This is a genomic window from Brucella sp. LJL56 (assembly GCF_054871705.1).
Genome location: NZ_JBTXLQ010000001.1, coordinates 1 through 55530 on the forward strand (window position 1 = coordinate 1; position 55530 = coordinate 55530).

Here is a 55530-nt window from a genome sequence, read left to right on the forward strand (position 1 = left end):
GGCACGATTGGTCACGTTGACCATGGCAAGACGTCTCTGACGGCAGCGATCACGAAGTTTTTCGGTGATTTCAAGGCCTATGATCAGATCGACGCAGCGCCTGAAGAAAAGGCTCGCGGTATCACGATTTCGACGTCGCACGTCGAGTACGAAACCGCCAACCGTCACTACGCACACGTCGACTGCCCTGGTCACGCTGACTATGTGAAGAACATGATCACCGGTGCTGCCCAGATGGACGGTGCGATCCTGGTTGTTTCGGCCGCTGACGGCCCGATGCCGCAGACCCGTGAGCACATCCTGCTCGCCCGTCAGGTTGGCGTTCCGGCAATCGTGGTGTTCCTGAACAAGTGCGACCAGGTTGACGACGCAGAACTGCTCGAACTGGTTGAACTGGAAGTTCGTGAACTTCTGTCGAAGTACGACTTCCCGGGCGATGAAACCCCGATCGTCAAGGGCTCGGCTCTTGCTGCTCTGGAAGATTCCTCGAAGGAACTGGGTGAAGACGCTGTTCGCGCTCTGATGGCCGCTGTTGACGACTACATTCCGACCCCGGAACGTCCGATCGACCAGCCGTTCCTGATGCCGATCGAAGACGTTTTCTCGATCTCGGGCCGTGGTACGGTTGTGACGGGTCGCGTTGAGCGCGGTATCGTCAAGGTTGGTGAAGAAGTTGAAATCGTCGGCATCAAGGCGACGACGAAGACGACGGTTACCGGCGTTGAAATGTTCCGCAAGCTGCTCGATCAGGGCCAGGCTGGCGACAACATCGGCGCGCTGATCCGCGGCGTTGGCCGTGAAGACGTTGAGCGCGGCCAGGTTCTCTGCAAGCCGGGTTCGGTTAAGCCGCACACCAAGTTCAAGGCAGAAGCCTATATTCTGACCAAGGACGAAGGTGGCCGTCATACGCCGTTCTTCACGAACTATCGTCCGCAGTTCTACTTCCGCACGACGGACGTGACCGGTGTTGTCACGCTGCCGGAAGGTACGGAAATGGTTATGCCTGGCGACAACGTTACCGTTGACGTCACCCTGATCGTCCCGATCGCCATGGAAGAGAAGCTCCGCTTCGCTATCCGTGAAGGTGGCCGCACCGTCGGTGCAGGCATCGTCGCTTCGATCATCGAGTAATGATTTCGACCGGCAGTTATACTGCCGGTCATTTCTCCGGCTTTAATTAAGACTTGAAGCCGATCCCGCAGGGGATTAGAGAGTCTTTCCAGACGCTCCGGCGTCGATAGGGGTATAGCTCAGTTGGTAGAGCGACGGTCTCCAAAACCGTAGGTCGCGGGTTCGAACCCTGCTGCCCCTGCCATTTTATAACGGGCGCTCATGGCTTGACTATGGGTGCCCGTTTTCTATATGATTAGTTAGGCGGCAATTTAAGTCGCATAGGAGCGCTACGTGTCCTTTCGGGTGCACAAGGCGCTCTAATCTATTGAATCTATGCGTCGTGCTTCCTGAAAATCATTTCTGATTTCTGGGCCGATGTAGTGGTTTTTCGATGGTGGCGCTGGCTTTGGTGTGGCGACGCAGTCGAAGATGATAATTCCCTGCGGGATTTGTTGGCCGGGCAGGGGAGGATCGCCGCCGCACGATTGGATGGTGCGCCGAGTGATATTCGCAAGGATCGGGGTTCCGATAAGCCTGTATGGTATTCTTTTAACCTTTGGGCTTGTTTTTTTCGGGAATCGATTCTATGTAGCGTCAACAGACACGCGGCGCGTGGGGCTGAATTTTCAGCTTTGCGTGCCGTATACGCGTGACTTCAGGCTTCTGATTCGTTTCGACGAGGTGGGGTTTGGGGGTAGCGCCGGATCAATGACAGAGCGGCAGATGGCATCCAAAACGAATCCGATCACCTTTTTTCAGCAGGTTCGCGCCGAAACGGCGAAGGTGACCTGGCCGACACGGCGTGAAACGGTCATCTCCACCATTATGGTGGTGATCATGGCGTTTCTGGCTGCTGCGTTCTTTTTTCTTGCCGACCAGCTTATGGCCTATGGCGTAGAATTTATTCTCGGCCTTGGTCGATAAGTTAGGATTGGGGAGTTTTTAGATGACGGCGCGCTGGTACATCGTTCACGCCTATTCCAATTTCGAAAAGAAGGTCGCCGAGGATATCGAGATCAAGGCGAAGCAGAAGGGTCTGTCCGAGCTGATCGAGCAGATCGTTGTGCCGACCGAGAAGATCGTTGAAGTGCGCCGCGGCCGCAAGGTTGATGCAGAGCGCAAGTTCTTCCCTGGTTACGTGCTGGTTCGTGCAACCCTCACGGATGCCGTCTTTTCGCTTATTAAGAACACCCCGAAAGTCACTGGTTTCCTTGGTGATTCCAAGCCGGTTCCGGTTTCTCAGAAGGAAGTCGACCAGATTCTGAGCCAGGTTCAGGATGGTGTCGAGCGTCCGAAGACTTCGGTATCCTTTGAGATCGGTGAAAACGTTCGTGTTTCCGACGGTCCGTTTGCTTCGTTCAACGGCATCGTTCAGGAAGTTGACGAAGAGCGTGCGCGACTCAAGGTTGAGGTTTCCATCTTCGGGCGCGCAACGCCTGTGGATCTGGAATACGGTCAGGTCGACAAGCTCTGATCGTTTTGCCCGCGAGGGCATTCACCACGGCCGGATTCCGGGTGGGGTGAAGATGGTGGAAGGGAAGCGGCTTAGCCGGTCGTCAATCTCGAACCACCGAACTGCCCGCCAGTCGAACTGGCGTCAGTCGAGAGCCGGATCTTCCGGCATTAATCGAGAAAGCCGGATTTCCGGCAAAGTAAAAAAGGCAGAAAGCAATGGCTAAGAAAATTGCAGGCCAGCTCAAGCTCCAGGTAGCGGCAGGTGCGGCCAATCCGTCGCCCCCTATCGGTCCGGCCCTGGGTCAGCGCGGCATCAACATCATGGAATTCTGCAAGGCGTTCAACGCTGCCTCGCAGGAAATGGAAAAGGGTTCGCCGATTCCAGTTGTGATCACCTATTACCAGGACAAGTCTTTCACTTTTGTGATGAAGACCCCTCCGGTAACCTACTTCCTCAAGAAGGCTGCTAACCTCAAGTCCGGTTCGAAGACCCCGGGCAAGGCAAGCGCCGGCACGATCACCCGCGACAAGGTTCGCACGATCGCTGAAGCGAAGATGAAGGATCTGAACGCCGCTGACGTTGAAGCAGCGATGCGCATGATCGAAGGTTCTGCCCGTTCGATGGGCCTGGAAGTGGTGGGCTGAGACGATGGCGAAGATTTCCAAGCGCATTAACAAGATCCGTGAAGGCGTCGATCGTAACAAGCTGTACGATCTGTCGGCCGCTATCGGCCTCGTCAAGGAACGTGCTGTCGCCAAGTTCGATGAAACCATCGAAATCGCGATGAACCTCGGCGTCGACCCACGCCACGCTGACCAGATGGTCCGCGGCGTTGTCAATCTGCCGAACGGTACCGGTCGTACGGTTCGCGTTGCTGTTTTCGCTCGCGGCGACAAGGCTGAAGAAGCCAAGAAGGCTGGCGCTGACATCGTTGGTGCGGAAGAACTGTTCGAAATCGTCAATGGCGGCAAGATCGACTTCGATCGCTGCATTGCAACCCCGGACATGATGCCGCTCGTTGGTCGTCTCGGTAAGGTTCTTGGTCCGCGTGGCATGATGCCGAACCCGAAGGTTGGTACCGTCACCACCGACGTTGCAGCCGCTGTTGCTGCTTCCAAGGGCGGTGCAGTCGAATTCCGCGTTGAGAAGGCTGGTATCATCCATGCCGGTATCGGCAAGGTTTCCTTCGACAATGCCAAGCTCGAAGAAAACATCAAGGCTTTCGCTGACGCCGTCATCAAGGCAAAGCCGTCGGCTGCCAAGGGCGAATACGTCAAGCGCGTGTCGATTTCCTCGACCATGGGCGTTGGCGTCAAGGTCGATCCGGCAACCGTCAAGGTTGTCGCCTAAGTTATCCGGGCTCCGGTTTTCCGGAGCCTGGCCTTTCCTTTAAGGGAAGGCGCATCGGCGGCACGCCGGGAATGCGAGAGCAGACCGAAGTGCAAAAATTCCGGATCGCAAGATCCGGATAGCCGGATGAAAGTCCGGTTATCCTGTCCGAGATTGCAGGCGGAGCATCATCTTCGGGTGATTTTCCTTAAACATAAAGCCTGCATGAGACGTGGAATAACCCTGTTTCGCACGAATGTGCATGCAAGGTTTGAACCGTAGTTGCCTTTGGGCGAAGCCTGCGAGCAGGTGGAGCTGAAGGGGACAGGATCCTCGAACGTCGGGCTGACTGTGAAGTTCGTCCGGCAAAGGCAACCCGGCAGGGCCATGTGGTCCTGTCAACTGGAGAGAGACAGTGGATAGAGCGGAAAAGCGCGAATTTGTCGCGTGGCTGAACGGCGCTTTCAAAGAGTCCGGTTCGGTCGTCGTGGCCCACTATACCGGTCTCACCGTTGCGCAAATGAGCGATCTTCGCTTGAAGATGCGTGATGCAGGTGGGTCCGTTAAAGTCGCGAAAAACCGCCTTGCCAAAATCGCTCTTCAGGGCACGGAATCGGAAGGTATTGCTGACCTGTTTACGGGTCAGACGGTCGTTGCTTACGCAAACGATCCAATTACCGCTCCGAAAGTAGCCGTCGAATTCGCCAAGACTAACGACAAGCTCGTTATCCTCGGCGGTGCAATGGGTGCAACGACGCTTAACGCCGATGGCGTCAAGTCGCTTGCTTCGCTCCCGTCGCTCGACGAACTGCGCGCAAAGCTGGTTGGAATGATCCAGACCCCGGCCCAGCGTCTTGCAGTACTTACCAGCGCTCCGGCGGGCCAGATCGCCCGCGTTATCGGCGCGCACGCCCGGAAGAACGAGGCGGCTTAAGGCCGTTTCTCGCTGTCAACAGTTCAAACCTTTATAATAGGAAGTACAAAAATGGCTGATCTCGCAAAGATCGTTGAAGACCTTTCGGCCCTGACCGTTCTGGAAGCTGCTGAGCTGTCCAAGCTTCTCGAAGAGAAGTGGGGCGTTTCGGCTGCCGCTCCTGTAGCCGTTGCTGCTGCAGGCGCTGCTCCGGCTGCTGCTGCTGAAGAAAAGACCGAATTCGACGTCGTCCTCGCTGACGGCGGCGCAAACAAGATCAACGTGATCAAGGAAGTTCGCGCGATCACCGGTCTTGGCCTCAAGGAAGCTAAGGACCTTGTTGAAGCTGCTCCTAAGGCAGTTAAGGAAGGCGCTTCGAAGGACGAAGCTGAGAAGATCAAGGCACAGCTCGAAGCTGCTGGCGCCAAGGTCGAACTCAAGTAAGTTCGGACTGTTCTGGCGGATGGTTTCCATCCGCCAGTTTCCGCCGCTTTTTTCGGCGGATCGGATAACTGGAACCCTTTTTCTGAACGCCGGATTGGCTTTCAGAAAACGGGTTTTAGCCCGTTAGAAGGACCGCCGAAAGGCGGCGCATGATAAAGGCCGCAAGGCGTGAGCAAGCCGTAAGGCTATAGAACGAGGAGCGACGATGGCTCAGACCCATTCATTCAATGGTCGCAAGCGCGTACGCAAATTTTTCGGCAAGATCCCAGAGGTCGCCGAGATGCCGAACCTTATCGAGGTTCAAAAGGCATCTTACGACCAGTTCCTTATGGTTGAAGAACCATCCGGTGGGCGTTCTGACGAGGGTTTGCAGGCGGTTTTCAAGTCTGTTTTCCCAATTCAGGATTTCTCCGGCTCTTCAATGCTCGAATTCGTTCGTTACGAATTCGACGCACCAAAATTCGACGTTGACGAATGCCGTCAGCGCGACTTGACGTATTCGGCGCCACTCAAGGTGACGCTGCGTCTTATCGTGTTCGATATTGACGAAGATACTGGCGCGAAGTCGATCAAGGACATCAAGGAGCAAGATGTCTACATGGGCGATATGCCGCTCATGACAGACAACGGTACCTTCATCGTCAACGGCACCGAGCGCGTGATCGTTTCGCAGATGCACCGTTCGCCGGGCGTCTTCTTCGATCATGACAAGGGCAAGACCCATTCTTCGGGCAAGCTCCTGTTCGCGGCTCGCGTCATTCCTTATCGCGGTTCCTGGCTCGACATCGAGTTCGATTCCAAGGACATCGTCTTTGCGCGTATCGACCGCCGCCGCAAGCTGCCGGCGACGACGCTGCTTATGGCGCTTGGCATGGACGGCGAAGACATTCTGTCGACGTTCTACAACACCGTCACCTATACGCGCGACGGCGACAACTGGCGCATTCCGTATTCGGCTGACCGCTTCAAGGGCATGAAGATCATCTCCGATCTCATTGATGCGGATACCGGTGAAGTCGTTCTCGAAGCTGGCAAGAAGCTGACCGCCCGTTCGGCCAAGCAGCTTGCTGAAAAGGGCCTCAAGGCCATCAAGGCGACGGAAGACGATCTGTTCGGTTCTTATCTTGCGGAAGATGTCGTCAATTACGCAACCGGCGAGATCTACCTCGAAGCCGGTGACGAAATCGACGAGAAGGTCCTCAAGACGCTTATCGATACAGGCGAGACGGAAATCAACGTTCTCGATATCGACCATGTCAATATTGGTGCGTATATCCGTAACACGCTGGCTGCCGACAAGAACGAAAGCCGTCAGGAAGCCCTGTTCGACATCTATCGCGTCATGCGTCCGGGCGAGCCGCCTACGATGGATTCTGCTGAAGCGATGTTCAATTCGCTGTTCTTCGACGCTGAGCGCTACGACCTTTCGGCGGTCGGTCGCGTCAAGATGAACATGCGTCTGGATCTCGATGCGGAAGACACCGTGCGCGTTCTGCGCAAGGAAGACATCTTGGCTGTGGTCAAGATGCTGGTCGAACTGCGCGATGGCCGTGGCGAAATCGACGATATCGATAACCTCGGTAACCGTCGTGTCCGTTCGGTCGGCGAGCTGATGGAAAATCAGTACCGCGTCGGTCTGCTTCGCATGGAGCGCGCGATCAAGGAACGTATGTCCTCGATCGAAATCGACACGGTCATGCCGCAGGATCTGATCAATGCGAAGCCGGCTGCTGCAGCCGTGCGCGAGTTCTTCGGTTCTTCGCAGCTCTCGCAGTTCATGGATCAGACCAACCCGCTTTCGGAAATCACCCACAAGCGCCGTCTTTCGGCTCTTGGACCCGGTGGTCTGACCCGTGAGCGCGCTGGCTTCGAAGTCCGCGACGTGCATCCGACCCATTATGGCCGTATCTGCCCGATTGAAACGCCGGAAGGCCCGAATATCGGTCTGATCAACTCGCTTGCTACCTTTGCCCGCGTCAACAAGTACGGCTTCATCGAAAGCCCGTACCGCAAAGTTGTCGACGGCAAGGTGACGAACGACGTTGTCTATCTGTCGGCCATGGAAGAAGCAAAGCACTCGGTTGCGCAGGCAAACGTAGAGCTGGACGAGCAGGGCGGTTTCGTTGACGAATTCGTCATCTGCCGTCATGCAGGCGAAGTGATGATGGCGCCGCGTGAAAACGTGGATCTGATGGACGTGTCGCCGAAGCAGCTTGTTTCGGTTGCTGCGGCTCTTATTCCGTTCCTCGAAAACGACGACGCCAACCGCGCTCTCATGGGCTCGAACATGCAGCGTCAGGCTGTGCCGCTCGTTCGCGCTGAAGCGCCGTTCGTCGGTACGGGTATGGAAGCAGTCGTTGCGCGTGACTCCGGTGCCGCTATTGCTGCCCGCCGTGGCGGCGTGGTCGATCAGGTTGACGCGACGCGTATCGTTATCCGTGCGACCGAAGATCTCGATCCGTCCAAGTCGGGCGTTGACATTTATCGCCTGATGAAGTTCCAGCGTTCGAACCAGAACACCTGTATCAATCAGCGTCCGCTCGTGCGCGTTGGCGATCCCATCCAGAAGGGTGACATCATCGCTGACGGTCCGTCGACGGATCTGGGCGATCTGGCTCTCGGCCGTAACGTGCTCGTCGCGTTCATGCCGTGGAACGGCTACAACTACGAAGATTCGATCCTTCTTTCCGAGAAGATCGTTTCGGACGACGTGTTCACCTCGATCCACATCGAGGAATTCGAAGTTGCCGCTCGTGACACCAAGCTTGGACCTGAGGAAATCACCCGCGACATTCCGAACGTTTCGGAAGAAGCGCTGAAGAACCTCGACGAAGCCGGTATCGTGTACATCGGTGCTGAAGTGCATCCTGGCGACATTCTCGTCGGCAAGATCACGCCGAAGGGCGAAAGCCCGATGACGCCGGAAGAGAAGCTTCTGCGCGCCATCTTCGGTGAAAAGGCATCGGACGTCCGTGACACCTCCATGCGCATGCCGCCCGGAACTTACGGTACGGTTGTGGAAGTTCGCGTTTTCAATCGCCACGGCGTTGAAAAGGACGAGCGCGCCATGGCTATCGAGCGTGAAGAAATCGAGCGTCTGGCCAAGGACCGTGACGACGAGCAGGCTATCCTGGACCGCAACGTCTACGGCCGTCTCGCCGACATGATCGATGGCAAGGTTGCCGCTGCCGGCCCTAAGGGCTTCAAGAAGGGCACGACGATCAGCCGCGAACTCATGACCGAGTATCCGCGTTCGCAATGGTGGCAGTTTGCCAGTGAAGACGAAAAGCTTCAGGGCGAGCTGGAAGCTCTGCGTGGCCAGTACGACGAATCCAAGAAGCTGCTCGAAGCACGCTTCATGGACAAGGTCGAAAAGGTACAGCGCGGCGACGAGATGCCTCCAGGCGTCATGAAGATGGTCAAGGTCTTTGTCGCTGTGAAGCGCAAGATCCAGCCAGGCGACAAGATGGCTGGCCGTCACGGCAACAAGGGTGTGGTTTCCCGCATTCTGCCGGTCGAGGACATGCCGTTCCTCGAAGACGGTACGCATGCTGACATCGTGCTGAACCCGCTTGGCGTTCCGAGCCGTATGAATGTGGGCCAGATTCTGGAAACCCACCTCGGCTGGGCATGCGCAGGCATGGGCAAGAAGATCGGTGAGCTCATCGACGTTTACCGCAAGACGGCCAATATCGAGCCGCTGCGCGAAACGCTGGAGCACATCTATCCGGACAACGACCGCAATGAACCGGTACGGTCTTATGATGACGATTCCGTCCTCATGCTGGCCAACCAGGTGAAGCGCGGCGTGTCGATCGCAACGCCGGTCTTCGACGGTGCCGTCGAAGCCGACATCAATGCGATGCTGACGGATGCCGGTCTTGCGACCTCGGGTCAGTCGACGCTGTATGATGGACGTACGGGTGAGCCGTTCGACCGTCAGGTGACCATGGGCTACATCTATATGTTGAAGCTCCACCACCTGGTCGACGACAAGATTCACGCCCGTTCGATCGGACCTTACTCGCTCGTTACGCAGCAGCCTCTGGGCGGCAAGGCCCAGTTCGGTGGCCAGCGCTTCGGCGAAATGGAGGTCTGGGCTCTGGAAGCATATGGTGCGGCTTACACGCTGCAGGAAATGCTGACAGTCAAGTCGGACGACGTGGCAGGCCGTACCAAGGTCTACGAAGCGATCGTGCGCGGCGACGACACGTTCGAAGCGGGCATTCCGGAGAGCTTCAACGTTCTCGTCAAGGAAATGCGTTCGCTCGGCCTCAATGTCGAGCTGGACGATACACGCGACGAACAGCAACAGGCTTTGCCTGACGCAGCGGAATAAAGCTCAAGGGCGCGCCACGGTATTGCCGCGGCGCGCCTCTATAATCGTTTTCAGGACACTGCGGGACACGGTTCCGTACCGGAAACGAGAATACGGCAAGCCAGTTCAAAACTGCGTAGTACCGCGATTTCTTTTCAGGATGGCAAGGATTTTCAGCTTGTCATCGACGACACAGGGCGACGGATCGCCCTCAAGGAGAACGGCATGAACCAAGAGGTCATGAATCTTTTCAATCCTCAGGCTCCGGCACAGACGTTCGATTCCATCAGAATCTCGATTGCCAGCCCTGAGAAGATTCTGTCCTGGTCATACGGCGAGATCAAGAAGCCGGAGACGATCAATTACCGCACGTTCAAGCCAGAACGCGATGGTCTCTTCTGCGCGCGCATCTTCGGCCCGATCAAGGACTATGAATGCTTGTGCGGCAAGTACAAGCGCATGAAATACAAAGGCATCATCTGCGAAAAGTGCGGTGTGGAAGTCACGCTCTCGCGCGTTCGTCGCGAGCGCATGGGCCATATCGAACTCGCAGCTCCGGTTGCTCACATCTGGTTCCTGAAGTCGCTGCCGAGCCGTATCGGCACGCTCCTGGACATGACGCTCAAGGATATCGAGCGCGTCCTGTACTTCGAAAACTACATCGTGACCGAACCGGGCCTGACCTCCCTGAAGGAGCATCAGCTTCTTTCGGAAGAGGAATATATGATCGCCGTCGATGAATTCGGCGAAGATCAGTTCACGGCTCTTATCGGTGCAGAAGCTATCTACGAGCTGCTGGCTTCGATGGAACTCGCAAAGATTGCCGCTGATCTGCGCGTCGATCTTGCCGAGACCACTTCGGACCTGAAGCAGAAGAAGCTGATGAAGCGTCTGAAGATCGTCGAAAACTTTCTGGAGTCGGGAAACCGCCCGGAATGGATGATCATGAAGATCGTTCCGGTCATTCCGCCGGATTTGCGTCCGCTCGTGCCGCTGGACGGCGGTCGTTTCGCGACGTCGGATCTGAACGATCTGTACCGCCGCGTCATCAACCGTAACAACCGTCTGAAGCGCCTGATCGAACTGCGTGCTCCTGGCATCATCATCCGTAACGAAAAGCGCATGCTGCAGGAAGCTGTGGACGCGCTGTTCGATAACGGTCGTCGCGGCCGCGTCATCACCGGCGCCAACAAGCGTCCGCTGAAGTCGCTGTCCGACATGCTCAAGGGCAAGCAGGGCCGCTTCCGTCAGAACCTGCTCGGCAAGCGCGTCGACTATTCCGGACGTTCGGTTATCGTGACCGGTCCGGAACTCAAGCTGCACCAGTGCGGTCTGCCGAAGAAGATGGCGCTCGAACTGTTCAAGCCATTCATCTACGCCCGTCTTGACGCCAAGGGTTATTCCTCGACCGTCAAGCAGGCGAAGAAGCTTGTTGAAAAGGAGCGTCCGGAAGTCTGGGATATCCTCGATGAAGTGATCCGTGAGCATCCGGTTCTTTTGAACCGCGCTCCGACGCTACACCGTCTTGGCATCCAGGCCTTCGAACCCACCCTGATCGAAGGCAAGGCAATCCAGTTGCATCCGCTCGTTTGTACGGCGTTCAACGCCGACTTCGACGGTGACCAGATGGCTGTTCACGTTCCGCTGTCGCTTGAAGCCCAGCTTGAAGCACGCGTGCTGATGATGTCGACCAACAACATCCTGCACCCGGCAAACGGCGCACCGATCATCGTTCCTTCGCAGGACATGGTTCTCGGCCTCTATTATCTGTCCATCGTGGCAGACAAGGAGCCGGGCGAGGGCATGATGTTTGCCGATATGGGCGAGCTTCAGCATGCGCTGGAAACCAAGGTCGTTACGCTGCACACCAAGATCAAGGGCCGTTTCAAGACGGTTGATGCCGAAGGCAATCCTGTGTCGAAGATTTACGACACGACGCCTGGCCGCATGATCACGGGTGAACTGCTGCCGAAAAATGCCATGGTGCCGTTCGACATCTGCAATCAGGAGATGACCAAGAAGAACATCTCCAAGATGATCGACCACGTCTACCGCCATTGCGGCCAGAAAGAGACGGTTATCTTCTGCGATCGCATCATGCAGCTCGGCTTTGCCCATGCCTGCCGTGCGGGTATCTCGTTCGGCAAGGATGACATGGTCATTCCGGACACCAAGGCGAAGATCGTTGCGGATACTGAAGCGCTCACGACCGAATACGAACAGCAGTACAATGACGGCCTGATCACTCAGGGCGAAAAGTACAACAAGGTCGTCGACGCCTGGGGCAAGGCAACCGACAAGATCACCGAAGAGATGATGGCGCGCCTGAAGGCCGTCGAATTCGATCCGGTGACCGGTCGCCAGAAGCAGATGAACTCGGTCTACATGATGTCGCATTCGGGTGCCCGTGGTTCGGTCAACCAGATGCGTCAGCTTGGCGGTATGCGCGGCCTGATGGCCAAGCCGTCGGGTGAAATCATCGAAACCCCGATCATCTCGAACTTCAAGGAAGGCCTGACCGTTAACGAGTACTTCAACTCGACCCACGGTGCCCGTAAGGGTCTGGCAGACACCGCCTTGAAGACGGCCAACTCGGGCTACCTGACCCGTCGTCTCGTCGACGTTGCACAGGATGCGATCATTTCGGAAGTCGATTGTGGCGCCGAAATCGGTCTCACCATGCAGCCGATCGTCGATGCCGGCCAGATCGTGGCTTCGATCGGTCAGCGCGTTCTGGGCCGTACGGCTCTCGATCCGATCCTGCATCCGGCAACCGGCGAAGTCATCGTCGAAGCTGGCCGCATGATTGAGGAGAAGGACGTCGAGATCATCGAGAAGGCTGGTATCCAGTCGATCCGCATCCGCTCGGCACTGACTTGCGAAACCCGCAACGGCGTTTGCGCCAAGTGCTACGGTCGCGACCTCGCACGCGGTACTCCGGTCAACCAGGGCGAAGCTGTCGGCGTTATCGCTGCTCAGTCGATCGGCGAGCCGGGCACTCAGCTCACCATGCGTACCTTCCACTTGGGCGGTACTGCACAGGTTGTTGACAGCTCGTACCTCGAAGCCTCGTACGAAGGTACCGTCAAGCTGCGTAACCGCAATGTGGTTCGCAACTCCGATGGCAACCTCGTGGTCATGGGTCGTAACATGGCCGTCCTGATCCTCGACAATACGGGCAAGGAACGTGCGGTCCATCGCGTGACCTACGGTTCGCGTCTGTTTGTGGACGAGGCCGACACGGTCAAACGCGGTCAACGTATTGCCGAGTGGGATCCGTACACCCGTCCGATCATGACGGAAGTCGAAGGTTACGTGGCGTTCGAAGATCTCGTCGACGGTCTTTCGGTTTCGGAATCGGCCGACGAGTCGACCGGTATCACCAAGCGTGTCGTTATCGACTGGCGTTCCACCCCGCGCGGTTCGGATCTCAAGCCTGCCATGGTCATCAAGGACAAGGCCGGCAAGATCCTCAAGCTGTCCAAGGGTGGTGACGCTCGCTTCATGCTCTCGGTGGAAACGATCCTCTCGGTCGAACCGGGCGCACACGTGAAGGCTGGTGATGTTATCGCCCGTCTGCCGATGGAAAGCGCCAAGACCAAGGACATCACCGGTGGTCTGCCGCGCGTTGCGGAACTGTTCGAAGCACGTCGTCCGAAGGACCATGCCGTCATCGCAGAGATCGATGGCACCGTTCGTTTCGGTCGCGACTACAAGAACAAGCGTCGCATCATCATCGAGCCGAACGACGACACGATCGAGCCGGTCGAGTACCTCATTCCGAAGGGCAAGCCGTTCCATCTTCAGGACGGTGACGTCATCGAAAAGGGTGAGTACATCCTCGACGGCAACCCGGCACCGCACGACATTCTGGCGATCAAGGGCGTCGAGGCTCTGGCTTCGTACCTCGTGAACGAAATCCAGGAAGTCTATCGTTTGCAGGGCGTTTTGATCAACGACAAGCACATCGAAGTGATTGTCCGTCAGATGCTTCAGAAGGTCGAGATCACCGAATCCGGCGATACCGGTTACATCACCGGCGATCACGTGGATCGTATCGAGCTCGACGAGATCAACGAACGTCTGGTCGAAGAAGGCAAGAAGCCGGGTTCCGGCAATCCTGTCCTGCTCGGTATCACCAAGGCTTCGTTGCAGACTCCGTCCTTCATCTCGGCTGCGTCGTTCCAGGAAACGACCCGCGTGCTTACGGAAGCTGCGGTTGCCGGCAAGATGGACACGTTGCAGGGTCTCAAGGAAAACGTCATCGTCGGCCGTCTTATCCCGGCCGGTACTGGCGGCATGACCAACCAGATCCGTCGTATTGCAACAGCTCGCGACGAACTGATCATCGATGAGCGCCGCAAGTCTTCCGGTTCCAAGGAAGCCAATGCGATGCTGGTGGACATGACCAACAACGCTGCCGAGTAATCGGTAGATATGAAATCGAAAAAAGCCGCCTTTCGAGGCGGCCTTTTTGTTTGGGTGATTTCGGCGGCGAGCCTGGATATGTAGCAAAAGAAAAAGGCGCATCCCGTTTTCAGGATGCGCCTTTTGTTTTGAGTATTTCCCGCAGAACAGATTCGCAGTTTTGCTGAAAATGCTTTTGCTAAGCCTTACTCTTCTTCTTCGTCGCCGTCGAACTCGATCAACGCGACTTCGCCGCTCAGTGCGGTGGCCCATGCACTTTTATGCGGCTCTTCGGCAGGCTCTTCGGTGAGGGTGCCCATCTCGAGAAGTTCTGCTTCGTGATAGCCTTCTTCGGCGAGAATGGCGAGTACGGTCTGAACGAGATCTTCATCTTCGTCCGTCTTCATAAGCAAATGCACTTCGACGGGAGATTCTTCACCTTCGTTCCAGACGTCTGCGATGATCAGGTGGACGGTTGGCGAATCGTCGCCAGTGGATGTGGTAGTGGAAGACATTGAAAATCCCTTAATATTGGGTTGCGTTTCGACTCGGATGTGTTTCAATAACGGCTCCGGGGCACCAAAGCCATGCTGCCACGTGAAAATGACGGTTCTGATCGCGAAATATGTGCGATTATGCGCCGATTGCAGCGCAATAACCTGCCCGGCGGAGGGCAAAACGCCGGTTTCCGGCCCGTTGCCGAAGAAACTTGGCTCAACTCCCTTGACGTAACGCTGCTAAAGACGTATCAGCAGCTCATCTGAGCCGATGTGAGGCAGGCTTGTTCGGGACGACGCGTCCTGAAGTTCGTCTCAAACAGGGTTCGTTTTACGATCGAAATGCAACTTGCCGTTCGCATGAAGCGTCAGCTTCCTCTGCTTTTGTTCGGGGTAGTCACCGGTTGTCGTGACTTGTCCCGAATTTGTGCATCAGCATGGCGGTGAAACGGCCCGTAAGGGCGTGGATACGAGATTTTTTATAGAGGAAGGTTGTATGCCAACCGTAAACCAGCTTATCCGCAAGCCGCGCACTGCGCCGGTAAAGCGCAATAAGGTTCCTGCACTGCAGGCAAACCCTCAGAAGCGCGGCGTTTGCACCCGCGTTTATACGACGACCCCGAAGAAGCCAAACTCGGCTCTCCGTAAGGTTGCCAAGGTTCGTCTGACGAACGGCTTCGAAGTCATCGGTTATATCCCTGGTGAAGGGCATAACCTGCAGGAGCACTCGGTCGTCATGATCCGCGGCGGTCGCGTAAAGGACTTGCCGGGTGTGCGTTACCACATCATCCGCGGCGTTCTCGATACCCAGGGTGTCAAGAACCGCAAGCAGCGCCGTTCGAAGTACGGTGCAAAGCGTCCGAAGTAAGATTTTCCGGGGATACCGGCCGCCAGAGGGCGAGCTGAGCCCGATGTAATTGAAAGAAGAGACGAAATGTCCAGACGCCATAAGGCTGAGAAGCGTGAGATCAATCCGGATCCGAAGTTCGGTGATCTCGTTATCACGAAGTTCATGAATGCAGTCATGCTTCATGGCAAGAAGTCGGTTGCTGAAAGCATCGTTTACGGTGCGCTCGATTCAATCGAAGCCAAGGCAAAGTCCGAGCCGGTCGCGCTGTTCCATCAGGCGCTCGACAACGTAGCTCCGCACGTCGAAGTCCGTTCGCGCCGCGTTGGCGGTGCAACCTATCAGGTTCCGGTCGATGTGCGTCCAGAACGCCGCCAGGCACTTGCCATTCGCTGGCTCATCAATGCTGCTCGTGGTCGTAACGAGACGACGATGATCGATCGTCTTTCCGGCGAGCTGCTTGACGCTGCTAACAACCGTGGTTCTGCTGTGAAGAAGCGTGAAGACACGCACCGCATGGCTGAAGCCAACCGCGCCTTCTCGCATTACCGCTGGTAATCGTCGAAACCTATTCAAAGAGCGACTATCATGGCCCGCGAATACAAAATCGAAGACTACCGCAATTTCGGTATCATGGCTCACATCGACGCCGGTAAGACGACGATGACCGAGCGTATTCTGTTCTACACCGGTAAGAACCACAAGATCGGCGAGACCCACGACGGTGCGTCGACCATGGACTGGATGGAGCAGGAACAGGAACGCGGTATCACCATCACGTCCGCTGCCACGACCACGTTCTGGCAGGGTCAGGATGGCAAGAAGCGCCGTTTCAACATCATCGACACGCCGGGCCACGTCGACTTCACCATTGAAGTTGAGCGTTCGCTCCGCGTTCTCGACGGCGCAATTGCACTGCTCGACGCCAATGCTGGCGTTGAGCCTCAGACCGAAACCGTATGGCGTCAGGCTGAAAAGTACCACGTCCCGCGTATGGTCTTCGTCAACAAGATGGACAAGATCGGTGCCGATTTCTACCGTTGCGTAGAAATGGTCGGCTCGCGTCTTGGCGCAGTAGCGCTTCCGGTTCAGTTGCCGATCGGCGCTGAAAACGAGTTCGAAGGCGTCATTGACCTGATCGAAATGAAGGCTCTGACCTGGGATGGCACGATCGGCGCGGCTGCGACCGTTGGTGAAATTCCTGAGCACCTCAAGGATCAGGCTGAAGAATACCGCGAAAAGCTCATCGAGCTGGCTGTGGAAATCGATGAAGCTGCCATGGAAGCTTATCTCGAAGGTACTATGCCTACGAATGAGCAGCTCCGTGCATTGATCCGTAAGGGCACCATCGAGGTTAAGTTCCATCCGATCCTTTGCGGTACGGCATTTAAGAACCGTGGCATTCAGCCGCTTCTCGACGCTGTTGTGGATTTCCTTCCGGCTCCGACCGATGTGCCTGCCATCAAGGGCATCGACGTCAAGACGGAAACCGAAACCACCCGTGAATCTTCGGATGAAGCACCGCTTTCGATGCTTGCATTCAAGATCATGAACGATCCGTTCGTTGGTTCGCTGACCTTCGCTCGTATCTATTCGGGCAAGCTGACCAAGGGCATTTCGCTCGAAAACACCGTCAAGGGCAAGCGTGAGCGCATCGGCCGTATGCTGCAGATGCACTCCAACAGCCGTGAAGACATCGAAGAAGCTTTCGCAGGCGACATCGTTGCTCTGGCTGGCCTCAAGGAAACCACCACTGGCGATACGCTCTGCGATCCGCTGAAGCCGGTTATCCTTGAACGCATGGAATTCCCGGATCCGGTTATCGAAATCGCTATCGAGCCGAAGACCAAGGCCGACCAGGAAAAGATGGGCATCGCGCTCAATCGTCTGGCTGCCGAAGATCCTTCGTTCCGCGTCAAGTCGGACGAAGAATCCGGTCAGACCATCATCGCCGGCATGGGCGAACTTCACCTCGACATTCTCGTCGATCGCATGAAGCGCGAATTCAAGGTTGAAGCAAATATCGGTGCTCCGCAGGTTGCTTACCGTGAATCGATCACCCGTAAGGCTGAAATCGATTACACCCACAAGAAGCAGTCGGGTGGTTCGGGTCAGTTCGCTCGTGTGAAGATCATCTTCGAACCGCATGACGGCGACGATTTCATCTTCGAATCGAAGATCGTCGGTGGCTCGGTGCCGAAGGAATACATTCCAGGTGTTCAGAAGGGTATCGAAAGCGTCATGGGTGCAGGCCCGCTGGCTGGCTTCCCGATGCTCGGCGTTAAGGCCACTCTGATCGACGGCGCATATCATGACGTTGACTCGTCTGTTCTCGCCTTCGAAATCGCGTCCCGTGCAGCGTTCCGTGAAGGTGCGCAGAAGGCTGGCGCTCAACTCCTCGAGCCGATCATGAAGGTCGAGGTTGTTACGCCGGAAGATTACGTTGGTGACGTTATCGGCGATCTGAACTCGCGTCGCGGTCAGATTTCCGGCACCGAAGCCCGCGGCATCGCCACGGTCGTCAATGCAAACGTTCCGCTCGCCAACATGTTTGGCTACGTGAATAGCTTGCGTTCGATGTCCCAGGGCCGTGCACAGTACACGATGCAGTTCGACCATTATGAGCCGGTTCCGACGGCGGTCGCACAGGAAATCCAGAAGAAGTTTGCGTGATCGGAGCGCATGTCTCCCGGAAGTGGATATCGGTTCCGGGAGAAAGACATGCGTAATCTGAAGATCACGCTCCCAATCAAAAGAATGCCTGAGCAGGCTAAATTTACGGAGAGCTCAAATGGCAAAGAGTAAGTTTGAACGTACGAAGCCCCACGTTAATATCGGCACGATTGGTCACGTTGACCATGGCAAGACGTCTCTGACGGCAGCGATCACGAAGTTTTTCGGTGATTTCAAGGCCTATGATCAGATCGACGCAGCGCCTGAAGAAAAGGCTCGCGGTATCACGATTTCGACGTCGCACGTCGAGTACGAAACCGCCAACCGTCACTACGCACACGTCGACTGCCCTGGTCACGCTGACTATGTGAAGAACATGATCACCGGTGCTGCCCAGATGGACGGTGCGATCCTGGTTGTTTCGGCCGCTGACGGCCCGATGCCGCAGACCCGTGAGCACATCCTGCTCGCCCGTCAGGTTGGCGTTCCGGCAATCGTGGTGTTCCTGAACAAGTGCGACCAGGTTGACGACGCAGAACTGCTCGAACTGGTTGAACTGGAAGTTCGTGAACTTCTGTCGAAGTACGACTTCCCGGGCGATGAAACCCCGATCGTCAAGGGCTCGGCTCTTGCTGCTCTGGAAGATTCCTCGAAGGAACTGGGTGAAGACGCTGTTCGCGCTCTGATGGCCGCTGTTGACGACTACATTCCGACCCCGGAACGTCCGATCGACCAGCCGTTCCTGATGCCGATCGAAGACGTTTTCTCGATCTCGGGCCGTGGTACGGTTGTGACGGGTCGCGTTGAGCGCGGTATCGTCAAGGTTGGTGAAGAAGTTGAAATCGTCGGCATCAAGGCGACGACGAAGACGACGGTTACCGGCGTTGAAATGTTCCGCAAGCTGCTCGATCAGGGCCAGGCTGGCGACAACATCGGCGCGCTGATCCGCGGCGTTGGCCGTGAAGACGTTGAGCGCGGCCAGGTTCTCTGCAAGCCGGGTTCGGTTAAGCCGCACACCAAGTTCAAGGCAGAAGCCTATATTCTGACCAAGGACGAAGGTGGCCGTCATACGCCGTTCTTCACGAACTATCGTCCGCAGTTCTACTTCCGCACGACGGACGTGACCGGTGTTGTCACGCTGCCGGAAGGTACGGAAATGGTTATGCCTGGCGACAACGTTACCGTTGACGTCACCCTGATCGTCCCGATCGCCATGGAAGAGAAGCTCCGCTTCGCTATCCGTGAAGGTGGCCGCACCGTCGGTGCAGGCATCGTCGCTTCGATCATCGAGTAATGAAGGTTTGTGCTGGAACGCTCGCTCCAGAGCGAGCGTTTCCGCGTAACAAGGAACAGATGAAATGAACGGTCAAAACATCCGCATTCGCCTTAAGGCGTTTGATCATCGGATCCTTGACGCTTCGACGCGGGAAATCGTGTCGACTGCCAAGCGTACCGGTGCAAATGTGCGCGGACCGATCCCGCTTCCAACGCGGATCGAGAAGTTCACGGTTAACCGGTCGCCGCACATCGACAAGAAGAGCCGCGAACAGTTTGAGATGCGTACGCACAAGCGTCTTCTCGATATCGTAGACCCAACCCCGCAGACTGTAGATGCTTTGATGAAGCTCGATCTGTCTGCAGGTGTTGATGTCGAAATCAAGCTTTAATCGGCTTGAGGACGGAAGGAACGAACCCGATGCGTTCAGGTGTTATTGCACAGAAGCTGGGCATGACCCGCGTCTATAACGACGCCGGCGAGCATGTGCCGGTGACGGTTCTCCGCATGGAGAATTGCCACGTGGTAGCTCAGCGTACAGTTGAAAAGAACGGTTACACGGCTGTTCAGCTTGGCGTTGGTATTGCCAAGGTAAAGAACACGTCCAAGGCTATGCGCGGTCATTTCGCGAAGGCCGAGGTCGAGCCGAAGGCGAAGGTCGCGGAATTCCGCGTTTCGCCGGACAACCTCCTCGAAGTCGGCGCTGAAATCACCGCCGAACACTTCGTCGCCGGCCAGAAGGTCGACGTGACGGGTACTTCGATCGGTAAAGGCTTTGCCGGTGTTATGAAGCGTCATAACTTCGCCGGTCATCGCGCTTCCCACGGTAACTCCATTACCCACCGCGCTCACGGCTCGACCGGTCAGCGTCAGGACCCGGGTAAGGTGTTCAAGGGCAAGAAGATGGCTGGTCACATGGGCCAGACCCGCGTAACCACGCAGAATATTGAAGTTGTCTCGACGGACACTGATCGCGGCCTCATTCTGGTTCGCGGTGCGGTTCCGGGCTCCAAGGGTGCCTGGATCATCGTGCGCGACGCGGTCAAGGTCTCGCTGCCTGAGAACGCGCCGAAGCCGGCCGCTCTGCGTGCAGGTGCTGCGAAGGCTGAAGCTGTCGCGACTGAGGGAGCCGAATAATGGATCTCACGATTACCACTCTTGAAGGCAAGGATGCCGGCAAGGTCAAGCTGAACGAAGAAATCTTCGGCCTCGACCCGCGTGACGACATTCTTCAGCGCGTTGTGCGCTGGCAGTTGGCTCGCCGCCAGCAGGGCTCCCATAAGGCACAGGGTCGTGGCGATGTAAGCCGCACCGGCGCCAAGATGTACAAGCAGAAGGGTACGGGCCGTGCTCGTCACCATTCGGCTCGCGCACCGCAGTTCCGCGGCGGTGGTCAGGCTCACGGACCAGTTATCCGTTCGCACGACCACGACCTGCCGAAGAAGGTTCGTGCTCTTGGCCTGCGTCATGCCTTGTCCGCAAAGGCTAAGGCATCCGACCTGATCATCATCGATGATCTGGCAGCAACGGAAGCCAAGACGAAGCAGCTTGTTTCGCAGTTCGCCAAGCTCGGTCTTGAAAATGCACTCCTCATCGGCGGTGCGGAGATTGATGTGAACTTCCAGCGCGCGGCTTCGAACATCCCGAACATCGACGTTCTGCCAGTGCAGGGCATCAATGTTTACGACATCCTTCGCCGCGGCAAGCTCGTTCTTTCCAAGGCGGCTGTCGAGGCACTTGAGGAGCGTTTCAAATGACTGATCTTCGCCATTACGACGTGATCGTCAGCCCGGTTATCACCGAGAAGTCCACCATGGTTTCCGAACATAACCAGGTTGTCTTCAACGTAGCCCGCAAGGCAACGAAGCCGGAAATCAAGGCTGCAGTCGAAGCGCTGTTCGGCGTCAAGGTTACCGCAGTCAACACTGCAGTGCGCAAGGGTAAGGTTAAGCGGTTCCGCGGCCTTATCGGGCGCCAGAGCGACGTCAAGAAAGCGATCGTTACTTTGGCCGAAGGCCAGAGCATCGACGTTTCGACCGGTCTCTGAGAGGCCATGGAGTAAGAGACAATGGCACTCAAGCATTTTAATCCGATCACGCCGAGCCAGCGTCAGCTGGTCATCGTGGACCGTTCGGAACTCTACAAGGGCAAGCCGGTCAAGTCCCTGACCGAAGGTCTGTCCAAGAAGGGTGGCCGTAACAACACCGGTCGTATCACTGTTCGCTTTCAGGGCGGCGGTCACAAGCGTTCGTACCGTTTCATCGATTTCAAGCGTCGCAAGCTTGACGTCGTCGGCACTGTCGAACGTCTGGAATACGATCCGAACCGCACAGCGTTCATCGCGCTGATCCGTTACGAAGACGGTGAACTGGCATACATCCTGGCTCCGCAGCGTCTTGCTGTTGGCGACAAGGTTGTTGCAGGCAACTCCGTCGACGTGAAGCCGGGCAATGCAATGCCGCTCGCTTCCATGCCGGTTGGCACGATCGTTCACAACGTTGAGCTGAAGCCAGGCAAGGGCGGTCAGGTCGCTCGCTCGGCTGGCACCTATGCTCAGCTCGTCGGTCGCGATCAGGGCATGGCTATTCTGCGCCTTAACTCCGGTGAACAGCGTCTGGTTCCAGGTGCCTGCTTCGCTTCGGTCGGTGCGGTGTCCAATCCGGACCACGGCAATATCAACGACGGTAAAGCCGGTCGTTCGGTATGGCGTGGCAAGCGTCCGCACGTTCGCGGTGTTGCAATGAACCCGGTCGATCACCCGCATGGTGGTGGTGAAGGTCGTACCTCGGGTGGTCGTCATCCTGTCACTCCGTGGGGCAAGCCTACGAAGGGCAAGAAGACGCGCTCGAACAAGGCGACTGACAAGTTCATCATGCGTTCGCGCCATCAGCGCAAGAAGTAAGAGAGGTAGTCTGAAGTGGCTCGTTCAGTTTGGAAAGGTCCGTTTATCGACGGCTATCTTCTCAAGAAGGCTGAGAAGGTACGCGAAGGCGGTCGTAATGAAGTTATCAAGATGTGGAGCCGCCGCTCCACCATCCTGCCGCAGTTTGTCGGTCTGACTTTCGGCGTCTACAACGGCAACAAGCATGTGCCGGTGTCGATTTCGGAAGAAATGGTCGGACACAAGTTCGGTGAATTCGCGCCTACACGTACCTACTACGGTCATGGCGCGGACAAGAAGTCAAAGAGGAAGTAACGATGGGCAAGGCCAAGGCTCCCCGCCAGCTTAAGGATAACGAGGCGAAAGCCGTCGCCCGTACGCTCCGCGTCAGCCCGCAGAAGCTTAATCTTGTCGCGAGCATGATTCGCGGCAAGAAAGTGAATGCGGCACTTGCCGATCTGACGTTCTCGCGCAAGCGGATCGCCGATACGGTTAAGAAGACGCTTGAGTCGGCGATTGCAAACGCTGAAAACAATCACGACCTCGACGTCGATGCTCTGATCGTCGCCGAAGCCTATGTCGGCAAGTCGATCGTCATGAAGCGCTTCCATGTCCGTGGACGTGGTAAGGCCAGCCGCATCGAGAAGCCGTTTTCGCATCTCACCATTGTTGTCCGCGAAGTCGCGGAAAAAGGGGAGGCCGCATAATGGGTCAGAAGATTAATCCGATCGGTCTTCGTCTCGGCATCAACCGCACCTGGGATTCGCGTTGGTATGCGAATACCGGTGAGTACGGCAAACTGCTGCATGAAGATGTCAAGATCCGCGAGTTCCTTAATAAAGAACTCAAGCAGGCTGCGATCTCCAAGATCGTGATTGAGCGTCCGCACAAGAAGTGCCGCGTGACGATCCATTCGGCTCGCCCGGGCATCATCATCGGCAAGAAGGGTGCAGACATCGAAAAGCTCCGTAAGAAGCTTTCCGAGATGACCAATGCCGATACGTCGCTCAACATCGTTGAAGTTCGCAAGCCGGAAATCGACGCTACCCTGGTCGCTCAATCGATCGCTCAGCAGCTCGAACGCCGTGTGGCATTCCGTCGCGCCATGAAGCGGGCCGTTCAGTCGGCAATGCGTCTTGGAGCCGAAGGTATCCGTATCAACTGCTCGGGTCGTCTGGGTGGCGCGGAAATCGCTCGCATGGAATGGTACCGTGAAGGTCGCGTTCCGCTTCATACGCTGCGTGCCGATATTGATTACGGCACAGCAGAAGCGAAGACCGCTTATGGTATCTGCGGCGTGAAGGTTTGGGTCTTCAAGGGCGAAATCCTTGAACATGATCCGATGGCTTCCGAGCGTCGTGCGGTCGAGGGTGACAATCAGGGTTCCTCGTCGAACCGCCGCCGCGAAAACGCTTAAAAAGCGGGCCGCGGGCGAGAAATTTGGAGTAGAGAACAATGATGCAGCCTAAGCGCACCAAGTTCCGCAAGCAGTTCAAGGGCCGTATTCACGGCAACTCGAAAGGCGGCACGGATCTGAATTTCGGTGCATTCGGTTTGAAGGCCGTGGAGCCGGAACGCGTCACTGCACGTCAGATCGAAGCGGCCCGCCGCGCGATCACCCGTCACATGAAGCGTGCCGGTCGTGTATGGATCCGCATCTTCCCTGACCTGCCGGTAACTTCGAAGCCTACTGAAGTCCGTATGGGTAAAGGTAAGGGTTCGGTTGACTACTGGGCGTGCCGTGTGGCACCAGGTCGCGTAATGTTTGAGCTTGACGGCGTACCCGAAGATGTGGCACGCGAAGCCCTCAGACTCGGCGCAGCAAAGTTGCCGATCAAGACGCGCTTTATCCAGCGCATTGCTGAATAAGGAGAGGCAACTATGAAAGCCGCAGACGTTCGGGCGAAGAGCCTCGATCAACTGAATGACGAGCTGGGCACCCTGAAGAAAGAGCAGTTCAACCTGCGCTTTCAGAAGGCCACCGGCCAGCTCGAAAAAACCGCGCGCGTGAAGCAGGTTCGCCGCGACATCGCGCGTATTAAGACTATTGCCCGCCAGAAGGCGGCCGCAAGCAAGGCATAAGGAAGAATATAATGCCTAAACGCGTTCTGCAGGGCGTTGTCGTCAGCGACAAGAATGATAAGACTGTTGTGGTCAAGGTTGAGCGCCGCTATTCGCATCCGCTCCTCCAGAAGACCGTGCGTCAGTCTAAGAAGTACAAAGCGCATGACGAAAACAACCAGTTCAAGATTGGTGATCTCGTTTCCATTCAGGAATCGGCTCCAATCTCGAAGGACAAACGCTGGGTCGTTCTGACGAACGAAGCAGCAGGCTAAATTATAAACACGCAGCTTAGGTAGGGCAGGAGCCCTTAACCAGCTGAGAGGAAAGAAGGCGGCCAGTCATGATTCAGATGCAAACAAACCTCGACGTGGCGGATAACTCCGGCGCACGTCGTGTCATGTGCATCAAGGTGCTGGGCGGCTCGAAGCGGCGTTACGCTTCCGTTGGCGACATCATTGTGGTGTCGATCAAGGAAGCTATTCCGCGCGGCCGCGTCAAAAAGGGTGACGTGATGAAGGCGGTTGTTGTACGCACCGCCAAGGATATCCGTCGTCCGGACGGCAGCGTTATTCGTTTCGATAACAATGCAGCCGTTCTCATCGATAACAAGAAAGAGCCGATCGGCACGCGTATCTTCGGACCGGTTCCGCGCGAACTTCGCGCAAAGAACCACATGAAGATCATCTCGCTGGCCCCGGAAGTTCTGTAAGGAAGCAAGACGATGCAGAAGATTCGCAAAGGCGACAGCGTTGTCGTGCTGTCCGGTAAGGACAAGGGCCGTAAGGGCGAAGTTCTCAAGGTTATGCCGAAGGACGAGCAGGCGCTCGTTCGCGGTATCAATATTGTGAAGCGTCATCAGCGTCAGACCCAGACCCAGGAAGCCGGCATTATCTCCAAGGAAGCGCCGATTCACCTGTCCAACCTGGCAATTGCTGATCCCAAGGACGGCAAGCCGACCCGCGTCGGTTTCCGCGTCGAGGACGGCAAGAAGGTTCGTGTCGCAAAACGTTCTGGAGCGCTGATCGATGGCTGAAGTTAAGGCACTTCCCCGCTTCAAGAAGCTTTACAACGAAAACATTCGTAAAGCTCTGCTTGAAGAATTCAAATATGACAACGAGATGCAGATTCCACGCATCAGCAAAGTTGTCCTCAACATGGGCGTTGGCGAAGCCACTGGCGACTCCAAGAAGCCGGCGATTGCTGCTGAAGACCTTGGCTTGATTGCCGGTCAAAAGGCTGTTATCACCCGCGCTCGTAACTCGATCGCAACGTTCAAGTTGCGTGAAGGCATGCCAATTGGTACGAAGGTCACTCTTCGCCAGGACCGCATGTACGAATTCCTTGATCGTTTCATCACGATTGCTCTTCCGCGTGTCCGCGACTTTCGCGGCCTGAACCCGAAGAGCTTTGACGGACGTGGCAACTATGCCATGGGCATCAAGGAGCACATCGTGTTTCCGGAAATCAACTACGATAAGGTTGATCAGATCTGGGGCATGGACATCATCGTTTGCACGACCGCCAAGTCGGATGATGAAGCGCGCGCTCTTCTGCGTGCATTCAACTTCCCCTTCCGGCAGTAACGGCAAGCGTAGCGAGGTATATTAATATGGCCAAGACTAGCGCAGTCGAAAAAAACAAGCGCCGCGAAAAGTTGGTTAAGCGTCACGCTGGCAAGCGTGCGCGCCTGAAGGCGATCGTAATGGATCAGGGCCTTCCGCTGGAGGAGCGCTTCCGCGCCACTATCCGGCTTGCCGAACTGCCGCGCAATTCATCGAAGGTTCGTATTCGCAATCGTTGCGAAGTTTCGGGCCGTCCGCGTGGTTATTACCGTAAACTGAAGATGTCGCGTATTGCGCTCCGTCAGTTGGGTTCGCTCGGTCAGATCCCGGGCATCGTCAAGTCGAGCTGGTAAGGAGTAGCATATGTCTGTGTCAGATCCTCTCGGCGATATGCTGACCCGTATCCGCAACGCAGTAGGCCGCAAGAAGACCAAGGTTACGACCCCGGCTTCTAAGCTGCGCGCTCGCGTGCTCGATGTTCTTCAGTCTGAAGGTTACATCCGCGGTTACTCGCAGAGCGAATTCGTGAACGGCAAGGCCGAGATCGAAATCGAGCTGAAGTACTATGAAGGTGTTCCGGTTATCCGTGAGATCAGCCGCGTATCGAAGCCTGGCCGTCGCGTTTACGTGTCGGTCAAGTCGATCCCGCAGGTCGCGAACGGCCTTGGCATCTCGATCCTCTCCACGCCGAAGGGCGTTATGGCGGATCATGAAGCCCGTGAACAAAACGTTGGTGGTGAGCTGCTCTGCCGCATCTTCTGATGCGGTTGACAGCGAACAGATAAAAGACAGGTATTAAAATGTCTCGTATCGGTAAAAAACCCGTGCCGGTCCCGGCGGGCGTGACCGCCAGTGTTGATGGGCAGATCGTCAAGGCTAAGGGCGCGAAGGGTGAACTCTCCTTCGTCGTGCACGATGAAGTTTTGGTCAAGATGGAAGAAGGCGCTGTCAGCGTCGATCCACGCGACCAGTCGAAAGAAGCTCGTTCGAAGTGGGGCATGTCCCGCACGATGATCTCCAACATTTTTGTTGGCGTGAAGGACGGCTTTGAAAAGAAGCTCGAAATCAGCGGCGTCGGTTACCGCGCTGCCATGCAGGGCAAAAACCTGCAGCTTTCGCTCGGCTTCAGCCACGAAGTGGTCTACGACGTGCCTGCTGGCATCACTGTTGCTGTTCCGAAGCCGACGGAAATCGTCGTCACCGGCATCGACAAGCAGCAGGTCGGTCAGGTCGCGGCTGAGATCCGCGAATATCGCGGCCCCGAGCCTTACAAGGGCAAGGGCGTCAAGTATGCTGGCGAGAAAATCGTCCGCAAAGAAGGCAAGAAGAAGTAAGGGAAGCGCGTCATGGCATCGCCAAAAGAAACTTTGCAGCGTCGCGCTGCTCGTGTACGCCGTCAGGTCAAGGCTGTCGCAAATGGCCGTCCGCGCCTCAGCGTGCACCGCTCTTCCAAGAACATCTACGTTCAGGTTATCGACGACGTTCGCGGTGTTACCATCGCGGCTGCTTCGACCCTGGATGGCGACCTGAAGGGCAAGCTCAAGACCGGTGCCGACTCCGCAGCAGCCGCTGCGGTTGGTAAGCTGGTTGCTGAGCGTGCCGTTAAAGCAGGCGTCAGCGAAGTAGTGTTCGACCGTGGTGCATTCATTTACCACGGCCGTGTGAAGGCTCTCGCCGAAGCTGCCCGCGAAGGCGGTCTGAGCTTCTAATAATTTTGTGCTTCCGGAAAATAATAAAGGAATAGGATATGGCACAGAGAGAACGTAACCGCGAAGATCGCGGTCGTGAGGAGCGCGACAGCGAATTCGTCGATAAGCTCGTTCACATCAATCGCGTTGCTAAGGTTGTTAAGGGTGGCCGTCGCTTCGGTTTCGCTGCGCTCGTCGTAGTTGGAGACCAGAAGGGTCGCGTAGGCTTCGGTCATGGCAAGGCTCGTGAAGTGCCTGAAGCTATCCGCAAGGCCACAGAAGCTGCCAAGCGCGATATGATTTTCGTACCGCTGCGTTCGGGTCGTACTCTGCATCACGATGTGCAGGGTCGTCACGGCGCTGGTAAGGTTCTGCTTCGTGCAGCTCCTGCTGGTAAGGGTATCATCGCCGGTGGTCCGATGCGTGCAGTGTTCGAAACGCTCGGCGTTCAGGACGTTGTTGCCAAGTCTCTCGGCTCGTCGAACCCATACAACATGGTTCGTGCGACGTTCGATGCTCTGAAGCATCAGATGCATCCGAAGGACATCGCTGCACAGCGCGGCATCAAGTACTCGACCCTTCAGGCTCGCCGCCATGATGTGGTCGGTTCGGAAGAATAGCCGATAGTTTGTGCCAGTCCGGTGCAATGGCACCGGATACGCCATAGACAAGGGATTTGAGTGATGGCTGAGAAGAAGGGTAAGACGGTTACGGTCGAACAGATCGGAAGCCCTATCCGTCGTCCAGCCGAACAGCGTGCAACGCTGATCGGACTCGGACTTAACAAAATGCACCGCCGCCGCACGCTGGAGGATACTCCTTCGGTTCGCGGTATGATCAACAAGGTTCAGCATCTCGTCCGCATCGTGGACGAGGCCTGATAACGCAGGGGATAGAGATATGAAACTCAACGATCTGCGTGACAAGCCAGGTTCGGTCAAAGAACGCAAGCGCGTTGGCCGTGGTATCGGCTCGGGCACCGGCAAGACCGCTGGCCGCGGCGTCAAGGGTCAGAAGTCCCGTTCGGGCGTCGCGATCAATGGCTTCGAAGGCGGCCAGATGCCAATCTACCGCCGTCTGCCGAAGCGCGGCTTCACCAACATCTTCGCAAAGAGCTTCAATGTTGTGTCGCTCGGCCGTGTTCAGGCCGCTATCGACGCAGGCAAGCTCGACGCCAAGGCTGTTGTGAACCTCGATTCGCTGAAAGCTGCCGGCGTGATTCGCCGCGCCAAGGACGGTGTTCGTATCCTTTCGGACGGCGAACTGAAGGCAAAGGTTGTCTTTGAGGTAGCCGGTGCTTCCAAGGCTGCGGTCGAAAAGATCGAAAAGGCTGGCGGTAGCATCAAGCTTCCTGAAGTCGCTGCCGAATAAGGCTTCGATACAAAAATAAAAAGCGGCGGCCTTAGTGCCGCCGCTTGCACATTTATGCCAATGCGCATATCTGGGTAGGGTCTTTTTAGTCCCGAGGCGCGACCGGTGAGGATTGCGCAAAAGGGGGCGGAGGACCGGAGACTTTTCACCGGAGAAATTTAATGGCATCGGCTGCTGAACAGCTAGTTTCCAATCTCAATTTTTCGGCTTTCTCGAAGGCAGAAGAACTCAAGAAGCGCATCTGGTTTACGCTGGGTGCTTTGCTCGTATACCGGTTCGGCACCTATATTCCGCTTCCCGGCATCAATCCTGACGCGCTTGCGCAGGCTTTCCAGCAGCATAGCCAGGGTGTGCTCGGACTTTTCAACATGTTTGCCGGTGGCGCTGTCGGTCGTATGGCCATTTTTGCGCTTGGCATCATGCCCTACATCTCTGCTTCCATTATCGTGCAGCTCATGACGTCGGTTGTTCCGTCGCTTGAAGCGCTGAAGAAGGAAGGCGAGGCGGGTCGCAAGATCATCAATCAATATACGCGTTACGGCACGGTGCTTCTGGCACTGGTTCAGGCCTACGCGATTTCTGTCGGTTTGCAGTCTGGTAACGGTATCGTTACCAATCCTGGGCCTTTCTTCGTCGTCTCATCGGTGATTACCCTTGTTGGTGGCACGATGTTCCTGATGTGGCTCGGCGAACAGATCACGGCACGTGGTATCGGTAACGGTATTTCGCTGATTATCTTCTCTGGTATCGTGGCCAACCTGCCGCATGCTATTTCTGGCACGCTGGAACTTGGCCGTACCGGCGCTCTGTCGACGGGCTTGATTCTGGGCGTTATCATTCTTGCAATCGTGCTGATTGCGGTCATCGTTTTCGTGGAACGCGCGCAGCGTCGCCTTCTGATCCAGTATCCGAAGCGTCAGGTCGGCAACCGCATGTTCCAGGGCGATACTTCGCATCTGCCGCTCAAGCTGAACACTGCTGGGGTTATCCCTCCGATCTTTGCTTCGTCACTTCTGCTTTTGCCAGCGACTGTTGCAGGTTTCGCAAATACGGCTGAAATGCCGGCTTGGGGTACGACTATTCTCAATGCGCTCGGTCATGGTCAGCCACTTTACATGCTGTTCTATGCTGGGTTGATGGCATTCTTCTGCTTCTTCTATACGGCCATTGTGTTCAATCCCAAGGACACCGCTGACCAGCTCAAGAAGCACTCCGGCTTTATTCCGGGCATTCGTCCGGGTGAGCGTACCGCCGAATACATAGACTATGTGCTGACACGTATCACTGTTGTCGGTGCCATCTATATCGTGCTTGTCTGTCTCCTGCCGGAATTCCTGATTTCCGCAACCGGTGTGCCGTTCTATCTTGGTGGCACCTCGCTGCTGATCGTTGTGAGCGTGACGCTCGATACGGTTGCGCAAATTCAGGGACATCTGATCGCCCATCAGTATGAAGGGCTGATCAAGAAGTCCAAACTCAGAGGTGGGAAACGCAATAAATGAGACTGATACTTCTTGGGCCGCCCGGAGCAGGTAAGGGGACGCAGGCTGGACTTCTTACCAAGAAGCATGGAATTCCTCAGCTCTCGACCGGCGATATGCTGCGTGCAGCAGTCGCCCAGCAGAGCGAGATCGGGAAGCGCGCCAAGGCCGTGATGGATGCGGGGCAGTTGGTTTCCGACGAGATTGTAAACCAGATCGTATCGGAGCGTATAGACGCTCCAGACTGCACGAATGGCTTCATCCTCGACGGCTATCCGCGCACGGTGCCGCAAGCTCAGGCTCTGGGGACGATGTTGGCGGGGAAGGGCCTCAAGCTGGATGCTGTCATCGAGCTGAAGGTCGATGAGAATGCTCTGGTCAAGCGGATGGAAAGCCGCGTGGCTGAAACGATTGCCAAGGGTGGTCAAGTCCGTTCAGACGATAATCCCGAAGCTTTCCGCAAGCGTCTCGTGGAATATCGCGAAAAGACCGCGCCGCTTTCCAGCTATTATGCCGGAACCGGTGAACTGCGCGTCATCAATGGTATGGCGCCAGTTGAAGAAGTGACCGCCGAAATCGAGAGAATTCTTGTTCCAGCCTGATTGGCCGGCATGAGAGATGAAGGGGTTTGAACAAGCCTCATCCCATTGCGGGCAGGGAAAGCGTGAAGCGTTTTCTGCCCGTTTATTGCTTCCGAAAGTCGACTGAATTGTCTGTCAGCCCTGTTTCATGGCTTTACGGACAGTTAATAGTTGACTTTTCAAGGCGATTCCGTCAAAGACTGCGCCACTTCAACTGGTTTTGAATGGCAGGTAGCGGCGGAAATCGAAAGAGGCCGGTACCGGCCGTTTATTGCTGTCTGGTTGATCGCATCTGCCAGATGGATTTTTTATAACTCAAGGAGAACAGACGTGGCACGTATCGCTGGCGTCAACATCCCGACGAACAAGCGCGTTGTTATTGCGCTTCAGTACATTCACGGGATCGGACCGAAATTTGCTCGGGAAATCGTAACGAAGGTTGGCATTGCTGACGATCGTCGTATTAACCAGCTAACGGATGCTGAAGTCCTTCAGATCCGCGAAGCAATCGATGCTGACTACCGGGTCGAAGGTGACCTGCGTCGTGAAGTTTCGATGAACATCAAGCGCCTGATGGACCTTGGCTGCTACCGCGGTCTGCGTCATCGTCGTTCGCTGCCAGTTCGCGGCCAGCGCACGCACACCAACGCACGTACCCGCAAGGGCCCGGCGAAGGCAATCGCAGGCAAGAAGAAGTAATTTCGACGGAACGAATGTTCCGTCGAGCCTTTCCGGTGCGCCGGTTGGGTTTGATACTGGTCCTTTCTTGAGGACCGGTGTAGCCGCTGGAATTACGGCGGTGTAGAGATCGATTGAAAGGACTGTCATGGCCAAGGAAGCCACGCGCGTTCGCCGTCGCGAGCGTAAAAACATCTCGTCGGGCGTAGCCCACGTAAATTCGACGTTCAACAACACCATGATCACTATCACGGATGCTCAGGGCAATGCGATTGCCTGGTCGTCTGCCGGTGCTCAGGGTTTCAAGGGTTCGCGTAAGTCGACCCCGTTTGCCGCTCAGATCGCTGCCGAAGATTGCGCCAAGAAGGCTCAGGAACACGGTATGCGCTCCCTCGAAGTCGAGGTTTGCGGACCGGGTTCTGGCCGTGAATCTGCGCTGCGCGCCCTTCAGGCCGCCGGCTTTGTGATCACGTCGATCCGCGATGTTACGCCGATCCCGCACAACGGTTGCCGTCCGCGCAAGAAGCGCCGGGTCTAATCCTCGTTCACATGCCGTATGAGCCTCGGGCTTTTCAAGTTCGGGGCTCCTCTGCGGTTTCTTCACTTGATCGCTACGATAGGATGGTAGCGACGAATGATAGAGGGATACTTACATGATCCAGAAGAACTGGCAGGAACTTATCAAGCCGAACAAGGTGGATTTCATCACCAACGGCTCTCGCACGCATGCAACCGTCGTTGCTGAACCGCTGGAACGCGGCTTCGGTCTGACGCTCGGCAATGCTCTGCGTCGCGTACTTCTGTCGTCGCTTCGCGGCGCTGCCGTGACCGCCATTCAGATCGATGGCGTTCTACATGAATTCTCTTCGATCCCTGGCGTCCGCGAAGACACCACGGATATCGTTCTGAACGTCAAGGAAATCGCCATCCGTATGGAAGGCGAGGGCCCGAAGCGCATGGTCGTCCGCAAGGAAGGCCCAGGCGTCGTTACGGCTGGCGACATTCAGACTGTCGGCGATGTCGAGATCCTCAATCCGGATCACGTCATCTGCACGCTGGACGAAGGCGCTGAAATCCGCATGGAATTCACCGTCAACACCGGCAAGGGTTATGTGCCTGCCGACCGCAACCGTGCGGAAGATGCACCAATCGGTCTTATTCCGGTTGACAGCCTCTATTCTCCGGTTCGCAAGGTGTCGTACAAAATTGAGAACACCCGTGAAGGTCAGGTTCTCGATTATGACAAGCTGACGCTGAACATCGAGACAAACGGCTCGGTGACGGGTGAAGACGCAGTTGCATATGCTGCTCGTATTCTCCAGGACCAACTGGCGATCTTCGTCAACTTCGAAGAGCCTCAGAAGGAAGCTCCGCAGGAACAGGTTGCGGAACTGGCTTTCAATCCGGCTCTACTCAAGAAGGTGGACGAACTCGAACTGTCTGTCCGTTCGGCAAATTGCCTGAAGAACGACAACATCGTCTACATCGGCGATCTGATCCAGAAGACGGAAGCCGAGATGCTGCGGACTCCGAATTTCGGCCGCAAGTCGCTCAACGAGATCAAGGAAGTTCTCGCGTCGATGGGGCTCCATCTTGGTATGGAAATCCCGTCCTGGCCGCCGGAAAATATCGAAGATCTCGCAAAGCGCTACGAAGACCAATATTAAGACCGGCAATCCGGCTAGAACTAATTAAGGAGAAGGCTCATGCGTCACGGTAACGGATACCGTAAGCTGAACCGCACTGCCTCGCACCGCAAGGCGATGTTCGCCAACATGGCTGCTTCGCTTATCGAACACGAGCAGATTGTGACGACGCTTCCGAAAGCTAAGGAAATTCGCCCGATCGTTGAAAAGCTTGTCACGCTCGGCAAGCGCGGCGATCTGCATGCCCGCCGTCAGGCTATCTCGGCTATTCGCGACGTTAAGCTCGTTGCAAAGCTGTTCGACACACTGGCTACCCGTTATGCAACCCGCAACGGTGGCTATATCCGCATCATGAAGGCTGGCTTCCGCGCTGGCGACAACGCGCCTCTGGCAGTTGTTGAATTCGTGGAACGCGATGTCGATGCAAAGGGTAAGGCTGACCGCGCCCGCGTCGAAGCTGAACAGGCTGCTGAAGCAGAAGCAGCATAATCTGCTGATTTCTGATTATTGAAAAAGGGCCGCCTTGTGCGGCCCTTTTTGTTTGCGGTCGCCGTGTTTCCGGTCGTTTGGGTGCGGGCGGTTCACGAAAAATTGCCGGTTTGCTCGCCAAGGTCACAATCTGGCCCTTTATCCTTGCCCTCAGTTGACTACATTCAAGATCGAGTCTTGCATGCTTCCTAGAAGCGGCGGTGAGCTTGATAAGCGCGGAGTATGTGCATGAATTGGCGACGTTTAAGCGTATTGGGTCTTGTGCTGACATCTATAGGACTGGCTGTACCGTCAGCTATGGCGCAGGACGCACCTGCTACACCCCAAAAACAGATACCGCTCAGCCGTGCCGATATGCAGTTGTCCTTCGCTCCGCTCGTGAAGGAAACCACACCCGCTGTTGTGAATGTCTATGCTGCGCGTCAGGTGCAAGCACGTTCGCCATTCGCCGGTGATCCGTTCTTTGAACAGTTTTTCGGACGGCAGTTCGGAGAAAGTAAACCACGCATCCAGCAGTCGCTCGGCTCCGGCGTGATCGTCGACAGTTCAGGCATCGTCGTGACGAACAATCACGTCATCAAGGATGCGGATGAAATCAAGGTCGCCTTGTCGGACGGGCGCGAGTTTGAAAGCAAGTTGCTTCTCCGCGACGAAACCACAGACCTTGCAGTCCTCAAAATCGAAGCCAAGGACAAGTTTCCAGTGCTGGGTCTCGGCAATTCCGATGAAGTCGAAGTCGGTGATCTGGTGCTCGCCATCGGCAATCCGTTTGGGGTCGGACAGACCGTGACGAGCGGTATTGTGTCGGCGCAATCACGTACACAGGTTGGCATTTCCGATTTCGATTTCTTCATACAGACGGATGCGGCCATCAATCCAGGTAACTCGGGTGGTGCATTGATCGACATGCGCGGGCGCCTGATCGGTATCAACACCGCTATCTATTCGCGCTCTGGCGGCTCCGTCGGCATTGGCTTCGCCATTCCGTCCAATATGGTTCGCGCCGTTGTGGAAGCTGCACAAAACGGCAGCAAGAGTTTCGAGCGGCCTTATATAGGAGCAACGTTTCAGGGCGTGACCGCCGATCTGGCCGAAGGCCTTGGCATGGAGAAACCCTATGGGGCTTTGATTACGGCAATTGCAAAGGGCGGACCGGCAGAGGCGGCAGGTCTGAAGATCGGCGATGTGGTTCTGTCCGTTCAGGGCGTTCGCGTCGATAATCAGGACGTGCTTGGTTACCGTCTGTCGACGGCCGGCATTGGTAATACCGTCTCGGTTGAAATCATGAGGGATGGAAAAAATCTGACCGTTCCCGTGAAGCTCTCCAAAGCGCCTGAAGTCAAGGAAACTGCGCCGCAAGTCATCAAGGGTGATAATCCTTTCGCCGGTGCTTCTGTGCTTGAGTTGACACCTTCGTCCGCAGCAAAGCTGCGTCTCAAGCGCGATAGTCAGGGGGTAGCAGTTGTTGAGGTCTATTCCGGCTCGCCTGCGGCGCGGCTTGGGTTGCGTCCCGGTGATATTGTTCGCAGCATCAACGGGAACTCTATCCGCACAGTAGACGATATGACTGCAATTCTGGACGCGGGACGGGGTCTCGCCTGGCGGCTTGAGGTGGAACGTAACGGAACGCTGTTGCGCCAGTTCGTGCGTTAAAACTGGTACTGACATATCGCCAAAAGTTGCATGCCGCTTCGGGTGGGATTATGCCTGAAGCGGCATTTACTTTATCGATCGAGCGAATGAAATGAGTGACCTTTTTTCAGCAGCGGCTGATCCCAATGCGGACCGCAACCGGCCGCTCGCTGACCGCCTGCGTCCGAAGCATTTGTCGGAAGTGACCGGTCAGGAGCATTTGACCGGTCCAGAAGGCGTTCTAACGCGCATGATTGCATCGGGTTCGCTCGGTTCTATGATCTTCTGGGGGCCTCCCGGTACAGGCAAGACGACCGTTGCCCGCCTGCTAGCTGGAGAAACCGATCTCGCGTTCGAACAGATTTCGGCGATCTTCTCCGGCGTAGCCGATCTTAAGAAGGTTTTCGAAGCTGCCCGTGCGCGGCGAATGTCGGGACGGCAAACACTGCTTTTCGTGGACGAAATTCATCGCTTCAATCGTGCGCAACAGGATTCGTTTCTGCCGGTTATGGAAGATGGCACTGTTATTCTGATCGGCGCCACGACGGAAAATCCATCTTTCGAGCTCAATGCCGCTCTGCTATCCCGGGCGAGGGTGCTGACTTTTCATCCACATGATGGCGAGAGCATTGCAACGCTTCTGACTCGCGCCGAGGAGCAGGAAGAGCGACCCTTGCCGCTGGACGATGAAGCGCGGGCAAGTCTTATTCGTATGGCCGATGGCGACGGGCGCGCCGCACTGACCCTTGCAGAGGAAGTCTGGCGCGCGGCCCGCCTCGAAGAAGTGTTTACAGCAGAAAAACTGCAGGACGTGGTTCAGCGCCGCGCTCCGGTGTATGACAAGGGGCAGGACGGGCACTACAATCTGATTTCGGCCCTGCATAAATCTGTACGGGGATCGGATCCCGATGCGGCGCTTTATTATCTTTCCCGAATGTTTGATGCAGGCGAAGACCCGTTATATCTCGGGCGACGACTCGTGCGCATGGCGGTCGAAGATATTGGTCTTGCCGATCCGCAGGCATTGGCCATCTGCAATGCTGCGAAGGATGCATATGACTATCTTGGTTCGCCGGAAGGCGAGCTGGCGCTGGCACAGGCCTGTGTTTATCTAGCGACGGCACCAAAATCGAATGCGGTCTATGTCGCCTATAAAGCTTCAATGCGCGCGGCGAAGGAAAACGGTTCACTTCTGCCACCGAAGCATATTCTCAACGCTCCGACCAAGCTTATGAAGAATGAGGGTTATGGCGACGGCTATGCCTATGACCATGATCAGCCTGATGCGTTTTCAGGGCAGGACTATTTTCCGGAAAGTATGGGCAGGCAGAAATTCTATGATCCACCGGAGCGAGGTTTCGAGCGGGATATTCGCAAGCGTCTGGAATATTGGGCGCGGTTGCGGCAGGAGCGCCAGGGAAGGCGTTAACGCTTAGAGCGGTTCTGTTTCAGCGGAATCGCTCTAACCATTTGTTTTCAGGCGGTTTCGAGCACTGGGAATGCGCTATCCCCATAGTTATCCACATTCATCCACAGTTTGGACCGCTTGCGCCCCCCGCAGCAGCTTTTGTTTTTGTCTTCACGCGAGTTTGAAGCGGCTGGGAACCGTCGGCCCATCGTTAGAAAGGTCTTCTTAATCTTTACATTTTATCAATCTTTGCAAAGAGACGAGGTTTTCCATGATGCGCGTTTTGTTTCTCGTCGCGCTCGTGATCCTAGGAGGCTGCGCGACCGCCCCACGGCAGGTCAACAATGTGTGTGCGGTCTTCGATCAACGCGACGGTTGGTTCAATAACTGGCAGACGGCTGCGACTCGGGTTTCACGCGAATTCGGTGTGCCGGTTCCAGTTCTGATGGCCACAATCTATACCGAATCCGGCTTCCAGCCCTACGCACGCCCACCACGAACCAAGATTCTCTGGATTATCCCGTGGAAGCGGGCCTCCAGTGCCTACGGCTATTCGCAGGCACTGAACGGCACCTGGGATCGTTACAAGCGAGAAACAGGCCGCTGGACTGCGTCGCGCACCAATTTTGCTGACGCTATTCATTTCATAGGCTGGTATCACTATCAAAGCTATCAGAAGAACGGCATCAATCGTGCTGATGCCTACAGCCTTTATCTCGCCTACTATTCGGGTCACGGCGGTTACGCGCGGGGTGCGTGGCGCGGAAATGCAACAGCGCTCAATGGAGCAAAACGTGCCCAGTCGATGGCCAATCGCTATGCCACGCAGTTGCGCAGTTGCGGAGGCATCGGCTAAAAAGCGAAAGACCGGATTCAGTCTCGCATTTGAGACACCATCCGGCCTTAATCGCTATTATCATGCGAGCGGATTCGCTAATTGAGGATGACCATTTCATGCTGAAGAAGATCGGTATTGCCCTTTTCGCCGCCACATTTCTGGCAGGCTGCACCACCGACCCCTATACCGGGGAACAGAAGATGTCGAACACCGCAGGCGGTGCTGCGATCGGCGCGGCTGTGGGCGCTCTTGGTGGTCTCATGGTCGGGGGCTCCAGTCGCGCACAGCGCAATGCCGTATTGATCGGTGCAGGTATCGGTGCGCTCGGCGGCGGTGCAATCGGCAATTACATGGATCGTCAGGAAAGCGAGCTCCGCGCACAGTTGCAGGGCACCGGCGTTTCCGTGACCCGTAATGGTGACCAGATCATCCTGAATATGCCGTCCAGCATCACTTTCGATACCGATCAGGATCAGGTGAAGAGCCAGTTCTATCCGACGCTTAACTCGGTCGCGATTGTGCTGCGCAAATTCAACCAGACGCTCGTGGACGTTTATGGCCATACTGATTCGACCGGGAGCGCCAGCCACAATCAGGCTCTTTCGCAGCGCCGCGCCGCTTCGGTTGCAAGCTACCTCGGCTCGCAGGGCATCGACCCGCGCCGCTTTGCAATTATCGGCTATGGCGCGAGCCAGCCGGTCGCCACCAATGCGACACCCGAAGGGCGCGCGCAGAACCGTCGCGTAGAAATCCAGATCTCGCCGCTTCGCGCCGCAAGCTGATTCCTTTCCTGAGTTGATATTTTTCAAGCAACGCAGTCCTTCGAAAGAAGGGCTGCGTTTTTCTTTGTCGTGCCGAATCGTCAAACAGACAATTTGGTTTGAATTAAGTTAATTCGTGGATAGTTCTTATATTTTCGCAATCGCTGATGTTAGAGAACGATTATAGAACAAAAATACGGAATCGTTTATAATCAATGGTTTAGCTGCATTGCAAAATGAGAACAAAACAGATACAAATAGATCGTGGCAACGAGCCTGCCGGGCTTCTAGCGAGACAAGAGGATGGTGTAAGATGTCTCAGAATTCATTGCGACTTGTTGAGGAAAATTCAGTGGACAAGACTAAGGCTCTCGATGCGGCATTGTCGCAGATCGAAAGGGCGTTCGGCAAAGGCTCGATCATGCGCCTTGGCCAGAACGATCAGGTAGTCGAGATCGAAACCGTATCGACGGGATCGCTCTCGCTGGACATCGCGCTCGGCGTCGGTGGCTTGCCCAAGGGACGTATTGTCGAGATTTATGGGCCGGAAAGCTCGGGTAAGACGACACTTGCATTGCATACGATCGCGGAAGCACAGAAGAAGGGCGGTATCTGTGCGTTCGTCGACGCGGAACATGCTCTTGATCCGGTCTATGCACGCAAGCTGGGTGTTGATCTTGAAAACCTGCTGATTTCGCAACCGGATACGGGCGAGCAGGCGCTTGAAATCACCGATACCCTTGTGCGATCAGGCGCTATCGACGTTCTCGTTATCGACTCCGTCGCAGCCTTGACGCCGCGCGCGGAAATCGAAGGCGAAATGGGTGATTCCCTGCCGGGCCTGCAGGCGCGTCTCATGAGCCAGGCGCTTCGCAAGCTTACCGCGTCGATCTCGCGTTCGAACTGCATGGTGATCTTCATCAACCAGATCCGCATGAAGATCGGCGTGATGTTCGGGTCGCCGGAAACGACGACGGGCGGTAACGCCCTCAAGTTCTACGCTTCGGTTCGTCTCGATATTCGCCGTATCGGTTCGATCAAGGAGCGTGATGAAGTCGTTGGCAACCAGACCCGCGTGAAGGTCGTCAAGAACAAGCTTGCACCTCCCTTCAAGCAAGTCGAATTCGACATCATGTATGGGGCCGGTGTTTCCAAGACCGGTGAGCTGGTCGATCTTGGCGTGAAAGCCGGTGTTGTCGAGAAGTCTGGTGCGTGGTTCTCGTATAACTCCCAGCGACTGGGACAGGGCCGTGAAAATGCCAAACAGTATCTCAGGGACAATCCGGAGACAGCCCGTGAGATCGAGACGACGCTTCGCCAGAATGCCGGACTGATTGCCGAGCAGTTCCTGGAAGATGGCGGACCTGAGGATGATGCAGGCGATGCTGCTGAAATGTAAGATCGCCAACATCTGATGAATTATCGAAGCCCCGTGCAAATCGCATGGGGCTTTGTTTTGCGGCGATATATTTTTGCTGAGCGAACAGTGCCGATTTTATCGTCTTCCAGCAGAAATTGCTTTTATGGCGCAGCGTACTTATCTGGACAGAAAAGCAAGGCACCGTTAAAAGCGGTCAACCGAAAACTCCACTTCACGTTCTAGCAGTGCGGCAGAGCCTCGGGTCTTCGACGATCGTTGGCGGCTGTGGGAGTTTGAACAGGACAATTGATACTGCTTTCTGCAAAGCTGTATCCGTGCAGGGCAGAAAAGCCCAAGGGTGACTTATGGCTGGCGTCAACGAGATAAGGTCCACATTCCTCGATTATTATCGTAAGAACGGGCATGAGGTCGTTCCATCGAGTCCGCTTGTTCCGCGCAACGATCCAACGCTTATGTTCACCAATGCGGGCATGGTGCAGTTCAAGAATGTTTTTACGGGTCTTGAACACCGCTCCTATAACCGTGCCACCACTTCCCAGAAATGTGTTCGGGCCGGTGGCAAGCACAACGATCTGGACAATGTTGGCTATACCGCCCGTCATCATACTTTCTTTGAAATGCTCGGCAATTTTTCGTTTGGTGACTATTTCAAGGAAGAGGCTATCAGCTTCGCCTGGAACCTGATCACGAAGGAATTCGGCCTGCCGAAGGACAAGCTGCTCGTCACCGTTTATCACACGGACGACGACGCTGCGAATTACTGGAAAAAGATCGCCGGTCTTTCCGACGATCGCATTATCCGCATCGCTACCAGTGATAATTTCTGGGCCATGGGCGACACTGGCCCGTGCGGCCCATGCTCCGAAATTTTCTTTGACCACGGTGATCATATCTGGGGTGGACCTCCCGGATCGGCTGACGAGGACGGTGACCGTTTCATCGAAATCTGGAACCTCGTTTTCATGCAGTTCGAGCAGATCACGTCCGAACAGCGCATCGAACTGCCGCGTCCGTCCATTGACACTGGCATGGGGCTGGAGCGCGTCGCTGCGGTCCTGCAGGGCGTGCATGACAATTACGATATCGATCTCTTCAAGGCACTGATCCGCGCTTCCGAAGAAGCAACCGGCGTGAAGGCTGAAGGTGAGTTCCGCGCCAGCCACCGCGTCATTGCTGACCATCTGCGCGCATCGAGCTTCCTGATCGCCGACGGTGTCCTGCCGTCCAACGAAGGCCGTGGCTATGTATTGCGTCGCATCATGCGCCGCGCAATGCGTCACGCCCAGCTTTTGGGTGCGAAAGAGCCGTTGATGTGGCGTCTCCTGCCAGCTCTGATCCGCGAAATGGGACAGGCTTACCCCGAACTGATCCGCGCCGATGCTCTGATCTCCGAAACGCTCAAGCTCGAGGAAACTCGTTTCCGCAAGACGCTGGATCGCGGTCTTGGTCTTCTGTCGGATGCGACGGAAAGCCTTGTTGAAGGCGATCGGCTCGATGGCGAAACCGCTTTCAAGCTTTACGACACCTATGGCTTCCCGCTCGATCTGACGCAGGATGCTCTTCGTCAGCGCGGCATTGCTGTGGATACGGATGGCTTCAGTGCCGCCATGGAACGCCAGAAGGCCGAGGCCCGTGCCAATTGGGCTGGTTCCGGCGAAGCTGCAACCGAAACGATCTGGTTCGGTATCAAGGATAGGGTCGGAGCGACTGAATTCCTTGGATACGAGACCGAGACTGCCGAAGGCGTTATTACGGCTTTGGTGCGCGACGGTGCGGAAGTGCAGTCGGCTTCCGAAGGCGAGACCGTGGTCGTCGTCGTCAACCAGACTCCTTTCTATGGAGAATCCGGTGGCCAGCAGGGCGACACCGGCACGATCTCTGGTGAAGGTTTTGCTATTGCAATCAAGGATACGCAGAAGAAGGGCGAAGGCGTCTTCGTTCACATCGGCGAAGTCACCAAGGGGACGGCGAAAACTGGCGATGCTGTCGAACTGAAAGTGGATTCAGTGCGCCGCACGCGCATCCGTTCCAACCACTCGGCGACCCATCTTCTGCATGAGGCACTGCGTGAAACGCTTGGTAGCCATGTCGCACAGAAGGGCTCGCTCGTTGCACCGGATCGTCTACGTTTCGACTTTTCGCATCCGAAGCCGATCTCGGCTGAAGAACTGACGCAGGTGGAAAGCCTCGCTAATGAAATCATTCTGCAGAATGCTCCCGTCAGCACCCGTCTGATGGCTGTTGACGATGCGATTGCCGAGGGTGCCATGGCACTGTTCGGTGAGAAATACGGCGATGAAGTTCGCGTCGTTTCCATGGGCACCGCCAAGCATGGTCCGAAGGAAGGCAAGGCCTATTCGGTTGAGCTTTGCGGCGGCACACATGTGCACCAGACCGGTGATATCGGTCTCGTCCGCATCGTTTCGGAAGGCGCGGTTGCTGCTGGCGTTCGGCGTATGGAAGCGCTGACGGGTGAGGCAGCACGTCTTTACCTCGAAGAGCAGGACGAACGCGTAAAGGCCATCGCCGGTGCATTGAAGACGACACCGTCTGAAGCGCTGGAACGTGTCAACGCACTGCTTGATGAACGCAAGAAGCTGGAACGCGAACTGGCCGATGCCCGCAAGAAGCTTGCGCTTGGCGGCGGTTCGGCAGATGGCGGCAGCGCCATTGAAGCGGTGAATGGCGTCAATTTCCTTGGCAAGATCGTGACCGGTGTTTCCCCACGCGACCTGAAGCCGCTTGCCGATGAAGGCAAGAAGCAGGTCGATTCCGGTGTTGTGCTGTTTATCGGTGTTGGTGAAGATGGCAAGGCGAGCGCCGTAGTTGCGGTTACGGAAGACTTGGTTGGTCGCTTCAGCGCGGTTGATCTGGTTCGCGCTGCTTCTGCAGCCCTTGGCGGTGCAGGTGGCGGCGGTCGCCCGGACATGGCACAGGCCGGTGGGCCGGATGGCGACAAAGCTGATGCTGCGATTACAGCGGTCAAAGCACTGATCGTCTAGTTCGATACAAAAAGGCCGGGTCATTCCGGCCTTTTTCATAGGTGGAATTAGGCCGCATGCACCGTGCGGCTATCGTCAGGCGCTTCGCTGCGCTCATCCAGCCCATAGTCCCTGAGGATACTGGCTACGCGCAAACGATAGTTCTCAAAAACGCCCTTCCGGCCCTTGTTCTGTGCGGCCCGATGCGAGGGCAAGTTGCGCCATGCACGCACGGCTTCTTCGTCACGCCAGAAAGAGAGCGAGAGTAGCTTGTCCGGATCGACTAGGCTCTGAAAGCGCTCGATCGACAAAAAACCGTCGATCTTGGAGAGGTCTTCGCGCAGGCTTGCGGCAATATCGAGATATTGCCCGCGTCTGTCGTCATCGGCTGGCCAGACTTCGAAGATAACAGCAATCATGGCTTGATGAACTCCCCATGTGGTGCGGATTGCAGTTTGAGGAAGATGCGGTCCTCGGATCGGATGAACTGCTCCCGACGTGCAAATTCATAATTGGAACGGCCGATGGGGTCGGCGGCGAGCCGCGCCCGATACGCTTCATATGCGGCCAGGCTGTTGATTGAGTAGACGCCGTATGCTGACGTCAACGACCCTTCATGCGGCCCGAAATAGCCGATAAGATTAGCGCCACAGCGTGGAATGGCCTGTCCCCAGTTGCGTGCATATTCGGCAAAGGCGTCTGCTTTGAACGGGTCGATCTGATAGCGGATGAAACAGGTAATCATGCGTGTCTCCTTCAAATGCATGGTTTCGATGGTGACAATGTAGCAATTGAAATACCTTCATAGTTCGGTTAACATCGAAGTATGAAAGATGGTCCGATCATAGCTTCCGTTGCAGCACTCCTGGGCGATCCCGCGCGGGCAAATATGCTCACAGCATTGATGGACGGTCGCGCGCTAACGGTCAGTGAACTTGCATCGGCTGCGGGTGTGACGCTCCAGACAGCGAGCGGTCATCTTGCAAAGCTTGACGCAGCCAATCTGCTGGTCGCTGAGAAGCAGGGGCGGCATCGTTATTTCCGGCTTTCAGGAACGGATGTGGCCCAGGTTCTTGAGGGCCTCATGGGCCTCGCGCAACGCACTGGTGCTGTGCGGGTGCGGACTGGCCCGAAAGATCAGGCGCTACGCAAGGCGCGTATCTGTTATGACCATTTGGCCGGTGAACGTGGCGTCGAGATGCTTGATGCCTCACATAGGCTTGGGCTGATCGTCGATGATGGTGAGCCAGTACTGACGGAAAAAGGTAAATCGTTTTTCAGTTGCCTTGGGGTTGATGTGAGCAGTCTGGAGGAGGGCAAGCGTCCCGTCTGCCGTCACTGCCTCGACTGGAGTGAACGCCGCAACCATTTGGGTGGCGCGCTTGGTGCGGCGCTGTTGAGCCAGTTTATCTCGAAAGGCTGGGCACGCCGTGAAACGGGGCGCGTCATCGCCTTCTCGCCCAAAGGTGTGCAGGCATTCTCGCGCACATTTGAGCTGGCTGGCCAGAACGCGTGACCTGAAACAGCCAGCATTTGCTTGTTAGTGTTGTGTGGCGGCTGCGGCCGCTTCGTCCAACTCGGTAGCCCGTTTCATCGCGGGGCGATCCTTTAGCCGGTCCCAATAAGCGACAAATGCTCCTCTGGCGGGCAAAGTGCCGAAGCGCAGGCCCCAGCCTATGTGCGAACCGACATAAACGTCAGCAGCGGTGAAGCGGTCGCCAGTGATATAAGGATGATGAGAAACCGCCTTCTCCAACGTATTCACCACTGTATCGTAATTGCCGTAGCCGACCATTCCCTGCTTGTCTGTCGGTACTTCAAAACCGAGTGCATGATTGGACAAAGCGGCTTCCACAGGACCAGACGTAAAGAACAGCCAGCGGAAGAAATCCGCACGCTCGTTGGGATGCGGTGCCAGGCCAGCTTCGGGAAATGTTGTTGCCAGATAGGCGCAGATCGCAGCCACTTCTGTTACCACTGCATCGCCGTGACGCAGGGCGGGAACTTTTCCCATCGGGTTGATTGTGCAGTAGTCGGGTCCCTTCATCGGCGGGCCGAAATCCAGTATTTCCACATCATAGGGTTTGCCGATCTCTTCCAGCATCCAGCGCGCAATGCGTCCACGCGACATCGGGTTGGTATAGAGCTTCAACTCTGCCATTTCATCCTCCCAGTAAGAGGTGTCAGGATGCGCTTTTTCCCCTGAAAAGGAAACGAAAAAACCCGGCAGCGATGCTGCCGGGTTTTCTGGAAAGACGATAAGCGTCGATTATTTGATCAGGCGGCCATGGCCTTCTGAAGGTTCTCATCGATCTTGTCGAGGAAGCCCGTGGTCGAGAGCCAAGGCTGATCAGGGCCGATGAGCAATGCCAGATCCTTGGTCATGTAACCGCTTTCGACGGTATCCACGCAGACCTTTTCCAGCGTATCTGCAAAACGCTTCAGTTCGGCATTGTCATCGAGCTTGGCGCGGTGAGCGAGACCGCGGGTCCAGGCGAAGATCGAAGCGATCGAGTTGGTCGAGGTTTCCTCGCCCTTCTGATGCTGACGGTAGTGACGGGTCACTGTGCCATGCGCAGCTTCGGCTTCGACGGTCTTGCCATCTGGAGTCATCAGAACCGAGGTCATCAGGCCGAGCGAACCGAAGCCCTGAGCCACGATATCCGACTGAACGTCACCGTCATAGTTTTTACAAGCCCATACATAACCGCCGGACCACTTGAGCGCCGATGCAACCATGTCATCGATCAGGCGATGTTCGTACCAGATCTTGGCTTCCTTGAACTTGTCTGCGAATTCAGCCTGATAGACTTCTTCGAAGATGTCCTTGAAGCGGCCGTCATAGGCCTTGAGAATGGTGTTCTTGGTCGAGAGATAAACTGGATAGTTGCGCTGCAGGCCGTAGTTCAGCGAAGCGCGCGCAAATTCACGGATGGATTCGTCGAGGTTGTACATGGCCATTGCCACGCCAGCAGCCGGAGCCTGATAGACTTCGTGCTCGATGGTTTCGCCATCTTCACCAACGAATTTGATCGACAGCGTGCCCTTACCTGGGAACTTGAAATCGGTCGCGCGGTACTGGTCGCCGAAAGCGTGACGGCCGACGATGATTGGCTGCGTCCAGCCTGGAACCAGGCGAGGGACGTTCTTGCAGATGATCGGCTCGCGGAAAATAACGCCGCCGAGGATGTTACGGATGGTGCCGTTTGGCGACTTCCACATCTTCTTGAGCTTGAATTCTTCAACGCGGGCTTCGTCCGGCGTTATGGTTGCGCATTTTACGCCGACGCCGTGTTCCTTGATGGCGTTTGCAGCATCAATGGTAACTTGGTCATTGGTAGCATCGCGGTGTTCGACAGACAGATCGTAATATTTCAGATCGATGTCGAGGTAAGGATGGATAAGCTTGTCCTTGATGAACTGCCAGATAATGCGGGTCATCTCGTCGCCGTCGAGTTCGACGACCGGGTTCGCAACCTTGATTTTTGCCATGGATGAAGCCTCTTTTTCAATGCGTCGCGCCCGTATAGCACTCGCGACGGATAAGGCAAAGCTTAAGAGGCTTATTCTTTGGCCTACAGAGTGTTTAGATGGTCAAAATTTCGGGATAGATTTGCGAATAGCGCGAAACGGCTTTTGGAGCGGATCAATCACGCCGCACGATCGCCGCCGCGGGATTGCTCCCATGAGGATTGCCGCTGGCGATAGTTTTCCTGCTCCCTGACCAGAATGGCGTCAGCATCCAGCGTGGAGATGGCAGTTGATCTGTCTGTAGGAACCAGACCGCTCAGTTGAAGGGAAAGATAGCGCCCGCAGCAAACCCGCAGGAACGACGCAAAATTGTCGAGGTCATGCCCCTCATTCCGGGATTCATCGTAAAGTTTGCCGATCAGGCGGCTGACCGTGAGATCATCGCGTGCAGCAATATCTTCCAGAGCCCACCAGAAGAAATTTTCAAGCCGAACGCTTGTCACGACGCCGTCGATACGCAGCGAACGTGTCACGCTCAGCCAGAGCTCAGAATCGGCACCGATGAACAGCCTGCACATGATTTCCTCCGGATCGTTCTCCCAACCTTACTGTCGCTCAGTTTCGCCCCACCTGCAACCTTGTTGGGAAACAGGCAGGGCGGCGTTGCGGTCAGCCATGCGTGATCCTGGTGCCGAGCACAGTAAGGAACTGTGACAGCCATGCCGGATGGGCGGGCCATGCGGGCGATGTGACAAGATTGCCGTCCGTGACAGCCTGATCGACCGGAATGTCGGCATAGGTGCCGCCGGCAAGCTCGACTTCGGGGCGGCAGGCCGGATAGGCAGAGCAGCTGCGACCTTCCAGAACGCGCGCTGCGGCCAGCAATTGCGCGCCATGGCAGACTGCGGCAACAGGCTTGTTTGCTTCGAAGAAGTGCTTCACCATAGCAATAACCTTGTCATCGAGGCGCAGATATTCCGGTGCCCGGCCACCGGGAATGACAAGTGCGTCATAGCTCTCTGGTTTCACCTCGGCGAAGGTAGCGTTCAACGTGAAGTTATGCCCCGGCTTTTCCGTATAGGTCTGATGGCCTTCGAAGTCGTGAATGGCTGTCGCTATATGATCGCCAGCTTTCTTGCCGGGGCAGACGGCATGGACCGTATGGCCAACGGTCAGCAGTGTCTGGAATGGGACCATAGTTTCATAGTCCTCACCAAAGTCGCCGCAAATCATGAGTATCTTCTTACCGGACATGGTTTCCTCCCTTGATCCTGTATCTGCTAGAAGCAGTCTGGCATGAATGGGCGGCAAATAGGTGTTATCGGGCTACTACACAGGCTTTTCCCGCAAACACGTAAGGGGAATCTTTGCGATTCCGCGTCAATTATGTAAGGGAAACGCCACGATACGATAGCTAAAGCGGAAGAGATCATGGCAGGAACAGATAAACAGCGCACCTTTATCGCGGAAGGACCGGCAATCGTGCTGGTAGAGCCGCAATTGCCGGAAAATATCGGCATGGTGGCGCGTGCCATGGCGAATTTCGGACTGGCAGAATTGCGTCTGGTCAATCCGCGCGAGGAATTTCCGAGTGAAAAGGCGAGGGCGGCAGCCAGCAAGGCCGATCATGTGATCGACAATGCGGTGGTCTATGATGACCTTCCTTCTGCTATCGCCGATCTCAATTTCGTCTATGCGACAACGGCACGCGAACGCGATGGTTTCAAGCAGGTTCGCAGCGCCGTGGAAGCGGGTGGCGAACTGCGCCGCCGTTTCAGAACCGGAGAGAAGACAGGCATTCTGTTTGGCCGCGAACGCTTCGGTCTCAGCAATGAGGAAGTCGGTCTGGCGGATGAACTGGTGACGTTTCCGGTGAATCCGGCATTTGCCTCGCTCAATATTGCGCAGGCGGTTCTGCTTATGTCCTATGAATGGATGAAGTCGGGTCTTGAGACGCAGACGGAGACCGTTTTTCGTGGCCCGGAGCTTGAGCTGGCGCCGAAGCAGGAGTTGCAGGGGCTCTTCAATCACCTCGAAGAAGCCCTTGATGTCAGGGGGTATTTCCGCCCTGAAGCCCGCAAGGAAATCATGGTCAACAATCTGCGCGCTGTCCTGACGCGTGCCGGTTTTGCCTCTGCCGAATTGAAGCTCCTGCGCGGGGTTGTCACCTCGCTCGATGTATTCACGCCAAAGAAGCCACGAGGTTCCGGAGCTCCGGAAGGACGCGCGCGCAAACCCGCGACCGAGACTCCGGCAACAAAGGACAAGGACGAATGAAAAATGCACTCGCTGAGCGCTTTTCCGCCATTCCCTCCGTCGACGTTGAGAGACCCATTCTGGTTTTCGACAGCGGCATCGGGGGCCTGACGGTTTTGCGTGAAGCGCGGGTGCTTATACCGGACCGTCGCTTTGTCTACGTTGCCGACGATGCCGGATTTCCCTATGGCGGATGGGAAGAGGATGCGCTCAGGGCGAGGATTGTCGAATTATTCGGCAACCTCATTGTTGCCTATGATCCGGAAATCGCGGTTATTGCCTGCAATACGGCCTCCACGCTGGTGTTGGACGATTTGCGGCAAGCCTATCCTTCGGTGCCGTTTGTCGGCACGGTGCCGGCAATCAAGCCCGCTGCCGAAAGAACATCGTCGGGGCTCGTTTCCGTGCTGGCGACCCCCGGTACTGTGCGGCGTGCTTATACGCGCGATCTCATTCAATCGTTTGCTTCCCAGTGTCATGTTCGTCTCGTTGGTGCTGACCAGCTTGCGGCGGTAGCGGAAGCGCATATTCGCGGCGAGAAGATCGATGAGGCGCTGGTTGTGGACCAGATCGCCCCGTGCTTCATTGAGCAGGATGACAGCCGGACCGACATTGTCGTTCTGGCCTGCACGCACTATCCGTTTCTTGCCAATGTGTTTCGCCGTCTCGCGCCATGGCCGGTGGACTGGCTTGACCCTGCAGAAGCGATCGCCCGGCGCACCGTTTCACTGCTGAAACCACGCCGCGCTGATGAAGAACTGCATCATCACAATGATCAGGCGGTTATTACATCCCAGAATCCAGACTATGCCATCCGCAGGCTCATGCAGGGTTTTGGTCTGCATTTTGCTTGAGCGGTCACTCTCAAGGTCTTGAACTTTCCGGCTATGTAGCGATCATGGCAATGATCGTTTTATAGAGGAAGATGCAATGACCGGTACCATGCGACAGATCACCCTGCCTTCGGGCCAGACGGTTCCAGCGCTGGGGCAGGGCACCTGGTATATGGGCGAGGACAGCACGCAACGCCGCTATGAAATCGAAGCATTAAGGAATGGCGTTGATCTGGGGATGACGCTGATCGATACAGCGGAAATGTATGCTGACGGCGAGGCGGAAGATGTTGTCGGTGAAGCCATCACCGGTCGACGCGACGATGCGTTTATCGTCAGTAAGGTATTGCCGTACAATGCTTCATGGAAGGGAACAATCGATGCCTGCGAGAGAAGCCTGCAGCGCCTTCGCACTGATCGTATCGATCTGTATCTGCTGCACTGGCGTGGGCGATATCCACTTGAAGAGACCGCCGCGGCATTCGAAGAATTGCAGCATGCCGGGAAGATCGTGAGCTGGGGTGTCAGCAATTTCGATACGGCTGACATAAAAGAGCTGGTCGGTATAGCGGGTGGCAAGGCCGTCTCGACAAACCAGATACTCTACAATCTGACGCGACGAGGCCCGGAATTTGATCTGATGCCATGGTGTGCTGAGCGCAAAATTCCACTTATGGCTTATTCGCCAATTGAACAGGGTCGATTGCTGGGCAATCCCGTACTGGCAGAGATTGCAAGTGAAACGGGAGGAACGCCTGCCTCGGTCGCGCTTGCCTGGACGATGCGTAGCGGGAATGTCATTGCAATTCCAAAATCCTCCAACCTGCATCATGTGCGGGATAACAGAAAAGCCGCAGAGCTGCGGCTTTCCGAAGATCAATTGAAACGTCTGGACCGGGCTTTCGTGCCGCCGTCCCGAAAAACTGCGTTGGAAATGCTGTAGCCATTCATTTTCAAGCTTGTCACCCAAATTAGCTTCCACTTTTGGGCGATAAGCTTTAGCCCGCTTCCTTCTGACGAGTATCCTTCTTTGCCTGAGCGACGCTGGCGGCCTTCCAAAGCCGTCCACGTTCTGCGGGACGAACAAGGCTGTCATATTTTTCGTTCGGGATGTTGCGCATACCATTAAGCGCATGACGCGTGTTGAAATCCTTACTCTTTTTCTCGTTTGCTTCTTTGGTCGCGAGTGCCTTTCGGGCATTGGCTATTAATTCTGCGCTGGCGGACATTCGACGACGACGTTCAACTTCGGTATTGATGCGACGCACGGCCATGGCCAGTACGGAAACTTTCAAGTGTGAACCTTCATCCGCCTTGGAGGGCGTTGCGCCGCGAGTTGTGCCCTTTCCACGCATTTCACGTCTGCGCTGGTGAGCCTGATCTTTTGCCTTCTTGCGGCGCTCACGGATCAGTTTCGCCAGATGGGAAAGCTCTTCGTCGGGAACGTCCTGCAAAAAAGGATGATGCGACTTTTCCACCAACTCTTTTTCGTCGGCATTGAGAGCGCGGGCTTCCTGCTTTTTGGTGACGGCCATGGGGCATTCTTTCTGCTAACGACAATATCTCTGTTGAGGAGATATAGGCCTGAACGTCACGCCGGGAAGATGTGTTGTTCATTCTGGTTCTTCGGTCGAATTTTTTTCGCTTTTCGCTTCGAGACGTTTCAGAATCGCCTTCAGTTCGTTGAGAGGCAGATGTTCCGCGCCAATGGTTTCGCTTTTGGTCGTTGAGACGATGTTCAGGATTTCATCGAGTTTCGCCTGCGTCGCGCTAGCTTCTCGATCCTGCGCGTTTTGGATCAGAAACACCATCAGGAAGGTGATGATGGTGGTCGATGTATTCACTACGAGTTGCCATGTGTCCGAGAAGTTAAAGAACGGCCCGCTGAACCCCCATATGATGATGGATAAGGTAGCCAGTACGAATGCCAGATAATGGCCAGCAAGTTCGGCGGCTTTTTCGCTGAGCTTTGTGAAGAATTTTGACATCGCAACCTCCAAACAGCAAACTTAAAACGTTTTATGGAGGGACGCGGTTCCGTAATCGCCCGTGCTAGCGGAACTTTCTGGCGCTAGTCACCGTTTGATCTACATTGAAAACGCGGAGGTGAAGCGATGGAGATTGTCGAAACCCGCATTAGTTCGGTCGGAGGATTCAAGCTCTACATAGTGGAGTTTGTCACCGAGGGTGAGGAGAAGATTACGGTCAAGGTCGAGAACGAGACAGCAGCGGAGCTGGCACGCGATGAAGTGGTACGCCGTGCGGCAATCAAGCTCGGCAACGCCCTCGGTGTTGCATGTATGGAATGCGGCATTCAACCTGAAAGCTTGCTGACACGCCCAAGCGCACGTCGTGCAGGTGATCGGGCTGAGTTGGAACGTCAGCTCGAAGAAGGTTTGGAGGACACGTTCCCGGCCAGTGATCCAGTATCGGTCACCAGTTCCACGATTGCCGGTTTTGCCGGGCCCAAAAACTGAACGATGGTTGCAAGCAAGAAGCCGGGCTATTAACCCGGCTTCTGAGGTTGTTCAGAAATTGAGTCCTGTACTGGATATATCCATTTGATAATGTTCAATTATTACGGAGCTTGCCTTCCATCAGATCAAGCACGGCGCGAGCGCAGTCGAGCACGTTCGAGCCCGGTCCGAATACTGCCGCCACTCCATGGTCGAACAAATACTGATAATCTTGGCGTGGAACGACGCCACCGCAGACGACTATGATGTTTTCCGCGCCCTTTTTACGGAGCGTGTCTACAAGCTGAGGCAGAAGTGTCTTGTGACCGGCTGCCAGCGATGAAACGCCCAGCACATGCACCTTGGACTTGATCGCCATATCTGCAGCTTCGTCCGGGGTCTGGAACAGGGGGCCGGCCAGTACTTCGAAGCCGATATCACCGAATGCAGAAGCAATGATTTTGGCACCGCGATCATGGCCGTCCTGACCGAGCTTTGCCACCATAACTTTCGGGGTTTCACCGATCTGCTTCGAGAAATCACCGAGCCGGTCAACTAGCGTCTGATATTCCGGCTCGTCCTTGTAGGCCGCACCGTAAACCTTCTTGACGACCTTCGGAACCGCAGCGTGATCGCCGAATGCGCTGCGCATGGCGTCGGAAATTTCACCGACGCTGGCGCGAGCGCGGGAGGCCTCAACGGCGGCGGCAAGAAGGTTGCCTTCACCGGTCCTGGCGACTTTTTCCAACTCCGCAAGGGCTGCTTCGACTTTTACCTTGCTGCGCGTTTCCTTGATACGGTTGAGACGTGCAATCTGCGACTGGCGAACGGCGCTATTGTCGATTTCCAGAATGTCGATTTCGTCTTCCTGCTCGAGGCGGAATTTATTGACCCCGACAATGACCTCTTCGCCCTTGTCGACCGCCGCCTGCCGTTTGGTGGCAGCTTCTTCAATGAGGCGCTTCGGAAGACCACTTTCGACAGCCTTTGTCATGCCGCCGAGTTTCTCGACCTTCTCGATCAACGCCCATGCCTTTTCGGCCAGTTCGTTGGTGAGACTTTCAATGTAATAAGAACCCGCCAGCGGATCGACTACTTTGGTTACGCCTGTTTCGTTCTGGAGGATGAGCTGCGTATTGCGGGCGATACGAGCCGAAAATTCCGTTGGCAAAGCAATGGCTTCATCGAAGGAATTGGTGTGCAGCGACTGGGTGCCGCCTAAAGCTGCCGACATGGCTTCGAATGCCGTGCGGACGATATTGTTGTAGGGGTCCTGTTCCTGAAGCGATACGCCGGAAGTCTGGCAATGCGTGCGCAACATCAGCGAGCCGGGTTTCTTCGGATCGAATTCCTTCATGATGCGCGACCAAAGCAGGCGCGCAGCGCGCAGCTTGGCGATTTCCATGAAGAAGTTCATGCCTATAGCGAAGAAGAATGACAGGCGACCCGCAAAATCGTCGACATTCAGGCCTTTGTTCAGGGCTGCGCGTACATATTCACGGCCATCCGCAAGCGTGAAGGCCAGTTCCTGAACCAGCGTCGCGCCCGCTTCCTGCATGTGATAGCCGGAAATGGAAATCGAGTTGAACTTCGGCATTTCGACAGCAGTATAGGCGATGATATCCGCAATGATCCGCATAGATGGTTCCGGCGGATAGATATAGGTATTGCGGACCATGAACTCCTTGAGGATGTCGTTCTGGATTGTGCCGGAAAGCTGGGCGCGCGGTACGCCCTGTTCTTCGCCTGCGACGATGAAATTAGCGAGGATCGGGATCACAGCGCCGTTCATCGTCATGGAGACGGAGATTTTTTCAAGCGGGATGCCGTCGAAAAGAATCTTCATGTCCTCGACGGAATCGATGGCAACACCAGCCTTGCCAACGTCGCCTTCGACGCGAGGGTGGTCGCTGTCATAGCCGCGATGGGTAGCAAGATCGAAGGCTACCGATACGCCCTGCTGACCGGCCGCCAGCGCCTTGCGATAGAATGCATTGGACTCTTCAGCCGTCGAAAATCCGGCATATTGCCGGATTGTCCACGGTCGACCGGCATACATGGTTGCGCGGGGCCCGCGCAGGAAAGGCTCAAAACCGGGCAGGGTGCCCAGATGGTCGATGCCTTGCAGATCGTCTTCCGTATAAAGCGGCTTGACGTCAATGCCTTCCGGCGTGTGCCAGACCAAGCTGTCGGCAGGCCGCTTCAGTTCCTTCTCAGCCAGTGTTTCCCAGTCTGCACGGGTGGTGGGGCGCTCGCTCATATCGACCTCACTCAAATTCCATAATCAGTTCATCCACGGCGAGGCTTGCGCCTGCTTCCGCCGTAATGCGCTTTACGGTAGCACGGCGTTCCGCACGCAGCACGTTTTCCATCTTCATGGCTTCCACAGTGGCCAGCGGCTGACCGGCCTCGACCGTTTCACCATCCTTGACAAGGATCGATGTGATGACGCCGGGCATCGGGCAGAGCAACATCTTTGACGTATCAGGAGGTAGCTTTACCGGCATGAGCTTTGCCAGTTCCGCGATGCGTGGCTTGCGGACGTGGGCAACCACATCCATGCCACGCCAGCGCAGCCGCCAGCCAGTGCCCGAACGCGAAACCTTGATGGCAATGGGCTTGCCGCCAACGGTGAACGAGCCTAGATGGCTACCGGGATGCCAGTCGCTGGCAACAGGCAGGCTGCCACCATCCATGAAATTGATTGTCGTTCCGCCTTCCCCTTCCGCAATCCGAACCGGCAAAGTGGACCCGCCGAGTGTTGCCACCCAATCGGTCGCCATGGATTGCTGCTCGTTGGAAATCCGCCCCGAAATCTGCATGTTGCGCTGTTCGATAGCAAGATTGATCTGGGCGGCAACAGCCGCAAGCACCCGCGCATCGTCTTCCGAAACCGGCACACCGGCGAAGCCGTCCGGATATTCTTCGGCAATGAACGCGGTGGTAAGCGCACCTTCGCGGAAGCGCGGATGGTCCATAACCGCTGAAAGAAAGGGCAGGTTGTGACCGATACCTTCGACCTCGAATGCGTCCAGAGCATCTCCCATTGCATCGATGGCGCTGGTGCGGTCCGGGCCCCAAGTGCAGAGCTTTGCGATCATCGGATCATAATACATCGAAATTTCGCCGCCTTCTAACACGCCGGTATCGTTGCGCACGATTGTACCATCCGAGTTGTGGCCTTCGACTGGTGGGCGATAACGGGTAAGTCTGCCGATAGAGGGCAGGAAGTTGCGATATGGATCTTCCGCATAGAGGCGGCTTTCCATCGCCCAACCGTTCAGCTTTATGTCGCTCTGGCCGAAACGGAGCTTCTCGCCGGATGCAACGCGGATCATTTCTTCCACAAGGTCGATGCCGGTGATGAGCTCCGTCACTGGATGCTCGACCTGTAGACGCGTATTCATTTCAAGGAAGTAGAAGTTACGGCTGCCGTCGACAATGAATTCGACCGTTCCTGCAGAAAAATATCCAACGGCCTTTGCGAGAGCCACGGCCTGTTCGCCCATGGCTTTGCGGGTGGCTTCATCAAGGAATGGTGACGGCGCTTCTTCGATGACCTTCTGGTTACGGCGCTGAATGGAACATTCACGTTCGCCGAGATAGACGACGTTGCCGTGTTGGTCGCCCAGAACCTGAATTTCAATATGGCGCGGCTGCGTGACGAATTTTTCGATGAAGATGCGGTCGTCGCCGAAAGAAGACTTCGCCTCATTGCGTGAAAGCTGGAAGCCTTCGCGGGCTTCGTCGTCGTTCCATGCAATACGCATGCCTTTGCCGCCGCCACCAGCAGAAGCCT

The 55530-nt window shown here is 56.0% G+C and carries 62 protein-coding genes and 1 tRNA gene (1 of these 63 only partly in view); 52 read left to right on the plus strand and 11 right to left on the minus strand.

Annotated elements, in window-relative coordinates; all coding sequences use genetic code 11:
• From tuf (ACYSN1_RS00005) to rpoC, 10 genes are all read left to right on the plus strand, one after another.
• The coding region (tuf, locus tag ACYSN1_RS00005; protein ID WP_461723898.1) for an elongation factor Tu at positions 1-1131 on the plus strand (1131 nt) is incomplete at its 5' end.
• Between the two features lie 108 nt (positions 1132-1239).
• Positions 1240-1315: transfer RNA gene (locus ACYSN1_RS00010), tRNA-Trp, on the plus strand.
• A gap of 521 nt (positions 1316-1836) precedes the next feature.
• Complete coding sequence (gene secE / locus ACYSN1_RS00015; RefSeq protein WP_002964376.1) at positions 1837-2037, plus strand: preprotein translocase subunit SecE; 201 nt, start codon at positions 1837-1839, stop codon at positions 2035-2037.
• A 22-nt stretch (positions 2038-2059) separates the two neighbouring features.
• A complete protein-coding gene (gene nusG, locus ACYSN1_RS00020; RefSeq protein ID WP_105542097.1) occupies positions 2060-2587 on the plus strand; it encodes a transcription termination/antitermination protein NusG in 528 nt (175 codons plus the stop codon).
• A 197-nt stretch (positions 2588-2784) separates the two neighbouring features.
• Positions 2785-3213, plus strand: coding sequence for a 50S ribosomal protein L11 (rplK, locus tag ACYSN1_RS00025; protein ID WP_151660072.1), 429 nt, complete (start codon positions 2785-2787; stop codon positions 3211-3213).
• A gap of 4 nt (positions 3214-3217) precedes the next feature.
• Positions 3218-3919, plus strand: a complete 702-nt coding sequence (rplA, locus tag ACYSN1_RS00030; protein ID WP_461723899.1) for a 50S ribosomal protein L1 — start codon at positions 3218-3220, stop codon at positions 3917-3919.
• A gap of 394 nt (positions 3920-4313) precedes the next feature.
• Complete coding sequence (gene rplJ, locus ACYSN1_RS00035) at positions 4314-4832, plus strand: 50S ribosomal protein L10 (RefSeq protein WP_461723900.1); 519 nt, start codon at positions 4314-4316, stop codon at positions 4830-4832.
• Positions 4833-4883: 51 nt separating this feature from the next.
• Positions 4884-5255, plus strand: a complete 372-nt coding sequence (gene rplL / locus ACYSN1_RS00040) for a 50S ribosomal protein L7/L12 (protein WP_140023361.1) — start codon at positions 4884-4886, stop codon at positions 5253-5255.
• Positions 5256-5460: 205 nt separating this feature from the next.
• On the plus strand, positions 5461-9594 hold the full coding sequence (gene rpoB / locus ACYSN1_RS00045; protein ID WP_461723901.1) for a DNA-directed RNA polymerase subunit beta: 4134 nt from the start codon (positions 5461-5463) through the stop codon (positions 9592-9594).
• A gap of 204 nt (positions 9595-9798) precedes the next feature.
• The gene (gene rpoC / locus ACYSN1_RS00050) at positions 9799-14001 is read left to right on the plus strand and encodes a DNA-directed RNA polymerase subunit beta' (protein WP_461723902.1); all 4203 of its coding nucleotides are present in this window, start codon (positions 9799-9801) and stop codon (positions 13999-14001) included.
• A gap of 185 nt (positions 14002-14186) precedes the next feature.
• Here rpoC and ACYSN1_RS00055 read toward each other — a convergent pair whose 3' ends face one another.
• Positions 14187-14495, minus strand: coding sequence for a hypothetical protein (locus ACYSN1_RS00055; RefSeq protein ID WP_461723903.1), 309 nt, complete (start codon positions 14493-14495; stop codon positions 14187-14189).
• Between the two features lie 478 nt (positions 14496-14973).
• Here ACYSN1_RS00055 and rpsL point away from each other — a divergent pair, with 478 nt between their 5' ends.
• From rpsL to alaS, 37 genes are all read left to right on the plus strand, one after another.
• A complete protein-coding gene (gene rpsL, locus ACYSN1_RS00060) occupies positions 14974-15345 on the plus strand; it encodes a 30S ribosomal protein S12 (protein WP_002964366.1) in 372 nt (123 codons plus the stop codon).
• A 66-nt stretch (positions 15346-15411) separates the two neighbouring features.
• Positions 15412-15882: a 30S ribosomal protein S7 gene (rpsG, locus tag ACYSN1_RS00065; protein ID WP_105542090.1), complete on the plus strand. Its 471-nt coding sequence runs from the start codon at positions 15412-15414 to the stop codon at positions 15880-15882.
• A 30-nt stretch (positions 15883-15912) separates the two neighbouring features.
• Positions 15913-17997, plus strand: a complete 2085-nt coding sequence (fusA, locus tag ACYSN1_RS00070) for an elongation factor G (RefSeq protein WP_461723904.1) — start codon at positions 15913-15915, stop codon at positions 17995-17997.
• A gap of 118 nt (positions 17998-18115) precedes the next feature.
• Positions 18116-19291, plus strand: a complete 1176-nt coding sequence (tuf, locus tag ACYSN1_RS00075; RefSeq protein ID WP_461723905.1) for an elongation factor Tu — start codon at positions 18116-18118, stop codon at positions 19289-19291.
• A 64-nt stretch (positions 19292-19355) separates the two neighbouring features.
• Positions 19356-19664 carry a 30S ribosomal protein S10 gene (gene rpsJ, locus ACYSN1_RS00080; RefSeq protein WP_002964363.1) on the plus strand — a complete coding sequence of 103 codons (309 nt, stop codon included), beginning with the start codon at positions 19356-19358 and terminating at the stop codon, positions 19662-19664.
• Positions 19665-19693: 29 nt separating this feature from the next.
• Entirely contained in the window at positions 19694-20410 is a 717-nt protein-coding gene (gene rplC, locus ACYSN1_RS00085; protein ID WP_461723906.1) for a 50S ribosomal protein L3, read from the plus strand.
• Positions 20410-21030, plus strand: a complete 621-nt coding sequence (rplD, locus tag ACYSN1_RS00090; RefSeq protein ID WP_461723907.1) for a 50S ribosomal protein L4 — start codon at positions 20410-20412, stop codon at positions 21028-21030. The genes rplC and rplD overlap by 1 nt, the downstream gene beginning before the upstream one ends.
• Complete coding sequence (locus ACYSN1_RS00095) at positions 21027-21320, plus strand: 50S ribosomal protein L23 (RefSeq protein WP_006467028.1); 294 nt, start codon at positions 21027-21029, stop codon at positions 21318-21320. The genes rplD and ACYSN1_RS00095 overlap by 4 nt, the downstream gene beginning before the upstream one ends.
• A gap of 21 nt (positions 21321-21341) precedes the next feature.
• Positions 21342-22175: a 50S ribosomal protein L2 gene (rplB, locus tag ACYSN1_RS00100; protein ID WP_461723908.1), complete on the plus strand. Its 834-nt coding sequence runs from the start codon at positions 21342-21344 to the stop codon at positions 22173-22175.
• A gap of 15 nt (positions 22176-22190) precedes the next feature.
• On the plus strand, positions 22191-22469 hold the full coding sequence (rpsS, locus tag ACYSN1_RS00105) for a 30S ribosomal protein S19 (protein WP_105542083.1): 279 nt from the start codon (positions 22191-22193) through the stop codon (positions 22467-22469).
• Between the two features lie 2 nt (positions 22470-22471).
• Positions 22472-22861 (plus strand): 50S ribosomal protein L22, encoded by a 390-nt coding sequence (rplV, locus tag ACYSN1_RS00110; RefSeq protein WP_078340774.1) that lies wholly within the window; start codon positions 22472-22474, stop codon positions 22859-22861.
• On the plus strand, positions 22861-23571 hold the full coding sequence (gene rpsC / locus ACYSN1_RS00115) for a 30S ribosomal protein S3 (RefSeq protein ID WP_140021454.1): 711 nt from the start codon (positions 22861-22863) through the stop codon (positions 23569-23571). The genes rplV and rpsC overlap by 1 nt, the downstream gene beginning before the upstream one ends.
• A gap of 38 nt (positions 23572-23609) precedes the next feature.
• Positions 23610-24023: a 50S ribosomal protein L16 gene (gene rplP / locus ACYSN1_RS00120; protein ID WP_006467023.1), complete on the plus strand. Its 414-nt coding sequence runs from the start codon at positions 23610-23612 to the stop codon at positions 24021-24023.
• 12 nt (positions 24024-24035) lie between these two features.
• On the plus strand, positions 24036-24236 hold the full coding sequence (rpmC, locus tag ACYSN1_RS00125; RefSeq protein ID WP_006467022.1) for a 50S ribosomal protein L29: 201 nt from the start codon (positions 24036-24038) through the stop codon (positions 24234-24236).
• A gap of 11 nt (positions 24237-24247) precedes the next feature.
• The gene (gene rpsQ / locus ACYSN1_RS00130; RefSeq protein ID WP_140021452.1) at positions 24248-24490 is read left to right on the plus strand and encodes a 30S ribosomal protein S17; all 243 of its coding nucleotides are present in this window, start codon (positions 24248-24250) and stop codon (positions 24488-24490) included.
• Between the two features lie 68 nt (positions 24491-24558).
• Positions 24559-24927, plus strand: coding sequence for a 50S ribosomal protein L14 (rplN, locus tag ACYSN1_RS00135; RefSeq protein WP_004683923.1), 369 nt, complete (start codon positions 24559-24561; stop codon positions 24925-24927).
• A 12-nt stretch (positions 24928-24939) separates the two neighbouring features.
• Positions 24940-25251, plus strand: coding sequence for a 50S ribosomal protein L24 (gene rplX, locus ACYSN1_RS00140; protein WP_006467020.1), 312 nt, complete (start codon positions 24940-24942; stop codon positions 25249-25251).
• On the plus strand, positions 25244-25801 hold the full coding sequence (rplE, locus tag ACYSN1_RS00145; RefSeq protein WP_105542081.1) for a 50S ribosomal protein L5: 558 nt from the start codon (positions 25244-25246) through the stop codon (positions 25799-25801). The genes rplX and rplE overlap by 8 nt, the downstream gene beginning before the upstream one ends.
• A gap of 26 nt (positions 25802-25827) precedes the next feature.
• Complete coding sequence (gene rpsN / locus ACYSN1_RS00150; RefSeq protein WP_104756407.1) at positions 25828-26133, plus strand: 30S ribosomal protein S14; 306 nt, start codon at positions 25828-25830, stop codon at positions 26131-26133.
• A 10-nt stretch (positions 26134-26143) separates the two neighbouring features.
• Positions 26144-26542: a 30S ribosomal protein S8 gene (gene rpsH / locus ACYSN1_RS00155; RefSeq protein WP_078340781.1), complete on the plus strand. Its 399-nt coding sequence runs from the start codon at positions 26144-26146 to the stop codon at positions 26540-26542.
• Positions 26543-26580: 38 nt separating this feature from the next.
• Positions 26581-27114: a 50S ribosomal protein L6 gene (rplF, locus tag ACYSN1_RS00160; protein WP_461723909.1), complete on the plus strand. Its 534-nt coding sequence runs from the start codon at positions 26581-26583 to the stop codon at positions 27112-27114.
• A 12-nt stretch (positions 27115-27126) separates the two neighbouring features.
• Positions 27127-27489: a 50S ribosomal protein L18 gene (rplR, locus tag ACYSN1_RS00165; protein WP_010659924.1), complete on the plus strand. Its 363-nt coding sequence runs from the start codon at positions 27127-27129 to the stop codon at positions 27487-27489.
• A 38-nt stretch (positions 27490-27527) separates the two neighbouring features.
• Positions 27528-28088, plus strand: coding sequence for a 30S ribosomal protein S5 (gene rpsE / locus ACYSN1_RS00170; RefSeq protein ID WP_024897023.1), 561 nt, complete (start codon positions 27528-27530; stop codon positions 28086-28088).
• Positions 28089-28151: 63 nt separating this feature from the next.
• Positions 28152-28349 (plus strand): 50S ribosomal protein L30, encoded by a 198-nt coding sequence (gene rpmD / locus ACYSN1_RS00175; RefSeq protein ID WP_461723910.1) that lies wholly within the window; start codon positions 28152-28154, stop codon positions 28347-28349.
• A 19-nt stretch (positions 28350-28368) separates the two neighbouring features.
• Entirely contained in the window at positions 28369-28839 is a 471-nt protein-coding gene (gene rplO, locus ACYSN1_RS00180; protein ID WP_461723911.1) for a 50S ribosomal protein L15, read from the plus strand.
• Between the two features lie 161 nt (positions 28840-29000).
• The gene (secY, locus tag ACYSN1_RS00185; protein ID WP_105542077.1) at positions 29001-30341 is read left to right on the plus strand and encodes a preprotein translocase subunit SecY; all 1341 of its coding nucleotides are present in this window, start codon (positions 29001-29003) and stop codon (positions 30339-30341) included.
• Entirely contained in the window at positions 30338-30922 is a 585-nt protein-coding gene (locus tag ACYSN1_RS00190; RefSeq protein ID WP_140021449.1) for an adenylate kinase, read from the plus strand. The genes secY and ACYSN1_RS00190 overlap by 4 nt, the downstream gene beginning before the upstream one ends.
• Positions 30923-31231: 309 nt before the next feature.
• On the plus strand, positions 31232-31600 hold the full coding sequence (gene rpsM / locus ACYSN1_RS00195; protein ID WP_140021448.1) for a 30S ribosomal protein S13: 369 nt from the start codon (positions 31232-31234) through the stop codon (positions 31598-31600).
• Between the two features lie 127 nt (positions 31601-31727).
• Positions 31728-32117, plus strand: coding sequence for a 30S ribosomal protein S11 (gene rpsK, locus ACYSN1_RS00200; RefSeq protein WP_002964339.1), 390 nt, complete (start codon positions 31728-31730; stop codon positions 32115-32117).
• Between the two features lie 115 nt (positions 32118-32232).
• Positions 32233-33246: a DNA-directed RNA polymerase subunit alpha gene (locus ACYSN1_RS00205; protein WP_105542074.1), complete on the plus strand. Its 1014-nt coding sequence runs from the start codon at positions 32233-32235 to the stop codon at positions 33244-33246.
• A 39-nt stretch (positions 33247-33285) separates the two neighbouring features.
• On the plus strand, positions 33286-33714 hold the full coding sequence (rplQ, locus tag ACYSN1_RS00210; protein ID WP_140021447.1) for a 50S ribosomal protein L17: 429 nt from the start codon (positions 33286-33288) through the stop codon (positions 33712-33714).
• 228 nt (positions 33715-33942) lie between these two features.
• Complete coding sequence (locus ACYSN1_RS00215) at positions 33943-35367, plus strand: DegQ family serine endoprotease (protein ID WP_461723912.1); 1425 nt, start codon at positions 33943-33945, stop codon at positions 35365-35367.
• Positions 35368-35458: 91 nt separating this feature from the next.
• A complete protein-coding gene (locus tag ACYSN1_RS00220) occupies positions 35459-36775 on the plus strand; it encodes a replication-associated recombination protein A (RefSeq protein WP_461723913.1) in 1317 nt (438 codons plus the stop codon).
• A 250-nt stretch (positions 36776-37025) separates the two neighbouring features.
• The gene (locus ACYSN1_RS00225) at positions 37026-37610 is read left to right on the plus strand and encodes a transglycosylase SLT domain-containing protein (protein ID WP_461723914.1); all 585 of its coding nucleotides are present in this window, start codon (positions 37026-37028) and stop codon (positions 37608-37610) included.
• 98 nt (positions 37611-37708) lie between these two features.
• On the plus strand, positions 37709-38374 hold the full coding sequence (locus ACYSN1_RS00230) for an OmpA family protein (RefSeq protein WP_461723915.1): 666 nt from the start codon (positions 37709-37711) through the stop codon (positions 38372-38374).
• Positions 38375-38666: 292 nt separating this feature from the next.
• Positions 38667-39752: a recombinase RecA gene (recA, locus tag ACYSN1_RS00235; protein WP_105542068.1), complete on the plus strand. Its 1086-nt coding sequence runs from the start codon at positions 38667-38669 to the stop codon at positions 39750-39752.
• 326 nt (positions 39753-40078) lie between these two features.
• A complete protein-coding gene (gene alaS / locus ACYSN1_RS00240; RefSeq protein WP_461723916.1) occupies positions 40079-42736 on the plus strand; it encodes an alanine--tRNA ligase in 2658 nt (885 codons plus the stop codon).
• Positions 42737-42783: 47 nt separating this feature from the next.
• Here the strand turns inward: alaS and ACYSN1_RS00245 are convergent, their stop codons facing one another.
• Both ACYSN1_RS00245 and ACYSN1_RS00250 read right to left on the minus strand, forming a co-directional pair.
• Positions 42784-43134 (minus strand): antibiotic biosynthesis monooxygenase family protein, encoded by a 351-nt coding sequence (locus ACYSN1_RS00245; protein ID WP_461723917.1) that lies wholly within the window; start codon positions 43132-43134, stop codon positions 42784-42786.
• Positions 43131-43460, minus strand: a complete 330-nt coding sequence (locus tag ACYSN1_RS00250; protein WP_461723918.1) for an NIPSNAP family protein — start codon at positions 43458-43460, stop codon at positions 43131-43133. The genes ACYSN1_RS00245 and ACYSN1_RS00250 overlap by 4 nt, the downstream gene beginning before the upstream one ends.
• 81 nt (positions 43461-43541) lie before the next feature.
• Between ACYSN1_RS00250 and ACYSN1_RS00255 the strand changes: the two genes are divergently transcribed.
• Entirely contained in the window at positions 43542-44231 is a 690-nt protein-coding gene (locus tag ACYSN1_RS00255; protein WP_461723919.1) for an ArsR/SmtB family transcription factor, read from the plus strand.
• Positions 44232-44255: 24 nt separating this feature from the next.
• Here the strand turns inward: ACYSN1_RS00255 and ACYSN1_RS00260 are convergent, their stop codons facing one another.
• From ACYSN1_RS00260 to ACYSN1_RS00275, 4 genes are all read right to left on the minus strand, one after another.
• Positions 44256-44876: a glutathione S-transferase family protein gene (locus tag ACYSN1_RS00260; RefSeq protein ID WP_461723920.1), complete on the minus strand. Its 621-nt coding sequence runs from the start codon at positions 44874-44876 to the stop codon at positions 44256-44258.
• Between the two features lie 116 nt (positions 44877-44992).
• The gene (locus ACYSN1_RS00265; RefSeq protein WP_461723921.1) at positions 44993-46207 is read right to left on the minus strand and encodes an NADP-dependent isocitrate dehydrogenase; all 1215 of its coding nucleotides are present in this window, start codon (positions 46205-46207) and stop codon (positions 44993-44995) included.
• A 158-nt stretch (positions 46208-46365) separates the two neighbouring features.
• A complete protein-coding gene (locus tag ACYSN1_RS00270) occupies positions 46366-46764 on the minus strand; it encodes a ribbon-helix-helix domain-containing protein (RefSeq protein WP_461723922.1) in 399 nt (132 codons plus the stop codon).
• 91 nt (positions 46765-46855) lie between these two features.
• Complete coding sequence (locus tag ACYSN1_RS00275; protein ID WP_461723923.1) at positions 46856-47440, minus strand: DJ-1/PfpI family protein; 585 nt, start codon at positions 47438-47440, stop codon at positions 46856-46858.
• A 177-nt stretch (positions 47441-47617) separates the two neighbouring features.
• On the opposite strand from ACYSN1_RS00275, the gene ACYSN1_RS00280 reads away from it, so the two are divergent.
• From ACYSN1_RS00280 to ACYSN1_RS00290, 3 genes are all read left to right on the plus strand, one after another.
• Positions 47618-48463, plus strand: coding sequence for an RNA methyltransferase (locus ACYSN1_RS00280; RefSeq protein ID WP_461723924.1), 846 nt, complete (start codon positions 47618-47620; stop codon positions 48461-48463).
• Positions 48460-49296 carry a glutamate racemase gene (gene murI, locus ACYSN1_RS00285; protein ID WP_461723925.1) on the plus strand — a complete coding sequence of 279 codons (837 nt, stop codon included), beginning with the start codon at positions 48460-48462 and terminating at the stop codon, positions 49294-49296. Before ACYSN1_RS00280 ends, murI begins: the two co-directional genes overlap by 4 nt.
• Positions 49297-49372: 76 nt before the next feature.
• A complete protein-coding gene (locus ACYSN1_RS00290) occupies positions 49373-50218 on the plus strand; it encodes an aldo/keto reductase (RefSeq protein WP_461723926.1) in 846 nt (281 codons plus the stop codon).
• 55 nt (positions 50219-50273) lie between these two features.
• On the opposite strand, the gene ACYSN1_RS00295 is transcribed toward ACYSN1_RS00290, so the two are convergent.
• Positions 50274-50810, minus strand: coding sequence for a hypothetical protein (locus ACYSN1_RS00295; protein WP_461723927.1), 537 nt, complete (start codon positions 50808-50810; stop codon positions 50274-50276).
• 78 nt (positions 50811-50888) lie between these two features.
• On the minus strand, positions 50889-51263 hold the full coding sequence (locus tag ACYSN1_RS00300) for a low affinity iron permease family protein (RefSeq protein ID WP_461723928.1): 375 nt from the start codon (positions 51261-51263) through the stop codon (positions 50889-50891).
• Positions 51264-51389: 126 nt separating this feature from the next.
• Between ACYSN1_RS00300 and ACYSN1_RS00305 the strand changes: the two genes are divergently transcribed.
• Positions 51390-51752 carry a hypothetical protein gene (locus ACYSN1_RS00305; protein WP_461723929.1) on the plus strand — a complete coding sequence of 121 codons (363 nt, stop codon included), beginning with the start codon at positions 51390-51392 and terminating at the stop codon, positions 51750-51752.
• Between the two features lie 94 nt (positions 51753-51846).
• Here ACYSN1_RS00305 and scpA read toward each other — a convergent pair whose 3' ends face one another.
• Positions 51847-53991 carry a methylmalonyl-CoA mutase gene (gene scpA, locus ACYSN1_RS00310; protein ID WP_461723930.1) on the minus strand — a complete coding sequence of 715 codons (2145 nt, stop codon included), beginning with the start codon at positions 53989-53991 and terminating at the stop codon, positions 51847-51849.
• Between the two features lie 7 nt (positions 53992-53998).
• Positions 53999-55530 carry the 3' portion of an acetyl-CoA carboxylase biotin carboxylase subunit gene (locus ACYSN1_RS00315; protein WP_461723931.1) on the minus strand. It continues 472 nt past the right edge of the window, so only the last 1532 of its 2004 coding nucleotides appear in the window; the start codon falls outside the window, past its right edge; it ends in the stop codon at positions 53999-54001.

Excerpts from the sequence above, each read along its gene's own strand:
- secE (WP_002964376.1), top strand. The coding sequence starts at position 1,837 with ATGGCATCCAAAACGAATCCGATCACCTTTTTTCAGCAGGTTCGCGCC.
- nusG (WP_105542097.1), top strand. The coding sequence starts at position 2,060 with ATGACGGCGCGCTGGTACATCGTTCACGCCTATTCCAATTTCGAAAAG.
- rplK (WP_151660072.1), top strand. The coding sequence starts at position 2,785 with ATGGCTAAGAAAATTGCAGGCCAGCTCAAGCTCCAGGTAGCGGCAGGT.
- rplA (WP_461723899.1), top strand. The coding sequence starts at position 3,218 with ATGGCGAAGATTTCCAAGCGCATTAACAAGATCCGTGAAGGCGTCGAT.
- rplL (WP_140023361.1), top strand. The coding sequence starts at position 4,884 with ATGGCTGATCTCGCAAAGATCGTTGAAGACCTTTCGGCCCTGACCGTT.
- rpoB (WP_461723901.1), top strand. The coding sequence starts at position 5,461 with ATGGCTCAGACCCATTCATTCAATGGTCGCAAGCGCGTACGCAAATTT.
- rpoC (WP_461723902.1), top strand. The coding sequence starts at position 9,799 with ATGAACCAAGAGGTCATGAATCTTTTCAATCCTCAGGCTCCGGCACAG.
- ACYSN1_RS00055 (WP_461723903.1), bottom strand. The coding sequence starts at position 14,495 with ATGTCTTCCACTACCACATCCACTGGCGACGATTCGCCAACCGTCCAC.
- rpsL (WP_002964366.1), top strand. The coding sequence starts at position 14,974 with ATGCCAACCGTAAACCAGCTTATCCGCAAGCCGCGCACTGCGCCGGTA.
- rpsG (WP_105542090.1), top strand. The coding sequence starts at position 15,412 with ATGTCCAGACGCCATAAGGCTGAGAAGCGTGAGATCAATCCGGATCCG.
- fusA (WP_461723904.1), top strand. The coding sequence starts at position 15,913 with ATGGCCCGCGAATACAAAATCGAAGACTACCGCAATTTCGGTATCATG.
- tuf (WP_461723905.1), top strand. The coding sequence starts at position 18,116 with ATGGCAAAGAGTAAGTTTGAACGTACGAAGCCCCACGTTAATATCGGC.
- rpsJ (WP_002964363.1), top strand. The coding sequence starts at position 19,356 with ATGAACGGTCAAAACATCCGCATTCGCCTTAAGGCGTTTGATCATCGG.
- rplC (WP_461723906.1), top strand. The coding sequence starts at position 19,694 with ATGCGTTCAGGTGTTATTGCACAGAAGCTGGGCATGACCCGCGTCTAT.
- rplD (WP_461723907.1), top strand. The coding sequence starts at position 20,410 with ATGGATCTCACGATTACCACTCTTGAAGGCAAGGATGCCGGCAAGGTC.
- ACYSN1_RS00095 (WP_006467028.1), top strand. The coding sequence starts at position 21,027 with ATGACTGATCTTCGCCATTACGACGTGATCGTCAGCCCGGTTATCACC.
- rplB (WP_461723908.1), top strand. The coding sequence starts at position 21,342 with ATGGCACTCAAGCATTTTAATCCGATCACGCCGAGCCAGCGTCAGCTG.
- rplV (WP_078340774.1), top strand. The coding sequence starts at position 22,472 with ATGGGCAAGGCCAAGGCTCCCCGCCAGCTTAAGGATAACGAGGCGAAA.
- rpsC (WP_140021454.1), top strand. The coding sequence starts at position 22,861 with ATGGGTCAGAAGATTAATCCGATCGGTCTTCGTCTCGGCATCAACCGC.
- rplP (WP_006467023.1), top strand. The coding sequence starts at position 23,610 with ATGATGCAGCCTAAGCGCACCAAGTTCCGCAAGCAGTTCAAGGGCCGT.
- rpmC (WP_006467022.1), top strand. The coding sequence starts at position 24,036 with ATGAAAGCCGCAGACGTTCGGGCGAAGAGCCTCGATCAACTGAATGAC.
- rpsQ (WP_140021452.1), top strand. The coding sequence starts at position 24,248 with ATGCCTAAACGCGTTCTGCAGGGCGTTGTCGTCAGCGACAAGAATGAT.
- rplN (WP_004683923.1), top strand. The coding sequence starts at position 24,559 with ATGATTCAGATGCAAACAAACCTCGACGTGGCGGATAACTCCGGCGCA.
- rplX (WP_006467020.1), top strand. The coding sequence starts at position 24,940 with ATGCAGAAGATTCGCAAAGGCGACAGCGTTGTCGTGCTGTCCGGTAAG.
- rplE (WP_105542081.1), top strand. The coding sequence starts at position 25,244 with ATGGCTGAAGTTAAGGCACTTCCCCGCTTCAAGAAGCTTTACAACGAA.
- rpsN (WP_104756407.1), top strand. The coding sequence starts at position 25,828 with ATGGCCAAGACTAGCGCAGTCGAAAAAAACAAGCGCCGCGAAAAGTTG.
- rpsH (WP_078340781.1), top strand. The coding sequence starts at position 26,144 with ATGTCTGTGTCAGATCCTCTCGGCGATATGCTGACCCGTATCCGCAAC.
- rplF (WP_461723909.1), top strand. The coding sequence starts at position 26,581 with ATGTCTCGTATCGGTAAAAAACCCGTGCCGGTCCCGGCGGGCGTGACC.
- rplR (WP_010659924.1), top strand. The coding sequence starts at position 27,127 with ATGGCATCGCCAAAAGAAACTTTGCAGCGTCGCGCTGCTCGTGTACGC.
- rpsE (WP_024897023.1), top strand. The coding sequence starts at position 27,528 with ATGGCACAGAGAGAACGTAACCGCGAAGATCGCGGTCGTGAGGAGCGC.
- rpmD (WP_461723910.1), top strand. The coding sequence starts at position 28,152 with ATGGCTGAGAAGAAGGGTAAGACGGTTACGGTCGAACAGATCGGAAGC.
- rplO (WP_461723911.1), top strand. The coding sequence starts at position 28,369 with ATGAAACTCAACGATCTGCGTGACAAGCCAGGTTCGGTCAAAGAACGC.
- secY (WP_105542077.1), top strand. The coding sequence starts at position 29,001 with ATGGCATCGGCTGCTGAACAGCTAGTTTCCAATCTCAATTTTTCGGCT.
- ACYSN1_RS00190 (WP_140021449.1), top strand. The coding sequence starts at position 30,338 with ATGAGACTGATACTTCTTGGGCCGCCCGGAGCAGGTAAGGGGACGCAG.
- rpsK (WP_002964339.1), top strand. The coding sequence starts at position 31,728 with ATGGCCAAGGAAGCCACGCGCGTTCGCCGTCGCGAGCGTAAAAACATC.
- ACYSN1_RS00205 (WP_105542074.1), top strand. The coding sequence starts at position 32,233 with ATGATCCAGAAGAACTGGCAGGAACTTATCAAGCCGAACAAGGTGGAT.
- rplQ (WP_140021447.1), top strand. The coding sequence starts at position 33,286 with ATGCGTCACGGTAACGGATACCGTAAGCTGAACCGCACTGCCTCGCAC.
- ACYSN1_RS00215 (WP_461723912.1), top strand. The coding sequence starts at position 33,943 with ATGAATTGGCGACGTTTAAGCGTATTGGGTCTTGTGCTGACATCTATA.
- ACYSN1_RS00220 (WP_461723913.1), top strand. The coding sequence starts at position 35,459 with ATGAGTGACCTTTTTTCAGCAGCGGCTGATCCCAATGCGGACCGCAAC.
- ACYSN1_RS00225 (WP_461723914.1), top strand. The coding sequence starts at position 37,026 with ATGATGCGCGTTTTGTTTCTCGTCGCGCTCGTGATCCTAGGAGGCTGC.
- ACYSN1_RS00230 (WP_461723915.1), top strand. The coding sequence starts at position 37,709 with ATGCTGAAGAAGATCGGTATTGCCCTTTTCGCCGCCACATTTCTGGCA.
- recA (WP_105542068.1), top strand. The coding sequence starts at position 38,667 with ATGTCTCAGAATTCATTGCGACTTGTTGAGGAAAATTCAGTGGACAAG.
- alaS (WP_461723916.1), top strand. The coding sequence starts at position 40,079 with ATGGCTGGCGTCAACGAGATAAGGTCCACATTCCTCGATTATTATCGT.
- ACYSN1_RS00245 (WP_461723917.1), bottom strand. The coding sequence starts at position 43,134 with ATGATTGCTGTTATCTTCGAAGTCTGGCCAGCCGATGACGACAGACGC.
- ACYSN1_RS00250 (WP_461723918.1), bottom strand. The coding sequence starts at position 43,460 with ATGATTACCTGTTTCATCCGCTATCAGATCGACCCGTTCAAAGCAGAC.
- ACYSN1_RS00255 (WP_461723919.1), top strand. The coding sequence starts at position 43,542 with ATGAAAGATGGTCCGATCATAGCTTCCGTTGCAGCACTCCTGGGCGAT.
- ACYSN1_RS00260 (WP_461723920.1), bottom strand. The coding sequence starts at position 44,876 with ATGGCAGAGTTGAAGCTCTATACCAACCCGATGTCGCGTGGACGCATT.
- ACYSN1_RS00265 (WP_461723921.1), bottom strand. The coding sequence starts at position 46,207 with ATGGCAAAAATCAAGGTTGCGAACCCGGTCGTCGAACTCGACGGCGAC.
- ACYSN1_RS00270 (WP_461723922.1), bottom strand. The coding sequence starts at position 46,764 with ATGTGCAGGCTGTTCATCGGTGCCGATTCTGAGCTCTGGCTGAGCGTG.
- ACYSN1_RS00275 (WP_461723923.1), bottom strand. The coding sequence starts at position 47,440 with ATGTCCGGTAAGAAGATACTCATGATTTGCGGCGACTTTGGTGAGGAC.
- ACYSN1_RS00280 (WP_461723924.1), top strand. The coding sequence starts at position 47,618 with ATGGCAGGAACAGATAAACAGCGCACCTTTATCGCGGAAGGACCGGCA.
- murI (WP_461723925.1), top strand. The coding sequence starts at position 48,460 with ATGAAAAATGCACTCGCTGAGCGCTTTTCCGCCATTCCCTCCGTCGAC.
- ACYSN1_RS00290 (WP_461723926.1), top strand. The coding sequence starts at position 49,373 with ATGACCGGTACCATGCGACAGATCACCCTGCCTTCGGGCCAGACGGTT.
- ACYSN1_RS00295 (WP_461723927.1), bottom strand. The coding sequence starts at position 50,810 with ATGGCCGTCACCAAAAAGCAGGAAGCCCGCGCTCTCAATGCCGACGAA.
- ACYSN1_RS00300 (WP_461723928.1), bottom strand. The coding sequence starts at position 51,263 with ATGTCAAAATTCTTCACAAAGCTCAGCGAAAAAGCCGCCGAACTTGCT.
- ACYSN1_RS00305 (WP_461723929.1), top strand. The coding sequence starts at position 51,390 with ATGGAGATTGTCGAAACCCGCATTAGTTCGGTCGGAGGATTCAAGCTC.
- scpA (WP_461723930.1), bottom strand. The coding sequence starts at position 53,991 with ATGAGCGAGCGCCCCACCACCCGTGCAGACTGGGAAACACTGGCTGAG.